Raw genomic sequence first — 53427 nt, forward strand, 5'->3', positions numbered from 1 at the left:
TAGGCAACTAGGGGCTGGGGGCACAAACCAGGGGGTGGCGACTGTTTATTAAAAACACAGGGCTCTGCGAAGTCGCAAGACGACGTATAGGGTCTGACGCCTGCCCGGTGCCTGAAGGTTAAAAGGAGAGGTGAGAGCCTTGAATTGAAGCCCAGGTAAACGGCGGCCGTAACTATAACGGTCCTAAGGTAGCGAAATTCCTTGTCGGGTAAGTTCCGACCTGCACGAATGGCGTAACGACTTCCCCGCTGTCTCCAACATCGACTCAGCGAAATTGAATTGCCTGTCAAGATGCAGGCTTCCCGCGGTTAGACGGAAAGACCCCGTGCACCTTTACTACAGCTTCGCACTGGCATCAGGACTGCAATGTGCAGGATAGGTGGTAGGCTTCGAAGCAGGGACGCCAGTTCCTGTGGAGCCTCCCTTGAGATACCACCCTTTGCATTCTTGATGTCTAACCGCGGTCCGTTATCCGGATCCGGGACCCTGCGTGGCGGGTAGTTTGACTGGGGCGGTCGCCTCCTAAAGCGTAACGGAGGCGCGCGAAGGTTGGCTCAGAGCGGTCGGAAATCGCTCGTTGAGTGCAATGGCAGAAGCCAGCCTGACTGCGAGACTGACAAGTCGAGCAGAGTCGAAAGACGGCCATAGTGATCCGGTGGTCCCGAGTGGAAGGGCCATCGCTCAACGGATAAAAGGTACGCCGGGGATAACAGGCTGATACTGCCCAAGAGTCCATATCGACGGCAGTGTTTGGCACCTCGATGTCGGCTCATCTCATCCTGGGGCTGGAGCAGGTCCCAAGGGTACGGCTGTTCGCCGTTTAAAGAGGTACGTGAGCTGGGTTTAGAACGTCGTGAGACAGTTCGGTCCCTATCTGCCGTGGGTGTAGGAGACTTGAGAGGAGTTGCCCCTAGTACGAGAGGACCGGGGTGAACGATCCACTGGTGGACCTGTTGTCGTGCCAACGGCAGTGCAGGGTAGCTATGATCGGACAGGATAACCGCTGAAGGCATCTAAGCGGGAAGCCCCCCTCAAAACAAGGTCTCCCTGAGGGCCGTGGAAGACCACCACGTCAATAGGCCGGAGATGTAAGCGCAGCAATGCGTTCAGTTGACCGGTACTAATCGCCCGATAGGCTTGATTTGATCCAGTAACAGAAAGACAAAGCTCACCGCCTCAAGTAGCGAAGCGGTAGGCGATCAAACAAGACCAGAAGCATACACTGACCTTGAGTTGGACAATTACGTCGCTTTTGCTACGCAAATAGCGACGGTGTTGATTGATGTGAAACCCCGCAAGGGGTGACACAACCGTGCGGGAACGCGCATTCGCAAGCGAATACGCCGCCTCCCGCGCTTCGCCTTTTGCAAAGCAAAAGAGCGACGGGGATTTTCCTCGGTTTGGTGGTCATAGCGCAAGTGAAACACCCGGTCCCATCCCGAACCCGGAAGTTAAGCACTGCAGCGCCAATGGTACTTGGGCTCAAGCCCCGGGAGAGTAGGTCACCGCCAAACCTAGAAAAATCCCCCCCTCTCTAAAACGATCAAAAAACACGACCAGGTCTCAAACAGCCAAATAGGCAACAGACCAACCCAAAGTGTCGCGGGATGGAGCAGCCCGGTAGCTCGTCAGGCTCATAACCTGAAGGTCGCAGGTTCAAATCCTGCTCCCGCAACCAAATCCACAAAATCAAAACACCAAACGAGCCGCCCAAGGGCGGCTTTGCTCGTTTTCCACCGCTCGTTCAGCACCAACCCAACAATCGCCGACAAAACAAAAGGAAAGATAGGCGCAAAACGCGCAATCGAAGTTCCCAAGACTTAGGCGAAGTTCCCAAGACTTAGGCTAAGACCGACCAACCAACCGCTGACCCAGGTCAGCGATCGGTCAGACTAAGTGCACCCTTAAACGCGCGCTTTTTCAAATGCGGCCCAAGCGACTTTAAATTTCTCGAAATTGAAGCCGGGTTCAGAAGCCGCGCTCAGAATTATTCGTTCGGTTTCAAAGAGTTTCAGAATGGCGTGTTCGAGCTGATCGATCAGATCGGCGGGCACGACAACAGCACCATGCCGGTCCGCATGGATGAGATCTGATGGATTGACCGTCAGGCCGAAGATCGAAACAGGCGTGTCGATTTCTCGGACGTGAACGAAACCATGGCTGGGTCCGATAGAACCGGCGATGACCGGGAATCCTTGCGGCATGTCACCAAGGTCCCGCATGACCCCGTTGGTGAGCGCGCCGGCCATTCCGAACCCTTTGTGTACAGACGTATTGATTTCGCCCCAATAGGCGCCGATGCAGGAGGGGAAATCGACATCCTCAACCACTGCAACTGAGGGAGCCGGGGCCTCGGCCATGTATCTGTAATAGTCCATTCGCCGCTGCCTGATGACTTCTGGCGCTTCAGAGGGCGGCTGCACCGCAGCGATCTTGGCGGTGCGGGCAAATCCGACGATTGCGCCCTCGGACGGGGCCGAGCAGAACACTGTACCACGCGTGAACTGATCAAACCCGCGCTTGCCTTGGGCCATCTCGATGGCGTTGCAGACTGTGGGTGTGTCGACCTTGCGCAGCAAGGCAAGTAGGGACGGTGTCATGGAGCCTCCAACCAACGGCGCAACGCCGCTGTGGTTTCTTGGGGTCGCTCGAGGGTGGGCAAGTGTCCCGCACCGATTACGACCTCCAGCGTGCTGTTTCCGATAAGCTTGTGCATCAGTTCGTGCCGCTCCAACGGACATAGCCTGTCATCCTCGCCGCATAGAACGAGGCTTGGACCTTGATAAGCGGATAAGGTGTCTGTTTGATCCGGACGGCCCATGAGGGCGATGGACTGGCGAAGGAAGACCTCGGGGCCCAGATCGGTTGCCATGGCCATGCAAAGGTCAAGAATTGCGCCCTGCCGAGGGCCATCGGCCAGATAGTTCGGCTTCAACTCGTCACGCATGACCTGCCGCAATCCACCTTTGCGCACGGCCTCCATCTGCGGACCGCGCCGGGTTTTGACCTCGTTTGCTTCGGCCAGCGGGTTCGTGTCCAGGAGTGCCAGCCGTTCAACACGTTCTGGCGCCTGGCGCAGTACTTCCATGGCAACGATCCCGCCCATGGAAAGCCCCGCAAGGGCAAATACCGGCGGTGCATGGCTCAGTACATCGGCCGCCATTGCCTCGACGCTGTCCTGGGCGCTCAGCGGGTGGGTCATCAGCGGCACCCGTCCGGAAAGGGCTTCGATTTGCGGCCCGAACAGTCGGGCATCGCACATCATTCCGGGAAGAAGAACCAGAGGCGTCATGCCGATGCCAATCTGGCACCTTCGGCCAGGGAGGCCAGCTTGGCATAGGCGATGTCGGGGTCGACCGCCCCGAAGCCGGCAAAAGTGCCAAACCCGCAGTCACTCCCGGCGATGACCCGATCCGGCCCGACGATGTTGGTGAACCGCTCGATGCGTTGCCGCACCAGCTCGGGGTGTTCGATGAAATTCGTTGTCGTGTCTACGACGCCGGGCACAAGGATCTTGTCGTCCGGAATTTCGCTCTTGCGATCCCGGAAGACGGTCCACTCATGGGCGTGGCGCGGGTTCGACGTTTCGAACAGAACATAGCGGGATTTGGTTGCCATCAGGGTCGTGAATACCTGATCCATCGCAATGTCGCAGCAATGCGGGCCTTCGTAGTTGCCCCAGCAGATATGCACCCGGACCCGATCCTGCGGGACATTCTGCAGCGCGTGGTTCAGGGCTTCGACATGCATCTCGGCGATCGAGATGAATTCGGCATCGGAAAGATCAGCGAACAGCATGTGCCGGGACAGGGCCAGATCGGGGCAGTCCAACTGAAGATCCAGTCCCGACGCAACGATCGTTTCATATTCCTGCTTCATCGCATCGGCGAGCGCGGCCAAATAGGCCTCGCGGCTGGGGTAGTGGGCGTTCTGCAGAAACAGAGAAATCACCCCGGGCGAGGCGGCGTTCATGAAGCCACGTTCGACTCCGTTCTCAGCCATTGCCTGCTTGAGGTTGCGGATATCCTTGTTCAGTTCGTCCTGGCCTTTCGAGCGAACGTCGCCCGTGCATTGCGGCCGGGCGTATTGGGGTGTGCCCCCTTCGTTGGCAAGATGTTGCAAAAAGCTGGGAAACATCTTCAGGTCCGCGGGGGCATTCCGTGGACTGTCCCCTGAGAAGCCTGTGTAGCGGTCCTTTACGTATGTCGCGTACGAGATTTTTGAGGTCTCTCCGTCGCTGACGATGTCGACACCGGCCTCGACCTGACGCCGAACCGTTTCAGACACGGCCTTGGTCATGCAACTGTCGAACGCATCGGCGTCATAGGGCTCATGCCGCTCGCGCGCAAAGATGAAGTCGACAACTTCCTGGGATCGGGGCAGAGACCCCACATGGGTGGTAAGTATCTTTGTCATGCGGGGTCCTTTCTTGATCAGTCGCCGGTCCAAGTTGCGCCAGCAGGATCGTCGGTCGCGGTGATGCGGTACAACCCGGCCGTTCCGGTCATGGATGGAGTGATGGTATAGGCTTCGCCGGGCAGCACCAGAACCGTATCCCCGCCCGAAATCGTGGTTTCGACATCCTCGACAGTTACCCGCCAATGGCCGCTTGCCGGCATCAGCACGACGGGCTTGGCCGATTTGGTGGGGTCTTGAACACCTGAGCCACGGGTCAGGAAGTCGACCTCAAAGCCGGGCTTGTCCTTGATCAGACCGTTTTCACCGATCACCTTGGCGGGTTTGTCGGCCGCCAGCGCCATCAGGTCCCAGTAGCGGGCCACGTATTTGCCTATCACGGCCTCGACCGGCACTTCGGGATAGGATTCCAGCTGCTCGTCGGTCAGCAAGGGCATGGGCCGGACGTTATGCGGGAGGTCCTGGCCCTTCTTGCTGTCGTAGAGCACGCCGTTGTCACCCAGCATCAACCCATGCGCCCGGGCGTCTTCAATAACCTGAGGTGCCCAGGTTACGCCGCCGCCGGCATCGTCACCGCCCAGAATGGACATGATCATCCCGTAGTCGTCGCCCACGTTCTCGAACCCGCGGAAAATGCCGGTGGGAATGTTGAAGATGTCACCTTCCTCGGCAATGAACTCGCCCGCCGTACCATAGCGACCCCAGAAAAATCGCCAGCGGCCCTTGGCGACAAAAAAGACCTCGGCCGTCGTATGGCTGTGCAGCGAGTTGCGGCATTTGGGCGGCTGGCCGGCGGCCCCGATATTGAAGCCGATCTTGTCGGTAATATGAACGTGCTGATCCGGCGACTCCGAAACACCGCCGCCGATGATGGTAAAGTTCTCTTTCTGATCGCTGCCCGGCGTGTGGGCATCAATGAAGGCCGTCTTGCACGGCTTGAGCTCTCCATAACGGACGATGCGTGATGCGATGGTTGATTGTGTCATGGTACTGGTTCCGGATTATGCGTTTGAGGGAATGGTCGGCAGATGCTCGATCACGTTCCCGGAGGCCGCAAATTCAGGCGGCGCGCTCGAAGGCTTTGCCGGAATAGGTGAAAGCGCCGGCTTGCACCGGTCTCGCGCAGGCCACAGGCCAGAACACGATATTCGACCGGAGCGAGCATTCAGACCTCTGTGCCCTGCAGAAGGATCTGCTTCCAGACCGAGGTTTCATCAAACAGGGTGTATTCGCGGCGCAGCTTGGGCTGGCCACTGATCAGTTCACCGAATTCGGCATGGCTGATGCCCAGAACATAGACCTGCGCTCCGGTGGGGGCTCCAAACACCCCCCAGCCGTCATGCTTGCCCCACAGGCTCCAGCGCAGTGCGGCACGGGGTGGCATGTTGGGATCGTCGCGGCCGATCTGGTGCTCGATGCGGAACTCGGCGTTGGGGAAGCTGGCCCGCAATCCCATCCAGAACCGGTCGACCGGGTCCCAACCGTGTCCGGTGACCCCGCCGACATATTCCGACTGCACCGCACGGTCGTATTCAGCCCCGATCGCTCCCATGTCGGCGTTCATGATCCGGGTCAGAATATCGGCATAGCGCTGGCCCCATTCATTGTCGTTGCCTCGACCCTTGTAAGGGCCGGGCTGGTCGATCTCGGGCGTCAGAGGTTTCACGCAGTTTTCCGGCCCGCCCTCGCGAGCGATCAGATCGACTGCGTATTCCTTGGGGTCCCAGCCCATCTGGCGCACGATAGCCCCCTGATCGCGGATCAGCCATTCATCGTTGATCTGATTGTCGACCGCATGGCAATCGGCCAGAATCCGGTACCGCAGCTTGGTTCCGGTTGGTTTGCCATAGACACCTTCGGCAAGGTGCGTGGCGGTCGAGATAATGCGGTGGGAACTCAGCATCCCCTCTTCGGGCGTGCCTGACCAGATCACGTCTTCGCCCAGAAGCTGCCGGTCGGGAAATTCGGCCAGGGTCGCCATCGTCGCGCCAATGACGTTTTGATTGCCCAGCACGACTGAACCCGGTGAACGGACAACGATGTCGTCGCTGTAATATTCATGCAGCGTGGCGATCCTGCGATCTTCCCAGATTTCCTTGGTGATGCCGATGATATAGTCGGGAAAATCCCGGAATTTGGGGTCAAATCCCTTCATGTGTTCGTCCTTTTCGGGTTCCATCCCTTGGGCAACCGGGCCGAGGTTCGTACGATCAGCGGTCCGTCAATTGCCACCTTGCGGGGTTCAGAAGTCTTGGGCTCTTCGATGTGATCCAGCAGCGCGGCAACCGTTTCCGCGACCATCAGGTTCGCCCGCTGCCGAATCGTCGTCAGATTGTATGCGGGCCATCCGGCAGGGGGCACATCGTCATACCCCACGACCGAGACATCTTCGGGGATGCGCAGGCCCAGCTCAAAGCGTAGAACATCCATGACCGCCAAAGCCATGTGATCGTTGGCGACGAAAACCGCGTCAGGTCGGCGCTCCGGTGCCACGTCGAACATGGTTCGGGCCGCCGCACGGGCATTTTCGGTGTGAAACTCGCCGATCCCATGTGCAAAAAGATCGCTTCCGGCATCGCGCAGTGCGGCAAGGAAACCAGCCTCGCGGTCGCGCTGGGTCGAGGCGCCCTGCCAGCCTGCGATGTAGCCGATGCGCTGGTGCCCGCCCGCCAGCAAAAACTCGGCTACCTTGCGGCCGCCGGCATAGTTGTCCGAGGTTACTGTGGTAATGCCCTCGATATCCTGACTGCGGTTGAACAGCACCACCGGAACGCCCGCCTGCTGGCAGCGCGTGGCGATGTCCGACGACATCGGCACCGAGGCCAGAATGACCCCGTCCACCTGATAGTCGAGGATTTCCTCCATCACGTCGTCGATGTTTCCGGCCGAGCGCGAAGCCATGAAGATCAGCACGTGATAGCCATGCTCCTGCAGGCGGTTGGACAGTTTCTCCAACGCTTCGGGATAGAAGTAGTTGTCCAGATAGCCGACCACCAGGCCGATGATCCGGCTTTTGCCCGACACCATCGCCCGCGCCAGCACGTTGGGACGATAGCCCAGTTCGGCCGCCGCCTTGCGTACCTTTTCCTCGGTCTTCTTGCTGACCGAGGCGCCGGGCGTGAACACCCGACTGACCGCCGACTGGCTGACGCCGGCCAGTTGCGCGACCTGAAGCGATGTGACCTTGTCCGCCATCAGTCCGCCGTCCATCCGCCGTCGATCAGCATCGACGTGCCGGTGACCAGCCCCGAGGCGTCGGAGGCAAGATAGAGGACCGCGCCCATGATATCCTCGACCTCGCCCACGCGGTTCAGCTTGATCTTGTCCATGATCCAGGCTGCACGTTCGGGGTTGTCGAAAGTCGACTGCGTCAGCGGGGTTCGGATGAAAGTCGGGCAGACCGTGTTGATGCGCACGCCCTGCTTGCCCCATTCGATCGCCATCGCCTTGACCATGCCTTCCAGCCCGTGCTTGGTCGCACAGTACAGCGCCCGGTCGATGCCGCCGACATGGCCCATCTGGCTGGAGATATGGATAATCGAACCGGGCCGCCCGGCCGCCATCAGCGCCTTGGCCGCGTAGGCCGACAGGAAATAGGCCGAGCGCAGGTTGACACTCGTGACCGCGTCGAAATCCTCGGGCGCGGTTTCGACCGCCGGCCCGTGCCGCGCGGTCCCGGCCGAGTTCACCACCACGTCAAAGACCCGGCCGTTAAACAGCGCATGCAACGCGGTCAGGTCGCCCTGATCCAGCACCCGCCCCTCGGCCGACCAGCCCTGCGCCTGCAGGGCGGACACCGCTTCGTTCAACCGCTCGGCCCCGCGCGCGGCGCAGACCACATGCGCCCCGGCCTCGGCCAGGGCGACAGCACAGCCCAATCCGATACCCGAAGACGCGCCGGTGACCAACGCGGTCTTGCCGCTCAGCGAGAACGAAGGGGTGCGGGGCAGTTGGGTCATCAGCTCATTCCATCCGGGATTTCAATGCGGCCCAGGTTCCGGGCCTTGTTGAATTCCCGCAGGCGGGCAAAGACGTCAACGCCAAGCTGCGCATAGGCGTCCAAAAGATCGACCAGAACCCAGTTTTCGCGGATCCGTCCGTTCTCCAGCCGCCAGAAATCGAGGCTGCGCATGGTGATCCGCTTGCCCGAAGGCGCGATGCCCATCCACCCGTCATGGGTGACGGTCTGGATCATGTTGGGCCAGCCGGTCACTGCCGCGTATTCGCCATCGCCGAAGAAATGATAGGTGATGTCATCGACATATTGCCCGCGATCCGGCATCCCGTTCAGGAACGGGATCTGGTGCCAGTTGCGGAACCCGGCATAGCCGCGCCCGGTGCCGATGCCCGAAGGCCCGTACCAGTTCATGCGCGGATGCCAGAACCGCTCCATCTCCATCACCTCGGGCCCGCCCTGCGAGGGGTGCTTTTTCAGATGTTCCAGCATGTCTATGATGTGCTGGCAGGTGGCGCGGCCCTGGTCGGCGTCATACGGCCCCGGCACCAGACCGTCCTGCGTGGCCGGGCCCGGAACATGCCATTCGCGGCCCAGGCTGGGCGCCATCGGCCAGGCACGGGCCTGCATCATCACCTCGGGGATGTCCCACAGGGCCTGCATCTCGACGATCCGGCCGTTCTCGAACCGGTAGAACTCGTGAAACCGCATGGTGACCTGGTGGCCGGTGGGCGGGATGTCCAGCCACGGACCGGTGAAGGTGCCGGTGTAGTAGCCGCCGCAGCCGACCCAGTCGGCGTCGAACTCGTCCGGCCCGGCCATCACGATATAGTCGCGCCGTTCGAGGTCCGGCCAAGCATCCAGCAGGCCTTTGTAGGCCCGATCGTAGAACGCCTCGCTGCCGGTGCTGTCACCGAAGGGGTGGCACAGGCGGAACAGGGCGTCGGGCGCGGTCACATGGGCCAGAGCGGCCCGAACGCCGGATTCGTCGAAATCATACATTGCCGCCCGAAGCGGCGCGATCAGCGCCTTGTGCTGCGTATGCCTGTCACTCATTCGGCGGCATCCCGGTATGGGGCCGGTGCGCCATAAGGCACGTTGATGCCGCCATAGCGGCGCACCCGCACGTTGCATTGTTCAGCATGGCCCACGAACCCTTCCAGCAGACACAGGCGCGAGCCGTACTCGCCGATCAGAGTTGCCGCCTCGTCGGTCAGAATCTTCTGATAGCTGTGGGTCTTCAGGAATTTGCCCACCCACAACCCGCCGGTATAACGCCCGGCCTTCTTGGTGGGCAGCGTGTGGTTGGTCCCGATCACCTTGTCACCATTCGATACGTTGGTGCGCGGCCCCAGGAACAGCGCGCCATAGCAGGTCATGTTCTCCAGAAACCAGTCATCGCGGTCGGTCATTACCTGAACATGCTCCGAGGCGATCTCGTCGGCGACCTGCAGCATCTCGTCATAGCTGTCGCACAGGATCACCTCGCCATAATCCTCCCAGCTGACCCGCGCGGTGTCGGCCGTCGGCAGGATGCCCAGCAAGCGGTCGATCTCGGACAGGGTCTCTTCGGCCAGCTTGCGCGAATTGGTGACCAGAACCGCGGGCGAGTTATAGCCGTGTTCGGCCTGCCCCAGCAGGTCGGTGGCACAGATCTCGGCATCGACGGTTTCGTCGGCGATCACCATGGTCTCGGTCGGGCCGGCGAACAGGTCGATGCCGACGCGGCCGAACAGCTGGCGCTTGGCCTCGGCCACGAAGGCGTTGCCGGGGCCAACCAGCATGTGCACCGGGTCGATCGTTTCGGTCCCCAGAGCCATGGCGCCGATCGCCTGGATGCCGCCCATGACATAGATCTCGTGCGCGCCGCCCAAATGCATGGCGGCGATCACCGCTGGATTCGGCTTACCCTGGAACGGAGGGGTGCAGGCGATGATGCGCGGCACACCCGCAACGCTGGCCGTGGCCACGGACATATGGGCCGAGGCCACCATCGGAAACTTGCCGCCGGGCACATAGCAGCCCACCGACTGCACGGGGATGTTCTTGTGGCCCAGGATCACACCCGGCAGGGTCTCGACCTCGATATCGGTCATCGAGGCACGTTGCGCGCGGGCAAAGTTCATCACCTGCTCCTGCGCGAACTTGATGTCGGCCAGCTCGCGGTCTGACAGCTGAGCGATCAGGTCGTCGATCTCGTCCTGCGACAGGCGGAACGAGGCGGGCGAATAGTTGTCGAACTTCTCGCTCAGCTCGCGCACCGCGGCGTCGCCACGGGTTTCGATATCCTTCAGGGTCGCCTCGACCACGGCGCGGGTCTTGGCGTCATCCTCGGCCCGGTCTGCGTCGGACTTGCCGCGTTTGAGATACTCGATTGCCATTGTCTTGATCCTCAGTTGTCGGGGCGGGGCGGAGTTTTCTCTCCCCGGTCATATGCTTCCCAGCCGTGGCCCTGGAACAGGTCGACGCCCAGCTGCGCGGCGACATGGGCGAAATCAACGTTCACCCAGTTGTCGACGATCTTGCCGTCGACCACTTTCCAGAAATCCATGTAGCGGATCTCGACCCGCTTGCCGGTGGGCGGGATGCCCAGGAATTCGCCCGAATGGGTCGCCTCCTGCCGGCCGAAGGCCGCGGCCCATTCACCCATGTAAAGCCGCGCCTCGTCGATGCAGACCTTGTCGGAAAACGCGGCCTGGAAGGGGCGCTGCCAGTTGTCCTGAAACTCTTGCAGACCGTTCTTCGTGCCGCAGCCCTGGTTGCCCATCCAGCGGAATCCTTCGGCGAAGAACTCGCCGATGTCGTTGATGCGGTGGTCATTCAGGCCGTCGACCATGGATTCGATCACGCGGCGCGTGTCTTCGGTCTTGGTCAGGTCAGTGTCGCGGGTCAGAACCGCTTGTTCAGGTCGGGAACCTTTCATCGTCTTGTCCTTGTCAGGTTGTCAGGGATTGGGGATCGGGGGGACATGCCCCCAAATCCGGGAAAATCCCTGGGCAACCTGTTCAGCGCCGGATGGCGCGTCAGGGCGTTATGGCGGAACCGGCGGCTCATCAGCCTTTGACCGCGCCGGCGGTCAGGCCGCTGACGATCTGGCGTTGGAAGATCATGACCAGGAAGAACAGAGGCGCGGTGATCGACACGGCGGCGGCCACGGCGACGACCTGGTCGGTGGTGGTGGTTTCGCGGTTGAACATGCCGGCGATGGCCGGAACCATGGTCTGGTTCTGCGCGTCCAGCAGCAGCGAGGTCACCAGAAAGTCGTTGTAGGCCAGCAGGAAGCTGAACAGACCGGTGGTGATGACGCCCGGCCACATCACGGGCATGATCACCCGACGGAAGGCCTGGAAGTGGTTGCAGCCATCCACGCGCGCGGCTTCGTCCAGCTCGGCCGGGATGTTTTGGAAGAACGACCGCAGCATCCAGATGGTAAAGGGCTGGTTGATCGCCACCAGAACCGCGATCACGGCAAAGGGCTTGCCGTACAGCGTGGGCGCGTTTTCCCCCAGGATCGGGCGCAGCCATTCGGCCGAGTTGATGAAGACGGGCAGATAGCCCGCCACCAGAACCGAGTGCGGCAGCGCGCGAAACACCAACGCGACAATCAGGATCCAGAACGCCAGCGTCGAGCCCGACCGCGCCAGCCCATAACCCGCCAGCGTGCCCACGGTCAGCGACACGGTCACGACGCCCGCGGTAACGATCAGCGAGTTCTTGAAGTTGTTGGAAAAGCCGCGGTCGATCCAGACGGTCTTGTAGTGCTCGGTCGTCAGACCAACCACGTCCCGCCCCAGCGGGCCGAACAGTGGGTTCAACACGTTCAGAACGGCCGGCAAGATCACGAAAAACACCAACAGAAAACCCATCACCAAAGCCAAACCGCCGATGATCCAGCCGAACCAGGCCTGACCCGGCTTGGTGTAGGTTCTGACCATCGAGGGCAGTGTCTTGGTCGTCGCAATCACCGCGACCCAAATGGTGACGATGCCGAGGATGATGTCGAGGATGGAAAGGCCTTCCCCGGTCGCAAGAGTCGCTGGACCGAAGATCACGTTCAGCGCGTTGCTGTCGAATGCGTCCACGGGTGATTTGAAGCTCATCACCGCGATCCAGAAGATCGGGAAGGCCGCCACGAGGCACCAGAACGCCAGAAACAGGTTCGACGACAGGCGCAGGCCGAGCGGTTGGCGAAGGGCGCGCGAGGACATATCAGTGACCTCCCTTGTGGTCGCGCCATGTCCGGCGCAGCGGTGCGATGAGAAGGATGACGATGCCGACCATGGTCAGCATGGCGCTGGCCGAAGCCCGGCTGATCGAACGGTTGCCCGCCTGATCCGGCACGAGGAAGTCATAGGTCAGCCATTGCAGCGAGATGACGTAGCCCTGGCTCGAGAAGCCGACGATTTCTTCGAACACCCGGTAGGAGTCCATCAGGTGGATCATCGACACGAAGATGATCAGCGGCATCAGGTGCGGGATGACGATGTATTTCAGGCGCTGCCAACGGCTTGCGCCGTCGATCACCGCACTTTCAAGGCTGTCCTGGTTCACGGTCTGAAGACCGGCGTAGAACACGATCGCGGCAAAGGGTGCGACATGCCAGACGCGGTACAGCATCATCAGCAACTCGATCGTCCAGGCCTGCGCGAACAGCGCGATGTCGCGGTTCAGCCACCATTCCAGCAGGGCCGTGAGGATACCGTCGCCGCGAAACAGCCAGTTGATCGAAAGGGCCCCGATGACCGGCGTGATGATGAAGGGCAGGAGCGACACAAAGATCACCGGACCACGTATTGCCGATGCAGCATTGTTGATCACGATGGCGATCAGCAGCCCGGTACCGATCACCAAGGGCAGAGTGATCAAGGTAAAGGTCAACGTAAAGCGCAGCGCCTTCCAGAAATTGATCGTGGACAGCACGCTCCAGCTGCCTTCGCTGATCGCGCGCCAGGCGCGTTCAGGCTCCAGCACGTTGCGATAGCTTTCCAGCCCGACAAACTGGGTCTGTGTGATGATCTCGCCCTCTTCGTCCAGCCTCGGAATGGACTTTTCCTCGGTCACGCAGGTCTGGGTCAGGAAGCCCGGCGTGCAGGTCTCGACCTCGACCGTCTCATAGATGGGCTGGGTGACGTAGAAGCTCTGCTTGAACACGCTGACCAGCGGGAAAGCGATAAAGAGAAGCATCATAAAGACAGAGGGGCCGACAAAGGCGGCAAATGTCCGGAAATTCATGGCTCTGCCTTTCTTATGGTTCTCGTTGGATTGGGTGCGGGAGGGTCGAGGCCCTCCCGCGGCAGGATCAGTTGTTGACCAGTCCGGCCTCTTTCGCGGCGGTCAGATAGTCCGCCTCGATGTCTGCCAGCGTGGTCTGTGCGTCCTTGGCGCCGGTCAGATAATCGGCCAGGCCATTGCCAAGCGCTGTGTGCATGATCCCCATCGGGCCAGATGCGGGATAGGCTTTGGCGCCGGCTTCTGCCGAAGCGGCTGCACCTGCGGCCAGATCACCGGGCTTGTAGGCAGGGTTCAGCCAGACGGCGGCGTTGTTGTTGGCCTCGACCATTTCTGCGTCCATGCCTTCCAGCGCCACGCGGAATGCGGCATCGGCTTCCTCGTCGCTCATGTTCGAGGCAAGAACGATGCCGTCCCACCAGATCGTGGTTGCCGGAGCGGCCGAGCCCATCGGAGCGGCCGCCATGACGACCTTGCCGACGACCTGGCTTTCGGCCTCATCGTTCATTGCAGCAGCGCGGCTGGCCCACAGGTTGGCCATGGCGATCTTGCCCTGTTGGAACTGCTGCTGAACGTATGTGGAATCCGACACCAGATACTCGGGGTCCATGTATTCGGTCATGGCCTTGAGCGTCTCCAGAGCCTTCACGCCCTGATCGTTGTTGATCGCAGGCATGTTGCCGTCAGCAAAGAACTCACCGCCTTCGCCCAGGTACATGTTCACGAATTCCTGACCCAGGTTCCATCCGGTCTTGAAGGTGCCGCCGATGGGGTAATCCATGACGCCGGCCTCTTTGACCTTGGCTGCAGCGGCCAGAACATCGTCATAGGTCTTGGGCTCTTCGATCCCCAGATCGGCCAGAACGTCGCTGCGGTACATCAGGTGCTGGGCGTTCACCATCATGGCGATCGCCATGGTTTGGCCGTCCACCTTGATCAGCTGGTTCGGCAGCAGGTCCTGGCCATATTTCGCGACCAGATCATCCAGCGGACGAATGGTGCCTGCGTTCAGCAACGGCACCAGCGTTGCGTTCGACACGCCGCCGATCTGGTACAGAGCCGGATCCGCCGCAAAGGCTTCGGGCTGCTTCTCGCGGAACTCCTGGTCCAGCGATGCGCCGAAATTGCCGCACTCGGCCATCGCGTCGGTGACGGCCTTCCAGGCTTCGAACCCGGCGGACAGTGATTTGAGCGGAACGGTGTTCTCGAACGAACACGCCGCCCATGCAGTGCTGGTCACCATGGTCATGGCGCCTGCCATCAGAATTGTCTTGAGTTTCATGCGTTTCTCCCTGTCAGGATCGGTCCGTCGTCGACGTCCGGACCGTTGGTTGGCCCTTTCGGGCTTTGGTTGGGGTCAGCCCCCGATCCGCGCACCGCTCTCTGCTTCGAACAGGTGACAGATTTCTTTCGGCACCGAGAACGAGACCATCTCGCCTATTTCGGCGCGGAATGCTTTGTCGGCTTTGACCGAGACCAGTGCGCCGCCGACCCGGACCGAAATCATGGTGGCGTCACCCAGCAGCTCGAGCGTGTAGATCGGGGCAGTGATCTGGCCCTGACCTTCGGCCAGTGTCGCATCCTCGGCGCGGAACCCCAAGGTCAGCGGGCCATCAGCAACATCCAGTCCCGGGATTTCGACACCCTTGGTCCGGAAAACGCCGCCCTCGACGTGACCATCCATCAGGTTCATGGCGGGCGAGCCGATGAAGCTGGCGACGAAAGTGTTGGCCGGGCGGTCGTAGATCTCGGTCGGGCTGCCAACCTGTTGCACGATGCCCTTTTTCATCACCACGACACGGTCGGCCAAGGTCATCGCCTCGATCTGGTCATGGGTAACATAGATCGTGGTGACGGCCAGTTCGTGGCTGAGATTCTTGATCTGGGCGCGGGTGGATACACGCAGCTTGGCATCCAGGTTGGACAGTGGCTCATCCATCAGGAACACGTTCGGTTCGCGCACGATCGCGCGGGCCAGGGCGACCCGCTGGCGCTGACCGCCCGACAGTTCAGCCGGCTTGCGATGCAGAAAATCGTCCAGTTCGACCATGGCGCTGGCGCGGCGCACCTTCTCGTCATGGGTCGCGGGGTCGATCCCGCGGACCTTCAGCGGAAAGCGTATATTTTCATAGACGTTCATGTTGGGGTAGAGGGCATAGCTCTGGAACACCATCGCCACGTCGCGGTCCTTGGGCTCAAGATCGTTGACCACCTTGCCATCGATCAGGATGTCGCCCTCGGTTACGTCCTCAAGCCCCGCGATCATGCGCATTGTCGTGGTCTTGCCGCAGCCGGACGGGCCAAGCAGAACCAGAAACTCGCGATCGGCAATCGTCAGATCGAAGTTGTGAACCCCAACAAACGATCCCCATCGCTTGCCGACATTGCGCAGTTGAATTTCCGCCATGAAGCCCCCCGGGAAGGAATCGTTTTGCATACGTTTGCAAAAGGGTATTCTTGGTTTACCAATTCTGGCAAGACATTTTTGCATACGTATGCAAATATGCCGGAAATCAGTGATTCACCCCCAGGCAACAACAGGCGCAAGATGCTGCAAAACAATGAAAAACAGATGAGCTTTCAAAAAGAGAAAGATCTGGTGAAGGCGTTCTATGAGGACCTGCAGTTGGCCACCATCGACAAGCTAGCAGATGTCCTGGGGCGATTCTGTGCGCCGAATCTGCTGTGGCGCGGCTTTCACCCGTTCGGTCAGATTTCGGGGGTCCACGACGTAGCGGAAAACTTCTGGGCCCCGCTGCGAACCAGCCTCAAACGCATGCAACGGCGTCAGGACATATTCTTCGCGGGGTGCAACTCGCTGACCGACGAGCGCGAGGTCTGGGTGGTTTCCATGGGCCATCTGATGGGTCTGTTCGACCACTCCTGGTTGGGCATTCGACCGACAGGCAAAATGGCATTCCTGCGCTATTGCGAGTTCAACAAGGTGCAAGACGGCAAGATCGTCGAGACCGCGATGTATTTCGATATCCCGCATCTGATGGTGCAGGCCGGTCAGAACCCGTTTCCGCCCCAGACCGCTGCCCATCTTGTACAGCCCGGGCCCCTGACACACGACGGTATCCTTGGTACGGATCAACCCGCCGAAGAAGGGGAGCAGACTCTGGCGCTGATCAACGCCATGATTTCTGACCTGGGCCAGTGGAAAAGTGGCCTGACCCTGAGCGAAGAGCTGAGCCGCACCTGGCATGACGACATGATCTGGTGGGGGCCCGAGGGAATTGGCGCCACCTACACGATTGATCGGTATGGCAAGCAACATGCCGGTCCTTTCCGCGCGGCATTCGCCGAGCGGTCAAAGACCAAACATGTCTGCCGGCTGGCCGAAGGTCACTACGGCGGGTTTTTCGGCTGGCCGAACTTCACGGCTGTTCCGACCGGAGGGTTCATGGGCATGCCCGCGACCCAAACGCCCGGTGAGTTTCGGGTGATCGACATCTATCGCCGCGCAGGCGACAAGCTGGCCGAGAACTGGATCTTCATCGACCTTCTGCATTTCTGGAAACAGCAGGGCGTGGACATACTGGAAAGAACCACGGGCATCGGTTCGGCGCAGGTGTAGCCCGAGTGGCGGAATGGATGCCATGGGAGGGGATTTGGTGGAGCCTAGGGGAGTCGAACCCCTGACCTCTTGCATGCCATGCAAGCGCTCTCCCAACTGAGCTAAGGCCCCTTTCCGGTACCGCCTGTGCGGTGGACGGACGTTTATGAAACGACGTACGCGAGCGCAAGACCAAAAAATCGGATTCGGTGAAAAAAGATGCGCGGCGCACGGGGTGCATCGGGGCGCGGGGCAGCCTGCGCCGCCCCGGCCGGATCACGAGTCTTCGTCTTCCGACGCGACGTCGGTGATGTCGTCCAACGAGACGTTGTCCTCGTCGTCGTCCTCAAGCAGATCGTCGTCCAGATCGACATCGACTGCGTCATCATCGTCCAGCAGCTCTTCATCGGACGAGGCTTCGCGCGCCTTGACCGACGCTGCATCTTCGGCGTCGGCTGCGATCATCCGGCTTTTGCCGGTTTCCAATTCCACGATCTCGCCGGTGTAGGGGCTGATGATCGGGTCCTTGTTCAGGTCATAAAACCGCTTGCCAGTGGTCGGACAAACGCGCTTTACGCCCCATTCTTCCTTGGGCATGTCAATTCCCCTTGATATCAGGTGAGTCGTATCAACGATTCAGGTCACCTGCCACATGCGGCGGGTACTGTCAAAGCCTTTGCGCCAAGGAGATCGCACCATGGGGCGACATTCATTGCCCGGACAGCCTCCCGTTGCGCTGACCTTGCGCAAATCGGCGCGGGCACGCCGCATAAGCCTGCGGATTTCCCAGTTGGATGGCCGGGTTACGTTGACTTATCCGCAGGGTGTGTCCGAATCCGAGGCGATCGGCTTTGCGCGCTCAAAGGAGGACTGGATCCGCCAGCATCTGGGCGCGCGGCCCGTTCCGGCGTCAGTCGGCTTCGGGGAAACCCTGCCGGTCGAAGGTGTCCCAAGGCGAATCGTGCCGGCGGAGGGGCGCCGGGTCAGATTGCACGCCGATCAGGTTGCGGTGCCCGAAGGGGCCGAGGCGCGGCGCCTCGCCCGCTTTTTGAAAGAGCTGGCGCGTGATCGCTTGACCGAAGCCTGCGACGACTATGCGGCCATGCTGGGGCGGGGCTACTCCAGTCTGACGATGCGCGATACACGGTCGCGGTGGGGGTCGTGCAGTGCATCGGGAGGGTTGATGTTTTCGTGGCGGCTGATTCTGGCGCCCCCCGAAATCCTGCACTATGTCGCGGCTCATGAGGTCGCGCATCTGGCCGAGATGAACCATTCGGCGGCGTTCTGGGCGCAGGTCGAGCGGCTGTTCGGGCCGTACAAAGCGGCCCGGCGCTGGCTGCGCGACAATGGGGCCGAACTGCACCGTTACAGGTTCGATGAGCCCGCCGGTTGACGTCGCGGGGATTTGTGATCACATGAGGGGATGTTGACCACCCGCAGTTCCGACTCCCAGATCGCGACCCATGATCAGGTATACCGCGCCCTGCGGTCTCGAATCATGCATGGAGAAATCCCGCCCGGTCAGGCGCTGACGTTGCGCGGCATCGGCAAGGAGTTCGGTGTGTCCATGACGCCGGCGCGCGAAGCCGTGCGCCGTCTGGCCGCCGAAGGGGCGCTGTTTCTGTCCAATTCGGGTCGAGTCTCCACGCCCGAACTCAGCAACGACCGGATCGAAGAATTGGCCGCGCTGCGGGCCCTGCTGGAAGTCGAGCTGGCCAGCCGTGCGCTGCCTCGGGCGCATATGGCTCTGATCGACCGGTTGCAGAGCATCAACATGACCGTGGCCGAAATGGTGACCAAGCGCGATGCGGTCGGCTACATCCGAACGAACCTCGAGTTTCACCGCACGCTTTATCTGCGGGCGCAGGCTCCGGCCATGCTTGCGATGGCCGAAACAGTCTGGCTGCAGCTTGGTCCGACCATGCGGGCTCTTTATGGCCGCCTGCGACGGACCGAGCCGCCGCATTACCACAAGCTGATCATCGCCGCTCTGAAGGCGGGGGACGAACCGGGTTTGCGGTTGGCGGTGCGATCGGATGTGACCCAGGGTCTGCGCTTGCTGGTCAGCTGAGCGGGCCTTTGCTCAAAGTGTGAAATCCAAACGGGCGGCGGTTGCGAAGCTAGCCTCAAGGCATTTGCTGCGCTACGCTGCTGCCAACAACAAACAAGAGCAGATTTCAGCCATGATCAATCGACGGACATTCTCACTGGGCCTCGGTGCAGGTTTCCTGAGCGCCTGCGCGGGCGGGTCCGCGCCTACCGGAACAACCGCGTCGCGAATGCGGGCAGTGCCCAATGCCGGCTGGGATTCTTGGGTTGCAAGTTTCAAGGCGCGCGCGGCAGGGCAGGGTATTTCGCAAGCGACGATCGACCGGGCGTTTCAGGGGGCCGGTTACCTGCCAGATGTGATCGAACGCGACCGCAACCAGGTCGAATTCAAGCGCTCGCTCGAAGACTATCTGGCCATTGCCGCGTCAGACGAGCGGATCAGTACCGGCAAGCAGATGCTGCAACGCCACAACGCCACCCTCACGCAGATTGAGTCGCGCTATGGCGTGGACAAAGAGGTTGTGGTGGCGGTCTGGGGGCTGGAAAGCCGCTATGGGCAGCGGCGGGGCGATGTGCCCGTGATTTCGGCCCTTTCCACGCTGGCCTATGACGGGCGTCGCGGGGCGTTCTTCGAAAGCCAGCTGATTGCGGCGTTGAAGATCCTTCAGAACGGTGACACGTCGCCGGCGAACATGACCGGTAGCTGGGCCGGTGCCATGGGGCATACGCAATTCATCCCGACCTCGTATCTGGCTTACGCAGTGGATTTCACCGGAGACGGCCGACGCGACATCTGGTCCGACGATCCGACGGACTCGCTGGCTTCGACAGCTGCCTACCTGTCACGGGCGGGTTGGGTGCGGGGCCAGCCTTGGGGGGGTGAGGTCGGATCTGCAGCGGCAAATTCGGGCACACCGGTTGCAATTCTGCAGCCGCAGAAACCCGGGCCGCGCATAGCGGTGTTCCGCAATTTCCAGGTGATCAAACGCTACAACAACTCGGACAGCTACGCGATCGGGGTCGGGCACCTGTCCGATCGGATCGCCGGTGGCGCACCCTTTCAGGCGTCATTCGGGCCCGACGAAACCGGCTTGACGCTGGAAGATCGCAAAGAGTTGCAGCGGCGTCTGACTGCTGCCGGGTATGACACGCAAGGCGCTGATGGGGTGATTGGCAAGAATACCACCGCGGCCATAACCGCGTATCAGCAAGCCAAGGGCCTGCCCGTTACGGGCGTGCCCTCGGTCAGTTTGTTGCGCTCATTGGGGGGCTGACGGATCAGGCCGCCAGTCCTTTGGACCCCAGGTCCAGGAATTTCTGACGCCGGTCCTTGATCAGCGCGGCGGCATCCTTGCCGTTCAGATCCTTCAGCATCTTGGCGATCGCCTTGCCCACGGATTCGATCGTAGCCGGGCGGTCGCGATGCGCGCCACCTTTGGGTTCGGGGATGATCAGGTCGCAGACGCCCAACTTTTGAAGGTCCTGCGCGGTCAGGCGCAGCGCCTCGGCGGCCTCGCGCATTTTTTCTGCATCTTTCCAAAGGATCGACGCGCAACCCTCGGGCGAAATAACCGAATAGATCGAGTGCTCCAGCATCGCCACCCGGTTGGCCGTGGCAAATGCCACCGCGCCGCCCGAGCCGCCTTCGCCGATGATGACAGACACCAGCGGAACACCGATTTTCAGGCACATCTCGGTTGAACGGGCGATCGCTTCGGATTGCCCGCGTTCTTCCGCGCCCTTGCCCGGATACGCGCCGGCGGTATCCACCAAGGTGATCACCGGCAGACCAAACCGACCAGCCATTTCCATAAGGCGCACGGCTTTGCGATAGCCTTCGGGGCGTGCCATGCCGAAGTTGCGCTCGATCCGAGATTTGGTGTCCGAGCCTTTTTCATGCCCGATCACCATAACCGGCTGGTCGTTGAACCGTGCCAAGCCACCGATGACCGCCAGATCGTCGGCAAAATTGCGGTCACCAGCCAGCGGGGTGAATTCGGTGAACAGGGCCTCGACATAATCCTTGCAGTGCGGACGTTGGGGATGGCGGGCCACCTGGCATTTTCGCCAGGGCGTCAGGTCCTTGTACAACTCGTCCAGCAGCTTGGCCGCCTTGGCGTCCAGCGCGGCGGCTTCGTCCGCTACGTCCATCTCTTCGTTGGCGCGGGCCAGGGCGCGCAGCTCTTCGGCTTTGCCTTCAATCTCGGCCAGCGGTTTTTCGAAATCCAGATACTGGGTCATGACGCCTCTCAACGCGAAAGTTCTCCGCTATATGACCCGAGGTCGCCCCGGATGCAACTCGGCACCGCGTGTCGGGGCGCGTTTCCCCGCGCGTGGCGAAAAGGTACGCGGTCAGGCGACATCAGTCTGGCCACAGCACCGGGTACAAGGAAATCACCAGAAGAACCGCCATCGACCAGTTGAACACGGTCAGACGTCGCCGGTTGGTCAGCACGCGCGCCATCTGCTGGCCCAGAACCGTCCAGGTGCTGACAGATGGCAGATTCACGCAGCCGAATACAATGGCAACCAGCGCAATGGCTTGCAGGGTCTGGCCCGGGGCATAGGCGGTCGTCGCCGTCAACGCCATGGCCCAGGCTTTGGGGTTCACCCATTGAAACGCCGCCGCCTGCAGAAACGTCATGGGTCGTCCGGCGTGTCCCGGGCCCTTGGCAGGAGCCGCATTGGCAATTCGCCACGCGAGGAATAGCAGATAGGCCACCGACGCGATTTTGAGGATCACGTGGCTGACGGGATAGGCTTCGAACACCTGCACCAACCCTGCGCCGACCAACAAAACCATCAGCATGAAACCCAGGCCGATACCCAGCATATGGGGGATTGTCCGCCGGAACCCGAAATTCGCCCCTGAGGCCATGAGCATCAGATTGTTCGGTCCCGGCGTGATGGACGAGACAAAGGCAAAGGCGACCAGCGCAAGTAGAATGTCGTAAGTCATGGCGCAAAGATCGCCCAGGTTTGGTCAAATGAAATTGCGATTTCGCGCTCGATTACATAAAGCTTGCAACAAATGGCGAATATTGACCTCAAGAATCAGCAAATATTGCAAGAGCTGGCCAGGAATGGCCGGATCAGCAACCTTGAACTGGCGGACCGCGTAGGGCTTTCGCCGTCAGCCTGTCTGCGCCGGGTTCAAGAGCTTGAGCGGTCGGGCGTCATCAGCGGGTATCGCGCCGTTTTGAACCCTGCGGCGATGGGCGTCGGTTTCGTCGCCTATATTGGCGTCGGACTGGGTGAGCATACAAAGGCCGCCCAGGAAGGTTTTGAAAAAGCGGTGCAATTGGCGCCCGAAGTGGTCGAATGCCACAACATCACCGGTACGATCGAATACTTGCTGCGGGTGGAATGCGCCGACCTCTCGGCCTACAAGACCTTCCATACCGACGTATTGGGCACCTTGCCCCATGTCACCTCGATCACGTCCTACGTGGTCATGGGATCCCCGAAAGACCTGCGGGCCTGAGCTTGAGCCCACTGCCGCAAGGACCTTGCAGGCATATGTATCCCGGAATATCGTCAGCCTGAAAGCGCCAGAAATTCGGCACCAGATCGAACAGGGCGCGATGTCAGGGAGACACGATCATGAGTTTTGTTCGGACAGGCGCATTGGCGACCGTGATGGCGATTGTCGCCGGTGCCGCATTTGCCGCGCCTTTGAAATTGCAGCCCGCCAACCCGCAGCCCAATCCCAAGGCGGGGTTGAACGTGAAATATGTGGGGCAGGGTACTCAGAGAAAGATCCGCGATCTGAGCCAGGCCAAAAGCGTGTTGTCCAAGGCCAAGCCGGGCAAGCCACTGCGCGGGTTGGACTATGCCGACACCAACAAGGGCGAGCCGGTTTTGACATTCACGGACCCCTACAATGTTGCCGCTGAAATCACCGGGTACATGCGCTTTGATTCTCCGGGCATTTACGAGCTTGAAACCTGGTCCAATGACGGGATCGAGGCCTATGTCGGTGGCCAGCAGATTGGCCGGGTCACTGGGATCCAGGGGTGTGAAGCCAACCAGCGCACCGAGGTCGAAGTTCCAAAGGCGGGCTGGTACCCTCTGAAGATCATCTATTTCCAGAAGCTGGGAACGTCCTGCCTGATGATGAAATCCGGCAAGCAGGGTGAGAAGTTTACCTGGACCCCAAACAACGTGTTCGGCCGCTGAGGCCAACCGAAGTCAGGAAAAGGCGCACAAAACGAGCGCCTTTTCTCATAATTCCCCATCAGCCGTTCGCGGCGATCAGTTCGGCCTGCGCCACGATCACCTCGGCCTGTTTGATCGAGGCGATGTCGACCAACCGCCCCTTGAAGACGGTGGCGCCTTCGCCATTGGCCTTGGCTTGCTCCATCGCGGCAAGGATTTCGCGCGCTTCGGCCACCGCCTCGTCCGACGGGGTGAAGACTTGATTGGCCAGCGCGATCTGCTTGGGGTGGATCGCCCATTTGCCGACCATGCCCAGCGTGGCCGAACGGCGCGCCTGCGCGATATAGCCTTCGTCGTCCGAGAAGTCGCCGAACGGACCGTCGACCGGCAGCACCCCATGGGTGCGGCAGGCGGCCACGATGGCAGCCTGTGCCCAGTGCCACGGGTCCGACCAGTATTTCTGTCCCTCGCGCAGCATGTAGTAGTTTTCTTGCGTGCCGCCGATTCCCGTGGTCTGCATCCCCATCGAGGCGGCGAAATCGGCCGCGCCCAGGCTCATGGCCTGCAGGCGTGGAGAGGAGGCCGCGATGTCCTCGACATGGGCGATGCCGGCGGCGGATTCGATGATGACTTCAAAGCTGATGGGCTTGGTGCGGCCCTTCGCGCGTTCGATCGCAGTGACCAGAGCGTCAACCGCATAGACATCCTCGGCGCAGCCCACCTTGGGGATCATGATCTGATCCAGCCGGTCGCCGGCCTGTTCCAGCAGGTCAACGACATCGCGGTACCAATAGGGCGTATCCAGCCCGTTGATCCGCACCGACATGTACTTGTTTCCCCAGTCCACGGTGTTCAGCGCCTCGATCACATTGGCGCGGGCGGTGTCCTTGTCGGACGGGGCCACCGAATCTTCGAGGTCGAGGTTGATCACGTCCGCGGCCGAGGCGGCCATCTTGGGGAACAGCTTGGTGTTGGAACCGGGGCCGAACAGCTGACAGCGGTTTGGTCGCGCCGGGGCGGCGGGTTGGATACGAAAGCTCATCGGCACCTCGTTGGGTAATGAAATTGCGATTTCAGTTGGTAATTGGGTATTAAATTGCGCGACCCTGCGCAAGCCTGATTGTGCAGTTGCGGCAATGCTGTTGCAGAAAGCTGTGCGCAACCCCCGGAACGCGGCGGTCAAAGTTTCATCGTTTTGAAAGTTTCGAAGCTTTTTGCGCCGCGCGGGGGAATCTTGCAAAATTCTCCGGCCGAGGTGCGGGAGGTCGGAGGAAAACGAGAAACGCTCGTTGACGGCCTTCAATAGGTTGGGGCGGAAGAAAAGGAGAGCGCGCGATGATCGAGACACCGTATCTGCTGTTTTTGGGCGATGCCCCCGACCAACTGGCCGCCAAGGTCGCGATCGGCATTCGGGATTGGCGCCCGGAAAACGCCGTGGGTCAGCTACGGATGGAAGGCTGCAAGGCCGATCTGGGCCTGACCGACATGACCCTGGGCGAAGGCAAGGCCGCCGGCGCCAAGACGCTGGTGATCGGTGTCGCGAACCGCGGTGGCGTCATCAGCCAGGCCTGGAAAGAGGTCCTGATCGCCGCGCTGGAAATGGGCTATGACCTGGCCTCGGGCCTGCACAACCTTCTGCGCGACGAAGGCGATTTGGTGGCCGCGGCCCAGACCCATGGATGCACCCTGCATGACGTTCGTGTGCCCACGGTGGGTTATCCGATCGCCAACGGGCGCAAGCGCAGCGGCAAGCGCTGTCTGGCGGTGGGCACCGATTGTTCGGTAGGCAAGATGTACACGGCCATGTCGATGGATGCCGAGATGCGCAAGCGCGGCATGAAATCGACCTTCCGCGCCACCGGCCAGACCGGCATTCTGATCACCGGGCAGGGCGTTCCGCTGGACGCCGTGGTGGCCGATTTCATGGCCGGTTCCGTTGAATACCTGACGCCCGAGAACGATCCCGATCACTGGGATCACATCGAGGGGCAGGGATCGCTGTTCCATGTCTCGTATTCCGGCGTGACCATGGCTTTGATCCATGGCGGTCAGCCGGATGCTCTGGTTCTGTGCCACGAGCCGACCCGCACCCATATGCGCGGTCTGCCGGAATATTCCCTGCCGTCGCTGGAGCAGCTGCGCGACACGGCCCTGCCTTTGGCGCGCCTCGCCAACCCCGCCTGCCAGGTTGCGGGTGTTTCGATCAACACACAGCACCTGAGCGAGGAGGACGCGAAAGCCTACATCGCCAAGGTCGAGGCCGAGATGGGCCTGCCGACCACGGATCCGTACCGGTTCGGCGCGGGCAAGCTGGTGGACGCGCTGGCCGCGATGTGATCCAACCGGGGCGCCGATGGCGGGGATACCTGCCTCCGGCGCTGGAAACTGCAAAGACAGAGGAGTGGGCGCGTGCAGATCGACGTCTCTCGTGATGTGTTCCGGCTGGCGCAGGTGTTCACCATCTCGCGCGGGTCGCGGACCGAGGCCAAGGTACTGACGGTGCGCTTGACGGATGGGGCGCATCAGGGCTGGGGCGAATGTGTGCCTTATGCCCGGTATGACGAATCGCTGGAATCGGTCGAAGCCGAGATCCGTGGTTTGCCCAACACGTTCACGCGCCAGTCGCTGATGGACCTGCTGCCCGCCGGTGCCGCGCGCAATGCGGTGGATTGCGCCCTGTGGGACCTTGAGGCCAAGCGGGCGGGCAAGCGCGCCTGGGAACTGGCCGGCCTGCCCGCGCCCAAGCCCGAGATCACCGCCTATACCTTGTCGCTGGACACGCCCGACGCCATGCGGGCGCAGGCGGCGAAGAACGCGCATCGTCCGCTGTTGAAGATCAAGCTGGGCACGCCCGACGACATGCTGCGGCTCGAGGCCGTGCGGGCCGGGGCGCCCGATGCCCGGATCATCGTGGATGCCAACGAGGGCTGGTCGGCCGAGGTCTATGCCGATCTGGCGCCGCATCTGGTGCGGCTGGGCGTCGCGCTGGTCGAACAACCACTGCCAGCTGGAGATGATGAGGCACTGATCGGGCTGGAGCGCCCGGTGCCGGTCTGCGCCGACGAGAGCTGCCACGATCGCGCAAGCCTGCCCGGTCTGAAGGGCAAATATGACGTGATCAACATCAAGCTGGACAAGACCGGCGGTCTGACCGAGGCGCTGGAACTGCGCCGCGGGGCGCAGGCCGAGGGCTATGGCATCATGGTGGGTTGCATGGTTGGCAGCTCTTTGGCGATGGCGCCTGCGACACTGGTGGCGCAGGGCGCGCTGGTGACGGACCTTGACGGCCCGCTTCTGTTGGCCGAAGACCGCGACACCCCGCTGGTTTTCGACGCGGCCGGAGTACACCCGCCGCAGGCGGCGCTCTGGGGGTGACGCGCTGAGGCGAGGAATGGGCGCAGCCCAAGGACGAGAAGGATATGACATGACCCGCACCGTTTACGTGAACGGCGAATACCTGCCCGAGACCGAAGCTAAGGTCTCGATCTTCGACCGAGGCTTTCTGATGGCGGATGCCGTCTATGAGGTGACCAGCGTGCTGGACGGCAAGCTGATCGATTTCGAGGGTCACGCGGTGCGCCTGAAGCGGTCTCTGGACGAATTGCAGATGGCCGAGCCCTGCAGCAAGGACGAGCTGCTCGAAATCCACCGCAAGCTGGTCGAGCTGAACAGCATCACCGAGGGGCTGGTCTATCTGCAGGTCACCCGCGGCAGCGACGGCGACCGCGATTTCGTCTTCCCCTCGGCTGACACCAAACCGACGCTGGTTCTGTTCACCCAGAACAAGCCCGGGCTGGCGGATAACCCGGCGGCGAAGAAAGGGGCCAAGATCCTCTCGATCGAGGATATCCGCTGGGGCCGCCGCGACATCAAGACGGTGCAACTGTTGTACCCCTCCATGGGCAAGATGATGGCCAAGGCCGCAGGGTGCGATGATGCCTGGATGATCGAAGACGGGTACGTGACCGAGGGCACCAGCAACAACGCCTATATCGTCAAGAACGGCAAAATCATCACCCGCCCGCTGTCGAACGACATCCTCCACGGGATCACCCGCAAGGCGGTGCTGCGCATGGCGGCCGAGGCGCAGATGGAAGTCGAGGAACGCCTGTTCACCATCGACGAAGCAAAAGAGGCCGACGAGGCCTTCACCACTTCGGCCAGCGCTTTCGTAATGCCGGTGGTCGAGATTGACGGCGTTGCACTGGGCGACGGTACGCCGGGCCCGATCGCCACGCGCCTGCGCGAGATCTATCTGGACGAAAGCCTGAAGGCAGCGATCTGAATTCAAAGGCCCGCCGATCTGGCGGGCCCTTTCGTTATGGTGTCAGTCTTTTTTGCCCACGTTCTCTTCGAACGCGACCTTGAAGGCGGCCTGTTTTTCGGGGCTGGCCGCGGTCTGGTATGTGGATTTCCACTCATCCATGGTCATGCCATAGAAAATTTCGCGGGCTTCGCCCTTGCCCATTTCGATGCCTTTTTCATTGGCGGCCTCCTGATACCACCGCGCCAGGCAGTTTCGGCAGAACCCGGCGAGGTTCATCATGTCGATGTTCTGAACGTCGGTGCGGTCTTGCATAAGGTGTTTCTGCAGACGGCGGAAAGCGGCGGCCTGAAGTTCGATCTCGGTCTGGGGGTCCATGGTCGGGCTCCGGTTCGTGGGATTTGACCCAGACCTAGCAAGCCCGGGGCCATTGCACAACGCGCGCCGGTTCAGACCAGCTTGAGGGCAATCCAGGGCATCAGGCAGAAGATCAGGGTCAGGATCTTGTAGTTCGCCAGATACTTGAAATAGGCCTTTCTGACCTCGGCCTTTTCCATCTGGAACATGCGGCCGTGAATGGAGGCGATGCGGTCCTGCAGGGCCACCACCATCAGGGTCGACAGCAGCAGAACCGCAAAGTTCAGAACGGTCATCCAGCCAAAAAAGGCTGTCAGGGTTTCAGGTGTCATGACGGCCTCCTTTCACCCCAAAAAATGGGGTCCGCCCGTGCGCCGTGCAAGAGTACGGGCGTCGTTTGGTCGCGGATTTTTCCAGCGTTACAGCCCGCTTGCAGCCAGCGCATCCTGCAGGATCGGCGCCAGCCGCTCGGCCCAGGAGCGCTGCCCGGCATGATCGGCGATCAGGTCGTTGCGCAGCTCGATCAGTGCGTTGGGGCGGCCAAAAGCGGTGGCGTGCCGGTCGATCGCATCCCCCGGCAGCACGCCGGTATAGGGTTCGTTGACGCCGACGCACAAATCCTCCTCGGCCCGCAGCCGATCGATCAGCGGGGCTGAGAACCGTTCGTCCGCAGTGTGCAGGATGCCGACATGCCAGGGGCGCGGCGGGCGGCCCCGCAATTGGCGCGTGAAGGAATGCATCGAGACGATCACCGCATGGGGAAGGGCGGCCATCTTGGCCAGCGCCTCGTGATAGGGGCGATAGCACAGGTTCAGGCGCCGTTCGCGCTCGGCGGCGTCGGCATGACGGTTGGCCGGGATGATCGACCCGTCATACAGCTTCATCAGAAGGGTCGGGTCGTCCTCGCCCCGGTTCGGGTCGATCACCAACCGCGAGAAATTGGCCGCGATCACCGGCGCGTTCAGGATCTCGCCCAGATGTTTCGACACCTCGTAAGCGCCCACGTCATAGGCGATGTGGCGCTCCATGTCCTCGCGCGGGAGGCCAAGGTCGCCGCCGTTGATCTGCGGCGGTACGGTGTTGGTGGCATGGTCGCACGTGATCAGCCAGCGGGACGGGCGATCCGCCCCGTGCACATAAAACGGAGTGTATGTCATGAGCCTGTCATCTAGTTTGCCGCAGGTGTAGGACAGTTGCCTCGGAAAGGGAATTGCGCAATAAGCAAACCGACCATTGTTTGCGGTAACATTCGACCATCAAGGAGAGCAAGATCGATGCGACGCCTGAGAAATGTGAAAATCGTGGCGACGCTGGGCCCGGCGTCCAACGACTATGATATGATCCGTGCTCTGCACGAGGCCGGTGCCGATGTTTTCCGCCTGAACATGAGCCATGGCAGCCACGACGAAATCCGTGAACGCCACCGGATCATCCGTCAGATCGAAAAGGATCTCGACAGTCCGATCGCCATTCTGGCGGACCTTCAGGGCCCGAAACTGCGGGTCGGTGTGTTTGCGAATGATGCAGAAGACCTGGTCGAAGGTGCCGCGTTCCGCCTGGATCTGGATGAAACTCCGGGCGATGTCAGCCGGGTCTGCCTGCCGCATCCCGAGATTTTTCAGGCTTTGGAAGCCGGGGCGCATCTTCTGGTCAACGACGGCAAGATCCGCCTTGTGGTTGAGAAATGCGGCCCCGATTTCGCAGATTGCAAAGTTGAAATCGGCGGGACCATCTCGAACCGCAAAGGTGTGAACGTGCCTGACGTAGTGCTGCCGCTGGCAGCTCTGTCGGAGAAGGACCGGGACGATCTGGAGTTCGTTTGCCAGCTGGGTGTCGACTGGCTTGCGCTGAGCTTCGTGCAGCGGGCCAAGGACGTGTACGAAGCGCGCGCCCTGGCCGATGGCCGCGCCGCCATTCTGTCCAAGATTGAAAAACCCGCCGCGGTCGAGGCGTTCGACGAAATTCTCGACGCATCGGACGGCATCATGGTCGCCCGTGGCGATCTGGGGGTCGAACTCCCGGTCTCGGCCGTGCCTCCGATTCAAAAGCGACTGGTCCGCAAGTGCCGCGCCGCCGCAAAACCGGTGATCGTTGCGACCCAGATGCTGGAAAGCATGATCGAAAGCCCGATGCCCACCCGCGCCGAAGTGTCGGACGTCGCCACCGCCATCTATGAGGGAACCGACGCCATCATGCTGAGCGCCGAGTCGGCCGCGGGCTCGTATCCGATCGAGGCCGTTCAGACCATGAACAAGGTCGCGATCGAGGTTGAAGCCGACCCAACATACAAACAGATCATCGACGCCTCGCGCCAGACCAAGGGAACGACCGTTGCCGACGGCATCGTGGCCGCGGCCCGTGAAATTGCCGAAAAGACCGACATCAAGGCGATCTGCTGCTTTACCCAAAGCGGCACCACCGCGCTGCTCACCGCCCGCGAGCGTCCCGGTGTCCCGATCATCGCCATGACGTCGCTGCGGGGAACCGCGCGGCGTCTGTGCCTCAGCTGGGGCTGTCACTGCGTGATGACGCCCGAGCTCGAGCGGTTCAAAAGCGCCGTGGTCAATGCGGCGCGCGCCGCGCGTGCCAGCGGATTTGCCGGCGCCTCGGATCAGATCGTGGTGACCGCCGGTGTTCCGTTCAACGTGCCAGGCTCGACAAACATCCTGCGCGTCGCCCCCTGCGACGAGCGTCTGATCTACTCGACGGATCCCGAATAGGATCAGCCACCCGGTCCGCCGGGTCTTGCTTTGGCGCCGACAGGTTCTTTTACGGTTTCCATCACCGTGAAAGAGCTTGTCTGGTGTATCCCCGGAAGCTTGTTGATCTTGTCGCCCAAAACCGTTCGGAAATGCGCGATGTCGCGTGTCCGCACGGTCAGCATGTAGTCGAATGATCCGGCGACCATCAGGCAGGTTTCGATTTCAGGTACCCGTCGCACGGCCTCGTTGAAACGATCCAGCGAGTGTTCGGCTGTGGCCGTCAGCGAAACCTGCACCACCGTCAAGTGCCCCAGCCCCAGCCTCTCTTTGTCGATCACCGCGCTGTAGCCGGTGATGTACCCGCTCTTTTCCAGCCGTTTCACCCGCTCGGAACACGGCGTGTTGGTCAGGTTTACTCGGGCCGCCAGTTCGACTATTGGCAGGCGTCCATTGGCCTCAAGCTCGGCCAATATCCGTTGATCGATCTTATCCAAATCCCTGTCCATCAGGCAATTTCCCTGCGATTTTGAGGCCTGGCGGCATATTTTCCTGAAAATAGCCCGAAAAAATCTCCTTTTCCTAGTGATTTTTCCTGATACTTGACCGAAGGGCAGTCTTGTAAAACGAGTTCCAGGTTCCGGCTGCCCTGCCGGGGGCACGGGCCCCGGCCAAATCAACAAAAACGGAGGAACGAGATGACAACGAAAATTGTCATAGGACTGGACGGGACAGAGACCGGGGATCGCGCGGTCGGCTTTGCCAAGGATCTGGCAAGTCGGATTGGATCGTGTGAACTGCTGGTTGCCTATGTCATCGAATGGTCGCCCTATACTTTCCAGACTCCCGAGGAGAACGCCTTGCGGCACAAGCGGCGCGAGGAGGAGATCGCGCTTGCCACCAGCCGCGTGGTGGAACCCGCCGTCGAGGCCCTGAAGGCCGCAGGCTTCAGCGCCCGCGGTATTGTCCGCCATGGCGATGTGGCCGAAACGCTGAACGCGATCACGGTCGAAAACGGCGGATCGCAGATCGTCGTGGGACGATCCTCGGCTGACGGCATCAAAAAGCGAATCTTCGGCAGTTCGACCCAGAATTTGGTCATGCATGCCGACGTTCCGGTCACAGTCGTGAACTGACGGGAGGAGCAGACATGAAATCGATCAAAACCCTGGGTCTGTCGGGTGCGGCCGCGGCCCTGCTGGCTAACCCCGCATTTGCGCAGGAGGCCCCCGGTCTGGATGAAAAGATCAACCAGACCTTCGCGAATCTGACGGGCCCCTTCGTCAGCTTCATCTTCGCACCTTTTCCGGGGACGAGCTTTCCCTGGATCGTGATGTGGCTGGTCGTGGCCGCGACGGTGTTCACGCTGTATTTCGCCTTTGTGCAGATGCGGTTCTTCAGTCATGCGATCAGCTTGGTCAAAGGTGACTATTCCGACCCCAACGATGCGGGCGAGGTCAGTCACTTCCAGGCGCTGGCAACGGCCCTGTCCGGTACGGTCGGCCTGGGCAACATCGCGGGCGTCGCCGTAGCAGTCGGCATCGGCGGCCCCGGTGCGACCTTCTGGATGATCCTCGCCGGCCTTCTGGGCATGGCTTCGAAATTCACCGAATGTACGCTGGGTGTGAAGTACCGCAACGAGTACGAAGACGGCACCGTTTCGGGCGGCCCGATGTACTACATGTCCAAGGGCTTTGCCGAGCTGGGTCTGCCCGGCGGCAAGATCCTGGCGGTCTTGTTCTCGATCTTCTGTATCCTTGGCGCGCTGGGCGGGGGCAACATGTTCCAAGCCAACCAGGCGCACCAGCAGATCGCGGGCATCGTCGGTGACTATCCCGGTTGGATCACCGGCCTGGTCTTCGCGGCCGTGGTGTTCATGGTCATCGTGGGCGGCCTGAAGTCGATCGCCCGCGTGACCGAGAAGGTCGTGCCGTTCATGGGCATCCTGTATGTCGCCACTGCTCTGGTCATCATCATCATGAACGCCGACATGATCGGCTGGGCCTTCGGTCAGATCTTCGCTGGTGCCTTCACCGGTCTGGGTGTCGCCGGCGGCATGGTCGGTGCTCTGATTCAGGGCTTCAAGCGCGCCGCATTCTCGAACGAGGCAGGCGTTGGCTCGGCTGCCATTGCGCACTCGGCCGTCCGCACCAAGGAACCGATCACCGAGGGCTTTGTTTCGCTGCTTGAGCCGTTCATCGACACCGTGGTGATCTGCACCATGACCGCGCTGGTGATCATCATCACCCAGCAGCTGGTGATCGACCCGGCAACCGGCCTGTACGTACTGAACGAAGCCGGCACGGCGATCGCAACCGTGGATGGCAACTCGGGCGTCAGTCTGACTTCGGCCGCCTTCGGCAGCGCCTTCAGCTGGTTCCCCTACATCCTTGCCATCGCGGTGATCCTGTTCGCCTTCTCGACCATGATCAGCTGGTCCTACTATGGCCTCAAGGCCTGGACCTACCTGTTCGGCGAGGGCCACACCAAGGAGCTGGCGTTCAAGCTGATCTTCTGCGTCTTCGTGGTGATCGGGGCTGCGGCCAACCTGGGCCCGGTCATCGACTTCTCGGACGCGGCGATCTTTGCCATGGCCGTGGTCAACGTCTTTGCGCTCTACTTCCTGATGAAAGTGGTGCGTCAGGAGCTGGCCTCGTACAGCGCGCGACTGAAAAGCGGCGAAATCCGCAAGTTTGCCGACTGATGACACCAACCGGGGCGGCCCTGCTGCCCCGGTTCCCGACCCCGGTGCAAAAAGCACCCGAACAGGTCAAAAACCCCTTGCCAGCATGACCGAACTTGCGTAAACGGCGCATCTGATCGCGCGACCGGCCGATGTGGCATGCCGAGTCGCGTGTCGGACCGAACCCTGAAAGGAGACGGAAATGCCCAAGATGAAGACAAAATCGAGCGCCAAGAAGCGCTTCAAGGTGACCGCGACCGGTAAGGTCATGTCGGCTCAGGCCGGCAAGCGGCACGGCATGATCAAGCGGACCAAAAAGTTCATCCGCGACGCCCGTGGCACCACCACCCTGTCCGCCCCCGACGCCAAGATCGTCAAGGGCTACATGCCCTACGACCGCTAAGAGGAGATACCGATATGTCCCGCGTTAAAGGTGGAACCGTAACTCACGCCCGTCACAAGAAGGTCATCAAGGCCGCCAAAGGTTACTATGGCCGCCGCAAGAACACCTTCAAGGTTGCCCGTCAGGCCGTCGACAAGGCCAACCAGTACGCAACCCGCGACCGCAAGAACCGCAAGCGCAACTTCCGCGCCCTGTGGATCCAGCGCATCAACGCCGCTGTTCGTTCGCATGACGAAGCTCTGACCTATTCCCGCTTCATCAACGGCCTGAACCTGGCCGGTATCGAAGTGGACCGCAAAGTTCTGGCCGACCTGGCCGTGCACGAACCGGAAGCGTTCGGCGCGATCGTCGCCAAGGCACAGGCCGCTCTGGCTGCCTGATCCTCTTTCGAGAGACAGTGAAAGAAAGGCCGTCCCGTTCGGGGCGGCTTTTTTCTTTGGATCGACCAGATTGGATTTCGCATAAACCAAGTATGGGATTCCGTCATGGTCACTACACGCATTTGATGTAATCATCTGTTAAGTTTCACTGATGAATTGAATTCGGAATACTGAAATGCCTATTTGCCAAAGACTTACACAAGCCCTTCTTGTCTTGACGGCAGTGGCGATTTGCCACCCGACAGTGGCAAGATCACAGGACACGATCACCGAACCTGACCTTCCTGACGTTTTGGTTGAAACCTTTGATGGCGACGACACGACGCTCATGCTGGGTGGGCAGATCGACTTTCAATCGGCCAAGCCGCCCTGGGCTGTTTATGTGGCCGATGAAAAATTCGTCATGGAGAACAGACAGGATGCGCGTAGCCTTCAGTTCAACGATGTGGCGTGGGTGAAGTTTCCCGGCTCGGATTCGTTGGAGAGCACGCAGGACATGGTAATCTCTGCCGTGGTGGACGGAGAGTTCAGCGGCAAAAGCGGTGTGGGCATTCTGGTTGGCAGCGGAAAGTCCGGGAAGTATGTGGCGTTCACTGTGGACGACAAAGGGCGCTATCACGTACTGCAAAAGGACGGTCGCCAATTGCGGCTGGTACACGCGGACAGACATGACGCGATACGTGTCGGCGCCCCGAACAAGCTGACCTTCCAGGTCCGTGGGGCGCATGTGGTTTTCTTTGCCAACGGGACCAAGGTCGTTCAAACGCTGTTCTCAAAGCGAACGTCCACGAACTCCAGCCAGGGCGCTCGTGCGGGGATAGGCCTGGCAGCCTTTGGAACTGGCCGTTTCGAATTTGATCAAGTCGAAATCAAAAGGGCGAACTGACGCACAAAAACGCAGGTTGCACGAACTGGAGCTGCTTGGTGGGGTGGTTTCTAGGGTACTTGCCCCTCTGGCCTCCTCATTCAGTAAACAGTGAAAGAAAGGCCGCGCTACAAGGGGCGGCTTTTTTTGATGCCTGAGTGCCTGCTTTTTTGCGCAGGCAGACAATTAGACCAAAAACCGCTAGGCTTGCACGTGCTGAATTGACCAACATTGGTTTTGCGAGTGCCATGCTTGAATTTGATGCAGCAACAACGCGTCTACTCGATAGCGTGTATCAAGGTGCCGATGTCACCCGGCGGCGGCGAGGGTCTTTTGACGCGTTGCGACCAGCCCCGGGTGATACCATTGCGGACGTTGGATGCGGCAACGGTCTTTTGACAGCAGAGCTCGCGCGGGCGGTTGGTCCGACCGGGCGTGTTTTGGGGATCGATCCAAGTGAGGCGATGCGGAGTTCCGCCAAAAACCGCTGCCATGAATATGACTGGGTCCAAATCATGGAGGGTGAGGCAGGCCAACTTCCGGTCGAGGATGCGTCACTCGACAAGGCGGTATCGGTTCAGGTTTACGAGTATTTAGACGACATTGCCGCCGCGGTGGCGGAGGCCCATCGCTGTCTCAGGACGGCTGGTCTGCTTGTCGTGGGCGACATCCATTTCGACAGTCTGGTTTGGTACAGTGATGATCCGGCAAGAATGGATCAGATGATAAAAGCCTGGGACGAGCACTTTGTCGGGAGAGACGTGCCCGCACGACTGCCACCGATATTGAGAGACGCGGGTTTCACTGTGGAAAGCATCACGCCGATCACGATTTGCGATAACGAACTCCGGCCAGATGGGCTGGCCAATATGATGATCACCCTGATGAAAAGGTTTGCCGAGTCCAACAAGCTCGTTCCGGATCAGGAAGCCAAGGAATGGGCGGATGAGCAGAGATCCTTGGCCGCGAAGGGCCGGTTTTTCTTTTCGCTAACCCATTTTGTCATCAGCGGGCGCAAATCCTAGACTTTGGTCTGGATGCGCTGATTGACTCAAACAAATTCTATTGCCTGAGCGAATGGGGCTCAAAAAAGAAACCGGCGCGAAGAACGCCGGTTTCACTTGGTCTTTTAGCCTGCGCTGGGTTTACCCGAACACACGCCCCAGTGCGCCATCAACCGCATCGGTAATTTGGTCGATGTCGTCCGCCGTGGCGATCAAAGCCGGAGAGAAGCACAGCGTGTTGTTGCGCCCGGGGACCGAGCGGTTGGTGACACCGATGATTACCCCTTGCGCCATGCAATCGGCCACGACCGCTTGGGCCAGCTTTTCATCCACCGGTTCTTTGGACGCGCGATCCGCGACCAGTTCGGCACCCAGGAACAGGCCCTTGCCGCGCACGTCGCCGATGACCTTGTGCTTGTCCATCAGTGCCTGCAGATTGCCCATCATGCGATCCCCCATCGCGGCGCAATTGCCCAGCAGGTTCTCGTCTTCGATGATGCGCATATTCTCGATCGCCGCGGCCGGCCCGGCGGTGCAGCCGCCAAAGGTCGAGATGTCGCGGAAATAGTTCATCGGGTCCGCGGCATCGTCTTTGAACATGTCAAAGACTTCCTCGGTGGTCACCATGCAGGCAATCGCGGCATAGCCCGAGGCCACGCCTTTGGCCATGGTCACGAAATCGGGTTTCACGCCGTATTGCTGGTACCCGAACCAGGTGCCCGTGCGGCCGACGCCGCAGACGACCTCGTCGATATGCAGCAGGATGTCGTATTTCTTGCAGATCTCCTGCACGCGCTGCCAGTAGCCTTCGGGCGCTTCGATCACGCCGCCGCCGGCGGTCACCGGCTCAAGGCACAGCGCGCCCACGGTGTCGGGACCTTCGCGCAGGATCACGGCTTCGATCTGATCGGCGGCCCATTCGCCAAAGTTCTCTTCGGGTGCGCCGTCCAGCTCGTGCTTGCGGTATTCCATGCAGTGCGGAACGCGCACGAAATCCGGCGCAAAGGGGCCATACTGCGCGTTGCGCTCATCCTGACCGCCCGCCGACATCGCCGCCAGAGTCGAGCCATGATAGTCGCGGTCGCGATACAGGATCTTAGTCTTCTTGCCGCCGTATTTCTTGTGGGCGATCTGGCGAACCATCTTGAACGCCTTCTCGTTCGCCTCGCTCCCCGAGTTGGTGTAGTAGACCCGGCTCATGCCCGGCATCTTCTCGATCAGCTTTTCGGCAAACAGCGCCCCGGGGATCGAACCCGCCGAGTTTGCAAAGTAGCACAGCTTCATCAACTGGTCGTAAACGGCCTTACAGATGGATTCGCGGCCATAGCCCACGTTCACCGTCCATACGCCGCCCGAGACGGCATCCAGGTGTTCCTTGCCCTTTTGATCCCAGACGCGCATGCCCTTGCCTTCGACGATGATGCGCGGATCGTTCGTCTCAAACGGCTTGTGCTGGATCAAGTGGTGCCAGATATGGGCGCGGTCGGCCTCGACCACGCGGGAAAGATCGTTTTCGTTGAACGTGCCGTCCATGACATGTCCTTTCAGTAAGACGCGACGCGCGGGAATCACAATGCCCGGCGGGCGCGGATGAACCAGATACCGCAGATCAGCCCGAAAGCCCGGTACGCAGTAGGGCCAGATTACCCGATCGCGTAGCTCCAGTATATTCGTCTCGGGTATTTTTACGGGTTTGTTTTGCGGCAACCTTTGTGCTCAATACGAAAAATCCGACGAATTGGGGAGGAGAGGCGGATGGCGACCCACAGCATTTATCAGCGCGATCTGGACAAAGGCCCGGCCAATTTCACGGCCCTGTCCCCGCTCAGCTATATCGAGCGGACGGCGGCCGTTTACCCGGACTATCCGGCCGTGGTCTATGGCGACCGACGCTATAGCTGGGCGCAGACCTATGCGCGCTGCCGCCGGTTGGCCAGCGCGTTGGCTGCGCGTGGGGTGGGCAAGGGCGATACGGTGTCGATCATTGCCGCCAACATCCCCGAAATGTACGAGGCGCATTTCGGCGTGCCCATGTCAGGCGCGGTGCTGAACACCATCAACACAAGGCTCGATGCCCCGATCATCGCCTTCATCCTGAACCACGCCGAATCCAAGGTGCTGCTGGTCGATCCCGAATTCTCGGGCGTGGTGAAGCAGGCGCTGGAGCAGGTGGATCACGACATTCTGGTGATCGACATCGAGGACCCGAGTTTCGATGGTGGCGAGAAGCTGGGCGCGCAGACCTATGACGACCTGCTGGCCGAGGGCGACCCGGAATTCGACTGGTCTCTGCCCGCCGATGAATGGGACGCGATCACGCTGAACTATACCTCGGGCACCACGGGCAACCCCAAGGGGGTGGTCTATCACCACCGTGGCGCGGCGCTAAACGCCACCTCGAACATCCTGACCTGGGGCATGCCGCAGCATTCGGTCTATCTGTGGACGCTGCCGATGTTCCACTGCAACGGCTGGTGTTTCCCCTGGACCATGGCCGCGAATGCGGGCACGTCAGTGTGCCTGCGTGCAGTGCGGGGCGAGCCGATCTACCGCGCGTTCCGCGACGAGAAGGTTACCCATTTCTGCGGTGCGCCCATCGTGCTGAACATGCTGGCCAACGCGCCCGATCATCTCAAGGATTTCGACCATGAAATCAAGGTGATGACCGCAGGCGCCCCGCCGCCTGCCGCGGTGATCGCTGCGATGGAGGGGATGGGGATCGAGGTCACTCATGTCTATGGCCTGACCGAAACCTACGGTCCGTCGGTCGTGTGCGCGTGGAAAGACGAATGGAACGACAAGCCCGCCGAGGAACGCGCCGCGCTCAAGGTCCGGCAGGGGGTGAAATACGTTGCCCTGTCGGGGCTGATGGTGGCTGATCCCGAAACGCTCGAACCGGTTCCGGCCGATGGCGAGACCATGGGCGAGATCTTTATGCAGGGCAACATCGTGATGAAAGGGTATCTCAAGAACCCCGAGGCCACGCAGAAAGCCTTTCGCGGCGGCTGGTTTGCCTCGGGCGATCTGGGGGTGAGGCATCCCGACGGTTATATCGCGCTGAAGGACCGGTCAAAGGACATCATCATCTCGGGGGGCGAGAACATCTCTTCGGTCGAGGTCGAGGATATCCTCTACAAGCACCCCGCAGTGATGGAGGCCGCCGTGGTCGCCAGGCCGGACGAGAAATGGGGCGAGACGCCCTGCGCCTTTGTCGAGCTGAAGTCGGGCGCCGAGGCGACCGAGGCCGATCTGATCGCGTTCTGCCGCGATCACATGGCCCATTTCAAGGCACCAAGAACGGTCGTTTTCGGGCCATTGCCCAAGACTTCGACGGGCAAAATCCAGAAATTCAAGCTCAGAGATCAGGCCCGGGCGCTGGGCTAGGCGCCCAGCCGGTCAAAGATCGACAGGTCCAATTCCAGCATCTCGCCCATCCAGATCGCCCGGTCGCGGTGGTCGGGCAGGTGCTCGCCGGTTTCGGGGTGGGTGAACACAGTCAGTCCCTGCCGGTTCAGCATCAGCCATGGGATCACCTTGTCGAAGGCATCGGCGGCAAAGCTCAGCTGGCAGCTCCAGCGCGGGTGGGGGCCGACATTACGGCTGTGCATGTGGCCCATCTGGACGGGGAACAGGCGGGCAGCCTCTTCGCAGACACGGCGGGCGGTCTCCTGCGTTTCGGCGTCGAAATAGACATGGGCGTGATAGCCGGTGATCCGTGGCATAGGGGGCCTCGTGCGGTGGTTTCCGGCACAAGGCTAGGCCCGATCGGTGTCGGTGCACAGACGCATCGGCACACAGACCCTGTGCGCGGCTCAGCCCGGCTCGTAGGCGTCCGGGTGGGCCGCTGCAAAGGCGGGGTGGTCGGCACAGGCCGCCTCGACCGCCAGAATGCGTGGCATGTCGGACAGATCGACCTGCCAGCGTCGGGCGTTGTACATCTGCGGGATCAGGCACAGATCGGCCAGCCCGGGCGCCGATCCCGTGCAATAGGGGGCTTGCTCAAACCCTTCCAGCATTGCCTCGAAGGCCAGCAGACCGGGGCGGATGAAATGGCGCATCCAGTCGCCGGGCATGTCGCCCTTTCCGCCGCTCAACTGCGTGGCGTGGCGGGCGACCTTCAGGTTGCAGACTGGGTGCAGATCCACCGCGATGGCATGGGCCAGCGCCTGCGCCCTGGCCCGCGCAACCGGCTTTTCCGGCAGCAGGTTCAGACCCCGCGTCCGGTCGAGATAGTCGAGAATGGCCAGTGACTGGGTCAATTGCACGCCGTCGATCTCGAGCACCGGAACAAAGCCCTGCGGGTTGCGCGCCAGATGCGCGGGCGCGGTCTGCTCGCCCTTGACCAGATCGACTGTCTGCGTGCGATAGGCGATCCCGGCCAGGTTCAGCGCGATGCGCACCCGATAGCTGGCCGAGGACCGCCAGTAGTCATACAGGACGACGTCGCTCATCGGGCTTTGGCCGCGTCGATCGCCTGTTTCAGGATGGTCCGGTCGCCGATGTGGTTGGCCAGCACCAGCACCAGCCGAGCATTCAGCGCGTCGCTTTCGGCCTTGTCCAGACCGTCGTGCGCGGCCAGCAGATCGGCATAGAAATCATCCGCGCCGTCGATATTCTGGGTGAGGATCAGTTCATCCATTGTGCCTACTCCTTGCCGATGGCCCGGCGGATCGCATGCCGGAACGCGTTGTCTTCATAGCTGTCGCGCCGCGCCGCCACATGCTGGTCGGGCCGGATCAGATAGACCGCACCTTCCGCGTCGCCCAGATACCGCCGCTTCAGCGCCAGCGTGCGGTCATCCTTGACCGACAGCGCCAGTCGCTCGACCGTCACGCCCTCTTCCTCGATCGTTTCCGGGGCTTCGGCGTCGATGGTCAGCAGGGTGAACTTGCCTGCCAGCTTGGGCAACAGGAATTCATCCCCCAGCGGCGCATCGGGGCAGGGCGAACCGGGGCGCGTTTCGGCCGGGCCATCCAGCGCATCCGCCGAATTCAGCGGCGAGCCGTCATAGGTGCAGGGCACGCTCAGCCGTCCGGAATTCACCAGCGGGCGGGCGAACTCATAGTGTTCGCTTAGGTCCAGAACCGCGTCGCGCAGGATGCGCGACATTTCCGATTTTGGCGTGATGAAATCGGTCGAGCGGGTCGAGTTCAGGATGTTCTCGTCTGCGCCGTGGATGCGCTCGACATCATAGCTGTCCAGCAGGCTGTCGGGCGCGGTGCCGTCAAGGACCATCTTCAGCTTCCAGCACAGGTTGTCGGTGTCCTGCAGGCCCGAATTGGCCCCGCGCGCGCCGAAGGGGCTGACCTGATGGGCGCTGTCGCCGGCAAACAGGACGCGGCCGTGGTGGAACTTCTCCATCCGGCGGCACTGGAAGGTATAGATGCTGACCCATTCCAGCTCGAACTGGACATCCGCGCCCAGCATCGCCTTGAGGCGCGGGATCACGTTTTCGGGGCGCTTTTCCCGTTCCTTGTCGATGTCCCAGCCCAGTTGCAGGTCGATGCGCCAGACATTGTCGGGCTGTTTGTGCAGCAGGGCAGACTGTCCGCGGTTGAAGGGCGGGTCGAACCAGAACCAGCGCTCGGACGGGAAATCGGCCTCCATGATCACGTCGGCGATCAGGAAGTTGTCCTCGAACACCCGGCCCACGAAATCCAGCCCCAGCATCCGACGGGTGGGCGAATTGGCCCCGTCGCAGGCGATCAGCCAGTCGGCCTCGACGGTGTACGACCCCTCGGGCGTTTCCACCTCGAGCTTGACGTGGTCGTCATGGGTGCCGATCGCCTCGACCTTGTTGCGGCCACGGATTTCGATCGGTGCGCCCTGGGCCTGCAACGCGCGGACCCGTTCGACCATAAACTGCTCAAAGTAGTATTGCTGAAGGTTGATGAAGGCTGGATGGGCGTAGCCCTCATCGGGCTGCAGGTTGAATTCATAGACCTTGCGGTCGTCGAAGAACACCTTGCCGGTGTTCCACAGCACGCCCTTGCCCACCATCGGCCGGGCACACCCCAGCCGGTCGGCGATTTCCAGCGTGCGCTGGGCGAAACAGATGGCGCGGCTGCCGAAACTGACCTTGTCGTTGTCGTCCAGCACCACCACCTCGACGCCCTGCTGGGCCAGGTCGATGGCGGCGGCCAAACCGACCGGGCCCGCGCCGATCACGATCACCTGATGCCGCACCGGGGCGGGGGCATCCTGATCGGGGCTGCGGGCATAGGCATAGAGCGGCTGTTCAAAAATCTTGTTCATGGGCTCTCTCCCCAAGTTCTGTGCGCCGGGCACACATTCCCTGCCCACCGGCGCGGGGCGCCGATGGCTCTCCTCCATGGTCGCATCGTTTTCAGGCCGGCAACACGATCTGGATCAAGTCGCCGGGCCATTTCTCAGCCTTGCAGGGCCTCCCACATCTCCAGATCGCGCTGGGCGGTCCAGATGCGTGGGGTGTCGATGCCGCGCGCTTCGTCATAGGCGCGGGCCACGTTGAAGGGCAGACAGTGCTCATAGATGGCGTAGTCCGAGAATTTCGGATCGCACTCCGCACGCACTGCGTCCCAGGCCTCTTTCAGGCTGCCGCCGCGTGCCGCCACCTTGGCGGCCGGGCGATAGGTGCTTTCGACGAAGTCGCGGGTGTTCTCGATGGCTGCGTTCACCATTTCCTTGCCGACAAGTGCATCGCCGCGCCCCGGCGCGATGGCATCCACGTCGAACCACTGGATCTGATCCAGCGTGTCGCCCCAGTCGCTGAAATGCCCGTCGCCGCAATAGCAGGCCGAGTGGTATTCGACGATGTCGCCGGTGAACATCACGTTCTGGTCGGGCACGTGGATGACGATGTCGCCAGCCGTATGCGCCCGCCCCAGATGCATCAGATCGACCCGGCGGTTACCCAGATAGACCGTCATCGTGTCGCTGAAGGTGGTGGTGGGCCAGGTCAGGCCGGGGATGCTTTCATGCCCTTCGAACAAGCGCGGAAAGCGTTGGAACTCGCTATCCCAGTCCTCTTTCCCGCGCTCGACGACCATGGCGCGGGCCATGTCCGACATGATGATCTGCTGCGCGCCGAAGGCGCTGGCGCCCAGCACGCGGACCGCGTGGTAATGGGTCAGCGCCACATGGGTGATCGGCTTGTCGGTTACCGACCGGATGCAGTCGATCACCTTCTGCGCCAGGCGCGGCGTGGCCTGGGCTTCGACCACCATCACGCTGTCATCGCCGATGATCACGCCCGAGTTCGGGTCGCCCTCGGCGGTGAAGGCATAGAGCCCTTCGCCCACCTCGGTGAACGAGATCTTCTTTTCGGTCATGTCCCCCTGGGACGCGAATGCCTTTGCCATTTGGCGCTCCTTATCGTGCGTATGGGTCTTCAAGGGCGGGCAGCACCGTGCCGGTGCAATCGCCGAAGCCGATCGTGTAGCCGTCGCCCCGGGCAGCGCCCTTCAGGGTCAGCGTGTCGCCGTCCTCGATGAAGCTGCGCGTTTCGCCGGTCTCCAGCGTGATCGGCTCCTTGCCGCCCCAGCTGAGTTCCAGAAGCGAGCCGCGGCTGTCCTTCGTCGGCCCCGAGATGGTGCCCGAGCCGAGCAGATCGCCCACGTTCATCGGGCAACCCGAGGTGGTATGATGCGCCAGTTGCTGCGCCGAGGAATAATACATTTCCTTGTAATTGGTGCGGGCGATGGTGGACGCCGGTTTGCCCTCGGGCGCCATCGTCACCTCAAGCTCGATGTCATAGAGCATCGGGCCACAATCCTTGAGGTGGTCCAGCAGTTCGACCTCACGCGGGGGCGTGTCGCAGCGGAAGGGGTCCAGCGCGGCCTTGGTCACGATCCACGGCGAAATCGAGGTGGCGGTCGCCTTGGCCTGGAACGGGCCCAGCGGCTGGTATTCCCAGGCCTGGATGTCGCGCGCAGACCAGTCGTTCAGCAGGACATAGCCAAAGATATGATCGTCGGCCTCCTGCACGGTGATCGGGCCGTCGGACGGGGTGCCGACGATGGCGCCCATCTCCAGCTCGATGTCGAAACGGCGGCTGGGCAGGAAGGCGGGGCGGTCATGGTCGGACGATTTCAGTTGCCCCCACGGGCGGCGGATATCGGTGCCCGAAACCACCACGGACGAGGCCCGTCCGTTGTAGCCGATGGGGATGTGCAGCCAGTTGGGCGGCAGCGCGTTTTCCGGGCCGCGGAACATGGTGCCGACGTTGGTGGCGTGGTGCTTGCCGGCGTAGAAATCGGTGTATTCGCTGACGGCGAAAGGCATGTGCAGTTGGGCCTCGGCCTGCGGAACCAGCAGCGGTTCGACCTTGTCCTGTTCTTTCGACCCTTTCGCCAGCAGGGCGGTCAGCCGCTCGCGCAGCGCGGCCCAGACAGCCGGACCCTGTTCCATCAGCGGGTTCCAGAAGGGCAGATCGAACAGCGGCTCGTCGCCCAAAGTGATCAGCCCCTCGGCCTCGGCGGCGGACACGTCGAGGATCATGTCCCCGATGGCCACGCCGCAGCGCGGCTCGGAACCTGCAGTCGAAAAGACGCCATAGGGCAGGTTGTTCAGCGGAAACGGGTGGTTCGCGTCATTGGCCGAGGCCACCCAGGATTTCATCAATGGCATTGCGTTTCCTTGTGCAGTGCGGTGGCCGTGGGCCACCGGTGTCATTTCTTGCCGGGCGTGCCGTCGAATTTCTTTTCCAGATCCGTCCAGCAATCGATGTAGTCATCCTGCAGCGGCGCCTCGTTCGCGGCAAAGGCGGTCAGGTGCTGCGGGAAGCGGGTCTCGAACATGAAGGACATGGTGTTGTCCAGCTTGTCCGGCCCCAGATTGGCGTTGGACGCCTTTTCAAAGGCTTCCTTGTCAGGGCCATGCGGGATCATCATGTTGTGCAGGCTCATGCCGCCCGGCACGAAGCCCTGCGGCTTGGCGTCATACTGGCCGTAGATATTGCCCATCAGCTCGGACATGATGTTCTTGTGGTACCACGGCGGGCGGAACGTGTCCTCCATCACCATCCAGCGTTCGCGGAACAGGACGAAGTCGATATTGGCCGTGCCCGGAACGCCCGAAGGCGCGGTCAGCACGGTAAAGATCGACGGATCGGGGTGGTCGAACAGAATGGCCCCGACCGGGCAATAGGTGCGCAGGTCGTATTTGTAGGGCGCGTAGTTGCCGTGCCAGGCCACCACGTCCAGCGGGCTGTGGCCGATCTTGGTGATGTGGAACTGGCCGCACCACTTGATCGTCACGGTCGAAGGCACCTCGCGATCTTCGAACGCGGCCACGGGCGCCTTGAAGTCGCGCGGGTTGGCCATGCAGTTGGCACCGATCGGACCGCGCCCCGGCAGCTCGAATTTCTGGCCGTAGTTCTCGCAGACGAAGCCGCGGCAGGGGCCCTCCAGCACCTCGACCCGGTACACCAGACCGCGCGGGATGATGGCGATCTCCTTGGGTTCCAGGTCGATGATGCCCAGCTCGGTCGCAAAACGCAGGCGGCCTTCCTGCGGCACCACCAGAAGCTCGGAATCGGCCGAGAAGAAATAGTCATCCACCATCGATTCGGTGACCAGATAGATATGGCTGGCCATGCCGACCTGGGTGTTCACGTCCCCGGCGGTGGTCATGGTGCGCATGCCGGTCAGCCAGGTCAGCGGCTGGTCGGAATGGGGCACCGCGTCCCAGCGGTACTGGCCCAGGCTGATCACGTCCGGATCGACATTCGGGGCGCTTTTCCAATAGGGCAGGTCGATCTTTTCATAGCGGTGCGAATGCTTGACCGACGGCCGGATGCGATAGCACCAGGTGCGCTCGGGCGGGTTGGCGGTGAAGGCGGTGCCGCTGAGCTGTTCGCCATAAAGGCCATAGTTGCATTTCTGCGGGCTGTTCATGCCCTGCGGCAGCGCGCCGGGCAGCGCCTCGGTTTCAAAGTCATTGCCAAAGCCGGGCATATAGCCCGCGTGGGTGCCAACGGGCGTGCTGGCCTGGGTCAGAGCGTGCGGGTCAGTCGGACGATTCATCGGGGTTCCTCCGTTTGCTGCTTGTCGGATAATAGTTGATTTTGTAACTAACAACCATGACACAGCCAGATTCCGCCGAAAAAGATGACTTCGACCTGCGAAATTTCCTGCCCTTCCTGCTCAACCAGGCGGCCGAGGAAAGCTCGTTGGATTTCCAGAAGGTCTACAAGAACCGTTATGGGATGCTGCGCACCGAATGGCGCGTTCTGTTCCACCTGGGCAACTACGGAGAGATGACCGCCAAGCAGATCGGGGAACGTGCCAAGATGCACAAGACCAAGATCAGCCGCGCGGTGCACAAGCTGGAACAGCGCCGATACCTGCGGCGCACCCGCGACGAAAACGACCGACGGATGGAGCGGCTGACCCTGACCCCCGCCGGTCTGGCGGTGTACCGGGAACTGCGCAACATCGCCCGCGACTATGACGCCCGGCTGGCGGGCATGTTCACCACGGGCGAGGCGGCGCTGTTGCGGATGATGCTGCGGCGGCTGGCCGGGATGGACTGACCTCTGGTAATCTGGCCCCGCAGCCCCCAAGTGGGGTGCAGACCAGACGGAGCCCCAAGATGCCATCCACCGACCCCAAATCCCGCGCCGATGACCTGATTGGATGGTTGCTGGACCGGGGGCTGGAAGGGGCCGAACAGTCGGAAATACTCGAAGGCTATTGCCTGCGGCTTGTGGATGCGGGCGTTCCCCTGATGCGGTTTCACGCCGCCCAGAGCGCCTATCACCCCACTTACGGCGGCACCGGCTTCAACTGGTACCGGGACGAAGGGGGCAGCGTCGAGAATTACGAGCACCGCGAGGAATTGCCCGATCAGTGGGTTTCGAGCCCGCTCTACGCGATGCTGCAGTCCGGCGCGAAGGAACTGCGTGAAAGGCTGAAAGACCAGAACGAACCCAGCCGATTTCCGTTTTTGAACGAACTGCACCAGAAAGGTGCCACCGACTACTTTGCATCCGGTCTGGTTCTGCAGAAAGTCGATCCCGAAAACCGGATCGCCCTGGACCAGATGCCCGAGGGGGTGCTGATGTCGTGGACGACGGACCATGCCGAGGGGTTCGACGACATTCACCTGGATCTGATCCGATATGCTCTGCCGCATCTGGGGCTGGCCTTGAAATCGGCCTCGAACCGGAAAATGGCGCAGGATCTGCTGCGCGTCTATCTGGGGCGGGATGCGGGTCGGCGCGTGCTGTCGGGGGAAATCCGGCGCGGATCGTTGCAGCAGATCGACGCCGTGATCTGGAACTTCGACCTCGAGGGCTTTACCGGCCTGGCCGAACGCCTTCCCGGGTCGGACATCATCGCCATGCTGAACGACTATCTGGCCGTGGCGGTCGAGGTCGTTCAGGATTGTGGCGGCAATATCCTGAAATTCATGGGCGACGGGCTGATGGCCATGTTCGACGTGGGCGAGATCGACGAGGACGCCCGCGCCGCGCTGGCCGCCGTTGGTGTTCTGCAGACGCGTATGGCCGAGCTCAACGCGGAACGGGCCGCCGCCGGCCTGCCGGTCGCCAATTTCACACTTGCCTTGCATTCGGGCGAGATCCTTTATGGCAATATCGGTGCTGAAAGCCGGCTGGATTTCACCGTGATCGGACCGGCGGTGAACCAGGCCGCGCGTATCGCAGGCATGCACCGCTCGCTGGACCGGCGTATCTTGATCTCGGATGACGTGGCCCGTGCCGCTCAGCCCTGCGAACAGGACCTGATCTCGGTCGGGCGCTATATGCTGCGCGGCGTGCCCGAACCCAAAGAGCTGTTCACGATCTACGCGCCGACGGCCTAGAAGTCGATCTCGACCCCGGGCAGGTTCAGTTCACGCATCATGTCGCGCAACTCCTGACGGGCAGCGATGTTCGAAATATTGAGCTGTTTCACCCCGATATCCTTGAGGTCCAGCAGCGTCAGCCCGCGCGGGAACAGTTCGCGAAAGATCACACGCTCGGAAAAGCCCGAGGCGACACGGAAGCCGATGCGCTGCGACAGCATCTCGATGGCGCGCTGCATCTTTTCCTTGTTGACCATGCGCTGGGTGCCCACGCGGTTGCGCACCACCACCCAATCGATCGGTTTCAGCCCGGCCTGAGCCCGCAATTGCCGCGCGTTCCAGACCATCTCGGAATAGACCGAGGGCCCGAGGATCTTTTCGCCCTTCGAGTCGATCCGGGCCAGCAGGTCGAAATCGATGAAACTGTCGTTCAGCGGCGTGATCAGCGTGTCGGCCAGCGAATGAGCCACCTGGCTCAGCCTTGTGTGCGAGCCGGGGCAGTCGATCAGGATGAAATCGCTGTCGCTCTCCAACTCGGCCACGGCGGCGGACAGGCGGTGGTCATAGATGTTCTCGCCGGGTTTGAGCTTGCTAGCGTCGATCTCGGGCAGGTCATGGTGACGCGGGCTGGGCAGCTCCAGCTTTTCCGTGGAAAGGAAATTGCGGCGGTTCTCGAAATAGCGGCCCAAGCTGCGCTGCCGCAGGTCCAGATCCAGGGTGCTGACCTTGTTGCCCAAACGCGCAAGCGCGGTTGCAACATGCATGGAAACCGTCGACTTGCCTGCGCCGCCCTTTTCGTTCCCCACAACGATGATATGTGCCATACCTGTATTCCCAAGTCGCGCCGTGTTTGCCTACACGTTGTTTGAACCCACTATATGTTGTGTGATCCGCGAAGAAAAGCGGTCCTGTAGGGTCTGCGGGACAATATCAGTGTCTAAATTGGATTTTTTCGCGATACCCGCAGCTTGACGCTTGGTTGTTGCCAAACGGGGCGTCCGCCGCCACAGTCTGCAAACTGACTTGGACGCAAGGACGCGGCTTGGAGCACGTATTCCTGAACGTATTGAACATCGTTCTGCCGGTGCTGATCTGTGCCGGTGTGGGGTACGGGCTGGCGGTCGCGCGCGCACCGTTCGACAACAAGGTGATCGGCGGGATTGTCTCGAAGGTGGGATATCCGACATTGATCATCTCTCATCTGTCCGCCACCAAGATCCAGATTGCCACGTTTCTGGACATGATGGCGGCTGCTGCCCTCGCCATTGCGGCATTCGGCGTGCTCGGATTTTTGGCGTTGCGGCTGTTGCGTTGGCCGGTGCGGGCGTTTCTGACACCGCTGATGCATGGCAATGTGGGCAATATCGGATTGCCGGTCACTTTGCTGGCACTGGGCGATGCGGGCATGGCCTATACGATGGCTTTTGTCGTCGTGGTGTTGGTGAGCATTTTCACGGTAGGCATGTGGATCCCGGCCGGAGAGTTCTCGGCCCGGAAGCTTGCAACATCTCCGATCATCTATGCGGTTGCCATCGCGCTGACGTTGATGGCTACGGGTTCTGCCCTGCCGCAACCGATCGCCAAATCCTTTGACATCCTGGGCGGGCTGTCGATCCCGCTGATGTTGCTGACACTTGGTCACACGCTGGCCACGCTTCGGACGGGCAGCCTTGGCCGGGCAGTCGTTCTGACAGGTCTGCATCTCGTTCTGGCAGCCGGGATCGCCACCACGCTTGTCTGGCTGTTCGGCTTTACCGGGGTCGAACGCGGAGCGTTGATCCTGTGCTGCCTGATGCCGTCCTCGATTGCGACATACCTGTTCATCGACCAGCATGTTCCGGAATATGGCCCGGAAGTGGCCGGGTACATCATGGTCTCAACCCTGACGACGATCCTGGTGCTGCCGCTCGCCTTGGCCTACTGGATCTGACTTTGCCCAACCAGGAACCGACATCATGATATTGCACTGCGTGTTCTTCACTTTCCGATCAGATGCACCGCAGGACGCGCGCCGCGCCGTTCTGACCGGCTTGGCCGAGCTATGCGCTGATCTGGACGGGGCCTTGGCCTTTGAAAGCGGCCCCAATCTCGATTTCGAAGGAAAGTCGCAGGACTATCGCGATGGGTTCGTGATCCGCTTTGCGGATCGACCCGCCGTGAAGGCTTACGCCGAACACCCGACACACCGCCGGTTGGGCGGTCAGCTGTGTGATCTGTGTCAGAATGGTGCCGACGGGATCATCGTCTTTGACCTCGACGTTCCGGACGCGCAATAGAAGCGGCCAACGAAAAAGGCCGCCCCCTGGGGGACGGCCTTGGAAATTCCGCAAAGGCGCTGGTTCAGAAACCCAGGCCTTCGTACTTCTTCTTGAACTTCGACACGCGACCGCCGGCGTCCATCAGGCGCGACGAGCCACCGGTCCACGCGGGGTGCGAGGAGGGGTCGATTTCCAGGGCCAGCTGATCGCCTTCGGCACCCCAGGTCGATTTCATCTGGATCACGGTGCCGTCGGTCAGTTTGACGTCGATCATGTGGTAGTCGGGATGGATGTCTTTTTTCATCTTTCCGCTCCTTACGCCTCGGCGCCAGCCTTGGGCTTGTAGTTGGTGACTTCTGCGATACGGGCGGATTTACCGCGACGGGTACGCAGATAGTACAGTTTGGCGCGACGGACGCGGCCACGACGGACAACGGTGATGCTGTCGATGTTGGTCGAATACAGCGGGAACACACGCTCCACGCCTTCGCCAAACGAAATCTTGCGAACGGTGAACGATCCGGCGATGCCGTCGCCGTTTTTACGCGCGATGCAGACACCTTCGTAGTTCTGCACACGGGTGCGCGAGCCTTCGGTCACCTTGTAGCCGACACGGATGGTGTCACCGGCTTTGAAGTCGGGGATGTCTTTCCCCAGGGCGGCAATCTGTTCCGCCTCAAGCTGTGCGATCAGGTCCATCGCAGTTACTCCTATCTGCTCGTGGTTGGTCCACGAAGTTGGGCACGATCTGAGAGCTCTTGGTCTTCTCCGGGTCCCGCGATCTGCAGCCCGCCAGAGGTCAGGTCGAATGTTCCTTTTGGTCCGGGTTATTCCACAGCTTCCCTGATCCGAAGAAGGGCAGGTGCGTTCCTGCGATCAACCCAAAACACCGGAGTCGCCCCAGAGGCGGCACCGGATTGCGCCCGTTTAGGGAAGTCGGACGAGCATATCAAGCCCAAATCGCCGGTTTTCAGGCCAAATCGCGGTGGATTTGGTGGGAATCCGCCGTCACACGTACCGCGGCGTTGCCTTGTGCCGGGGATCGGGCATTCTGGGTCATAATTTGAGGGCAGGTTTAGAGGCAGAGCAACACGATGAGCAAAGCGATTTTCTGCGTGGTTCTTGCGCTGGCACTGATGTCTTGCGGGCGTCGTGCGCCGGCGCCCCAAATCTTAGACCAACCGGTGGTCGCGGGACTTTCCGGACCTTCGGTTCTGTACCCAGCCTTTGCGGATGCCGACCCGCATGACTGGGAGCGGCGGCGGCCCGAGCACTATCCCGTGCATGGGCTCGACGTCTCGCGTTGGCAGGGACCGATCGACTGGCGTCAGGCCAAGGCCTCGGGGGTCAGTTTCGTGTTCATAAAGGCGACCGAAGGGGGCGACGTGGCCGATCCGATGTTCCAGGATCACAGTCAGGGCGCCCGGGCTGCGGGGGTTCCGTGGGGTGCATATCACTATTACTACTTCTGCCGCCCCGCGGCCGAACAGGCCCGTTGGTTCATTCGCAACGTTCCCCGAGGGGCCGACCTGCCGCATGTGCTGGACATGGAATGGACCCCCCATTCCAAAACCTGCACCCTGCGTCCCGATGGCAAGACGGTGCGGGCCGAGGCGGAAAGGTTCCTCGACATATTGGAGCGACATTATGGCCGCCGGCCGATCGTCTACACCACGGTCGATTTCTACGAGGACACAGGTATCGGACGTCTGCCAAAGACCGAGTTCTGGCTGCGCTCGGTCGCGGGGCATCCGCGCAATGTCTATCCCAAGGCAGTCTGGCGGTTCTGGCAGTACACGGGCACCGGGTTGGTTCCCGGCGTGCAGGGGCGGGTGGACATCAACGCCTTCAACGGCTCGCCTGATATCTGGGCGCGATGGAAGGCGGGCGCACCCTAGTCGTCGGTTTCCCCGCGCGCCTTCAGGTAGGCATCCCACAGGTCCGGGCGGCGCGTGCGGGTAATCTCTTCCGCCATCTGGTGACGCCATTCGGCGATGCGCCCATGATGTCCGGACATCAGGATCGGAGGGATCTCGCGCCCGTTCCACTCGGCCGGCCGAGTGTATTGCGGGTGTTCCAGCAAGCCGGACGAAAAGCTCTCTTCCTCGGTCGAGGCCTGATTTCCCAGAACCCCGGGCAGCAGTCGCACGGTGGCGTCGATCAGCGCCTGCGCGGCAATCTCGCCTCCGGTCATGACGAAATCGCCCAGCGAGACTTCCTGGATGCCGTAGTGCTCCAAAACCCGTTCATCAACGCCTTCAAAGCGGCCACACAACAGGGTCATGCCATCGCAACGGGCCAAGTTCTGCATCATGCGCTGATCCATCCGGCGCCCGCGCGGGCTGAGGTAAATCAGCGGCCAGTTGCCCTGTACCCCATCCATAGTGTGATCAATGGCGGCCCCCAGTACATCCGGCCGCAACACCATGCCGGCACCGCCGCCTGCGGGCGTGTCGTCGACATTGCGATGCTTGCCGACACCGAACTGCCGCAGATCGACCGTTTCCAGTTGCCACAGCCCCTCCTGCAGCGCCTTGCCGATCAGGCTTTCGCCCAAGACACCGGGAAAGGCAGATGGGAACAGCGTGATCACCTTGGCCTTCCACACGCCATGCAGGTCCGGCGTGGGCGTCAGCAGCTCACGCGGTTTCAGCGTGGGGCGAATAGCCTTGCGGCCATATGACTTTGCAGGTTTGTCCGTCATGTGTTCGTGGTCAGACTGATTTGAGCGCGTTCGACGATGCGGGCTTTCTGTCGGACCAGCGCCGCCTCGTCCAGCCCCGATCGGTTCAACTCGAGCATTTCGGACAGCGCTTCTTGCGGCAATGCCGGGTTTGACCGAGTGGGCTTGACCAGCAGGGTGGCCTTCTCGGGCGGCAGGTCCAGGAATTCGGCAAAAGGTGTGCCGGGGCCAAAGCTATGCTCACGCAGGTCTTCCAGCCATTCGGTCCGCACTCGAACCGAGGGTAGCCGATCACGAACGGCGTCCGCAGTCTGCTGCAGCGAAGGGAGCTCTTCGAGCCTCTCGCGGAACGTGTCAAAATCCTGCACCAGCCGCGTGCGCTGAAGATCATGGGCCCAGAGACTGCGGATCCAACTGCCGCGCTGGCGCAGCGAGAGATAGACGGTGATGTCCAGTTCCGATCCGACCAGCCGGTTGCGCAGTGTATCGACCACGCAGGCGGCCAGATCAGGGGCTTCGGCGTATCCCACAACCAAATTGCGGCTGGGGCGAAGCCCCGAGAAGTTCTCCTCGCTCAGGATCAGCCCGCGCTTTTCCCCGAAATCCAGCGTTGCCAGAAGTTCGCGCCAGCGATTGCCGAATTCGGACAGCGTACCGAATGTCCCATACAGCGAATGG

At 61.4% G+C, this 53427-nt stretch carries 58 protein-coding genes, 2 tRNA genes and 2 rRNA genes (2 of these 62 only partly in view); 25 read left to right on the top strand and 37 right to left on the bottom strand.

The genetic code is table 11. The annotated features are described in order from the left end of the window. The 3 genes from ACR3EK_RS01140 to ACR3EK_RS01150 form a co-directional block, all read left to right on the top strand. Nucleotides 1-1145 (top strand): 23S ribosomal RNA (locus ACR3EK_RS01140); it begins 1682 nt to the left of the window's first position. Between the two features lie 254 nt (nt 1146-1399). Then, nucleotides 1400-1514: ribosomal RNA gene (gene rrf / locus ACR3EK_RS01145) — 5S ribosomal RNA — on the top strand. 87 nt (nt 1515-1601) lie between these two features. After that, a tRNA-Met gene (locus tag ACR3EK_RS01150) sits at nt 1602-1678 on the top strand. A 226-nt stretch (nt 1679-1904) separates the two neighbouring features. Here ACR3EK_RS01150 and ACR3EK_RS01155 read toward each other — a convergent pair. The 14 genes from ACR3EK_RS01155 to ACR3EK_RS01220 form a co-directional block, all read right to left on the bottom strand. Then, the gene (locus ACR3EK_RS01155) at nt 1905-2600 is read right to left on the bottom strand and encodes an RraA family protein (protein ID WP_480632473.1); all 696 of its coding nucleotides are present in this window, start codon (nt 2598-2600) and stop codon (nt 1905-1907) included. Next, complete coding sequence (locus ACR3EK_RS01160) at nt 2597-3292, bottom strand: alpha/beta fold hydrolase (protein WP_480632474.1); 696 nt, start codon at nt 3290-3292, stop codon at nt 2597-2599. Before ACR3EK_RS01160 ends, ACR3EK_RS01155 begins: the two co-directional genes overlap by 4 nt. Beyond that, complete coding sequence (locus ACR3EK_RS01165; protein WP_480632475.1) at nt 3289-4416, bottom strand: cobalamin-independent methionine synthase II family protein; 1128 nt, start codon at nt 4414-4416, stop codon at nt 3289-3291. Before ACR3EK_RS01165 ends, ACR3EK_RS01160 begins: the two co-directional genes overlap by 4 nt. A gap of 17 nt (nt 4417-4433) precedes the next feature. After that, a complete protein-coding gene (locus tag ACR3EK_RS01170) occupies nt 4434-5402 on the bottom strand; it encodes a cupin domain-containing protein (protein WP_480632476.1) in 969 nt (322 codons plus the stop codon). A 179-nt stretch (nt 5403-5581) separates the two neighbouring features. Further along, nucleotides 5582-6571 carry a nuclear transport factor 2 family protein gene (locus tag ACR3EK_RS01175; RefSeq protein WP_480632477.1) on the bottom strand — a complete coding sequence of 330 codons (990 nt, stop codon included), beginning with the start codon at nt 6569-6571 and terminating at the stop codon, nt 5582-5584. After that, nucleotides 6568-7626 (bottom strand): LacI family DNA-binding transcriptional regulator, encoded by a 1059-nt coding sequence (locus ACR3EK_RS01180; RefSeq protein ID WP_254430021.1) that lies wholly within the window; start codon nt 7624-7626, stop codon nt 6568-6570. The genes ACR3EK_RS01175 and ACR3EK_RS01180 overlap by 4 nt, the downstream gene beginning before the upstream one ends. Beyond that, nucleotides 7611-8375, bottom strand: a complete 765-nt coding sequence (locus ACR3EK_RS01185) for an SDR family NAD(P)-dependent oxidoreductase (protein WP_170453935.1) — start codon at nt 8373-8375, stop codon at nt 7611-7613. Before ACR3EK_RS01185 ends, ACR3EK_RS01180 begins: the two co-directional genes overlap by 16 nt. Continuing rightward, entirely contained in the window at nt 8375-9427 is a 1053-nt protein-coding gene (locus ACR3EK_RS01190; RefSeq protein ID WP_480632478.1) for an ester cyclase, read from the bottom strand. The genes ACR3EK_RS01185 and ACR3EK_RS01190 overlap by 1 nt, the downstream gene beginning before the upstream one ends. Continuing rightward, nucleotides 9424-10752, bottom strand: a complete 1329-nt coding sequence (gene hisD / locus ACR3EK_RS01195; RefSeq protein WP_260066236.1) for a histidinol dehydrogenase — start codon at nt 10750-10752, stop codon at nt 9424-9426. Before hisD ends, ACR3EK_RS01190 begins: the two co-directional genes overlap by 4 nt. 11 nt (nt 10753-10763) lie before the next feature. Beyond that, nucleotides 10764-11294 (bottom strand): ester cyclase, encoded by a 531-nt coding sequence (locus ACR3EK_RS01200; protein WP_170343348.1) that lies wholly within the window; start codon nt 11292-11294, stop codon nt 10764-10766. Between the two features lie 130 nt (nt 11295-11424). Next, nucleotides 11425-12579 carry a carbohydrate ABC transporter permease gene (locus ACR3EK_RS01205; RefSeq protein ID WP_170361381.1) on the bottom strand — a complete coding sequence of 385 codons (1155 nt, stop codon included), beginning with the start codon at nt 12577-12579 and terminating at the stop codon, nt 11425-11427. A 1-nt stretch (nt 12580) separates the two neighbouring features. Then, nucleotides 12581-13555, bottom strand: coding sequence for a carbohydrate ABC transporter permease (locus ACR3EK_RS01210; protein WP_244952478.1), 975 nt, complete (start codon nt 13553-13555; stop codon nt 12581-12583). Between the two features lie 115 nt (nt 13556-13670). Further along, nucleotides 13671-14882, bottom strand: coding sequence for an ABC transporter substrate-binding protein (locus ACR3EK_RS01215; RefSeq protein ID WP_480632479.1), 1212 nt, complete (start codon nt 14880-14882; stop codon nt 13671-13673). Nucleotides 14883-14957: 75 nt separating this feature from the next. After that, nucleotides 14958-16007, bottom strand: coding sequence for an ABC transporter ATP-binding protein (locus tag ACR3EK_RS01220; protein ID WP_170445776.1), 1050 nt, complete (start codon nt 16005-16007; stop codon nt 14958-14960). 165 nt (nt 16008-16172) lie between these two features. Here ACR3EK_RS01220 and ACR3EK_RS01225 point away from each other — a divergent pair, with 165 nt between their 5' ends. After that, complete coding sequence (locus ACR3EK_RS01225) at nt 16173-17180, top strand: ester cyclase (protein WP_480632480.1); 1008 nt, start codon at nt 16173-16175, stop codon at nt 17178-17180. Between the two features lie 35 nt (nt 17181-17215). On the opposite strand, the gene ACR3EK_RS01230 is transcribed toward ACR3EK_RS01225, so the two are convergent. Both ACR3EK_RS01230 and ACR3EK_RS01235 read right to left on the bottom strand, forming a co-directional pair. After that, a tRNA-Ala gene (locus ACR3EK_RS01230) sits at nt 17216-17291 on the bottom strand. A 144-nt stretch (nt 17292-17435) separates the two neighbouring features. After that, nucleotides 17436-17756, bottom strand: coding sequence for a TIGR02300 family protein (locus tag ACR3EK_RS01235; protein ID WP_170434930.1), 321 nt, complete (start codon nt 17754-17756; stop codon nt 17436-17438). Nucleotides 17757-17856: 100 nt separating this feature from the next. On the opposite strand from ACR3EK_RS01235, the gene ACR3EK_RS01240 reads away from it, so the two are divergent. The 3 genes from ACR3EK_RS01240 to ACR3EK_RS01250 all read left to right on the top strand — a co-directional run bounded on the left by ACR3EK_RS01240 (nt 17857) and on the right by ACR3EK_RS01250 (nt 20482). After that, nucleotides 17857-18552 (top strand): M48 family metallopeptidase, encoded by a 696-nt coding sequence (locus tag ACR3EK_RS01240; protein ID WP_480632481.1) that lies wholly within the window; start codon nt 17857-17859, stop codon nt 18550-18552. Between the two features lie 30 nt (nt 18553-18582). Beyond that, nucleotides 18583-19230, top strand: coding sequence for a GntR family transcriptional regulator (locus ACR3EK_RS01245; RefSeq protein WP_093965127.1), 648 nt, complete (start codon nt 18583-18585; stop codon nt 19228-19230). 112 nt (nt 19231-19342) lie between these two features. After that, the gene (locus ACR3EK_RS01250; RefSeq protein WP_170361404.1) at nt 19343-20482 is read left to right on the top strand and encodes a lytic murein transglycosylase; all 1140 of its coding nucleotides are present in this window, start codon (nt 19343-19345) and stop codon (nt 20480-20482) included. Nucleotides 20483-20486: 4 nt separating this feature from the next. Here the strand turns inward: ACR3EK_RS01250 and ACR3EK_RS01255 are convergent, their stop codons facing one another. After that, nucleotides 20487-21449, bottom strand: a complete 963-nt coding sequence (locus ACR3EK_RS01255) for an acetyl-CoA carboxylase carboxyltransferase subunit alpha (protein ID WP_170372615.1) — start codon at nt 21447-21449, stop codon at nt 20487-20489. 121 nt (nt 21450-21570) lie between these two features. Next, a complete protein-coding gene (locus tag ACR3EK_RS01260; RefSeq protein ID WP_170373310.1) occupies nt 21571-22167 on the bottom strand; it encodes a LysE family translocator in 597 nt (198 codons plus the stop codon). A 72-nt stretch (nt 22168-22239) separates the two neighbouring features. Here ACR3EK_RS01260 and ACR3EK_RS01265 point away from each other — a divergent pair, with 72 nt between their 5' ends. Both ACR3EK_RS01265 and ACR3EK_RS01270 read left to right on the top strand, forming a co-directional pair. Next, entirely contained in the window at nt 22240-22692 is a 453-nt protein-coding gene (locus tag ACR3EK_RS01265; RefSeq protein WP_170342784.1) for an Lrp/AsnC family transcriptional regulator, read from the top strand. Nucleotides 22693-22811: 119 nt separating this feature from the next. Beyond that, entirely contained in the window at nt 22812-23387 is a 576-nt protein-coding gene (locus tag ACR3EK_RS01270; protein ID WP_170361412.1) for a PA14 domain-containing protein, read from the top strand. Nucleotides 23388-23445: 58 nt separating this feature from the next. On the opposite strand, the gene ACR3EK_RS01275 is transcribed toward ACR3EK_RS01270, so the two are convergent. Further along, a complete protein-coding gene (locus ACR3EK_RS01275; protein WP_480632482.1) occupies nt 23446-24408 on the bottom strand; it encodes an L-malyl-CoA/beta-methylmalyl-CoA lyase in 963 nt (320 codons plus the stop codon). A 293-nt stretch (nt 24409-24701) separates the two neighbouring features. Between ACR3EK_RS01275 and dgcN the strand changes: the two genes are divergently transcribed. From dgcN to ACR3EK_RS01290, 3 genes are all read left to right on the top strand, one after another. Continuing rightward, entirely contained in the window at nt 24702-25703 is a 1002-nt protein-coding gene (gene dgcN / locus ACR3EK_RS01280) for an N-acetyltransferase DgcN (RefSeq protein ID WP_480632483.1), read from the top strand. A gap of 72 nt (nt 25704-25775) precedes the next feature. Beyond that, nucleotides 25776-26741, top strand: a complete 966-nt coding sequence (dgcA, locus tag ACR3EK_RS01285) for an N-acetyl-D-Glu racemase DgcA (protein ID WP_480632484.1) — start codon at nt 25776-25778, stop codon at nt 26739-26741. A 49-nt stretch (nt 26742-26790) separates the two neighbouring features. Continuing rightward, nucleotides 26791-27651 (top strand): D-amino-acid transaminase, encoded by an 861-nt coding sequence (locus tag ACR3EK_RS01290; protein WP_480632485.1) that lies wholly within the window; start codon nt 26791-26793, stop codon nt 27649-27651. A gap of 42 nt (nt 27652-27693) precedes the next feature. On the opposite strand, the gene ACR3EK_RS01295 is transcribed toward ACR3EK_RS01290, so the two are convergent. The 3 genes from ACR3EK_RS01295 to ACR3EK_RS01305 all read right to left on the bottom strand — a co-directional run bounded on the left by ACR3EK_RS01295 (nt 27694) and on the right by ACR3EK_RS01305 (nt 29144). Continuing rightward, nucleotides 27694-28008, bottom strand: a complete 315-nt coding sequence (locus ACR3EK_RS01295; RefSeq protein ID WP_170452998.1) for a DUF1244 domain-containing protein — start codon at nt 28006-28008, stop codon at nt 27694-27696. Nucleotides 28009-28079: 71 nt separating this feature from the next. Beyond that, complete coding sequence (locus ACR3EK_RS01300) at nt 28080-28319, bottom strand: DUF6868 family protein (RefSeq protein WP_480632486.1); 240 nt, start codon at nt 28317-28319, stop codon at nt 28080-28082. 87 nt (nt 28320-28406) lie between these two features. Beyond that, nucleotides 28407-29144, bottom strand: coding sequence for an N-formylglutamate amidohydrolase (locus ACR3EK_RS01305; protein ID WP_480632487.1), 738 nt, complete (start codon nt 29142-29144; stop codon nt 28407-28409). A gap of 117 nt (nt 29145-29261) precedes the next feature. On the opposite strand from ACR3EK_RS01305, the gene pyk reads away from it, so the two are divergent. After that, nucleotides 29262-30707, top strand: a complete 1446-nt coding sequence (gene pyk, locus ACR3EK_RS01310) for a pyruvate kinase (RefSeq protein ID WP_170342769.1) — start codon at nt 29262-29264, stop codon at nt 30705-30707. Nucleotides 30708-30709: 2 nt separating this feature from the next. On the opposite strand, the gene ACR3EK_RS01315 is transcribed toward pyk, so the two are convergent. After that, complete coding sequence (locus tag ACR3EK_RS01315; protein ID WP_093965149.1) at nt 30710-31195, bottom strand: Lrp/AsnC family transcriptional regulator; 486 nt, start codon at nt 31193-31195, stop codon at nt 30710-30712. 189 nt (nt 31196-31384) lie between these two features. Between ACR3EK_RS01315 and ACR3EK_RS01320 the strand changes: the two genes are divergently transcribed. The 5 genes from ACR3EK_RS01320 to ACR3EK_RS01340 all read left to right on the top strand — a co-directional run bounded on the left by ACR3EK_RS01320 (nt 31385) and on the right by ACR3EK_RS01340 (nt 35038). Beyond that, nucleotides 31385-31822 (top strand): universal stress protein, encoded by a 438-nt coding sequence (locus tag ACR3EK_RS01320; protein WP_093965150.1) that lies wholly within the window; start codon nt 31385-31387, stop codon nt 31820-31822. Between the two features lie 14 nt (nt 31823-31836). Next, entirely contained in the window at nt 31837-33390 is a 1554-nt protein-coding gene (locus tag ACR3EK_RS01325; RefSeq protein WP_170366185.1) for an alanine/glycine:cation symporter family protein, read from the top strand. A gap of 181 nt (nt 33391-33571) precedes the next feature. Then, nucleotides 33572-33772, top strand: a complete 201-nt coding sequence (gene rpmI, locus ACR3EK_RS01330; RefSeq protein WP_039523697.1) for a 50S ribosomal protein L35 — start codon at nt 33572-33574, stop codon at nt 33770-33772. 14 nt (nt 33773-33786) lie between these two features. After that, a complete protein-coding gene (rplT, locus tag ACR3EK_RS01335) occupies nt 33787-34152 on the top strand; it encodes a 50S ribosomal protein L20 (RefSeq protein WP_093965154.1) in 366 nt (121 codons plus the stop codon). Nucleotides 34153-34396: 244 nt separating this feature from the next. Then, nucleotides 34397-35038 carry a hypothetical protein gene (locus ACR3EK_RS01340; protein WP_480632488.1) on the top strand — a complete coding sequence of 214 codons (642 nt, stop codon included), beginning with the start codon at nt 34397-34399 and terminating at the stop codon, nt 35036-35038. A 76-nt stretch (nt 35039-35114) separates the two neighbouring features. On the opposite strand, the gene ACR3EK_RS01345 is transcribed toward ACR3EK_RS01340, so the two are convergent. Next, nucleotides 35115-35267: a hypothetical protein gene (locus ACR3EK_RS01345; protein WP_170372652.1), complete on the bottom strand. Its 153-nt coding sequence runs from the start codon at nt 35265-35267 to the stop codon at nt 35115-35117. Between ACR3EK_RS01345 and ACR3EK_RS01350 the strand changes: the two genes are divergently transcribed. Beyond that, entirely contained in the window at nt 35266-36042 is a 777-nt protein-coding gene (locus tag ACR3EK_RS01350; protein WP_480632489.1) for a methyltransferase domain-containing protein, read from the top strand. The two genes, ACR3EK_RS01345 and ACR3EK_RS01350, sit on opposite strands and share 2 nt — an antisense overlap. A 120-nt stretch (nt 36043-36162) precedes the next feature. Here ACR3EK_RS01350 and ACR3EK_RS01355 read toward each other — a convergent pair whose 3' ends face one another. Further along, nucleotides 36163-37554, bottom strand: a complete 1392-nt coding sequence (locus ACR3EK_RS01355; RefSeq protein ID WP_170366190.1) for an aminotransferase family protein — start codon at nt 37552-37554, stop codon at nt 36163-36165. Between the two features lie 222 nt (nt 37555-37776). On the opposite strand from ACR3EK_RS01355, the gene ACR3EK_RS01360 reads away from it, so the two are divergent. Beyond that, complete coding sequence (locus tag ACR3EK_RS01360; protein ID WP_480632490.1) at nt 37777-39405, top strand: acyl-CoA synthetase; 1629 nt, start codon at nt 37777-37779, stop codon at nt 39403-39405. On the opposite strand, the gene ACR3EK_RS01365 is transcribed toward ACR3EK_RS01360, so the two are convergent. The 7 genes from ACR3EK_RS01365 to hmgA form a co-directional block, all read right to left on the bottom strand. Then, nucleotides 39402-39743 carry a DOPA 4,5-dioxygenase family protein gene (locus tag ACR3EK_RS01365; protein WP_170462086.1) on the bottom strand — a complete coding sequence of 114 codons (342 nt, stop codon included), beginning with the start codon at nt 39741-39743 and terminating at the stop codon, nt 39402-39404. The genes ACR3EK_RS01360 and ACR3EK_RS01365 overlap by 4 nt on opposite strands. 90 nt (nt 39744-39833) lie before the next feature. Continuing rightward, complete coding sequence (gene maiA / locus ACR3EK_RS01370) at nt 39834-40472, bottom strand: maleylacetoacetate isomerase (protein WP_170462084.1); 639 nt, start codon at nt 40470-40472, stop codon at nt 39834-39836. After that, complete coding sequence (locus ACR3EK_RS01375; RefSeq protein ID WP_170462082.1) at nt 40469-40660, bottom strand: DUF2783 domain-containing protein; 192 nt, start codon at nt 40658-40660, stop codon at nt 40469-40471. The genes maiA and ACR3EK_RS01375 overlap by 4 nt, the downstream gene beginning before the upstream one ends. Nucleotides 40661-40665: 5 nt before the next feature. Continuing rightward, on the bottom strand, nt 40666-42276 hold the full coding sequence (locus ACR3EK_RS01380) for an FAD-dependent oxidoreductase (RefSeq protein ID WP_170462080.1): 1611 nt from the start codon (nt 42274-42276) through the stop codon (nt 40666-40668). Between the two features lie 134 nt (nt 42277-42410). Beyond that, a complete protein-coding gene (locus tag ACR3EK_RS01385; protein ID WP_480632491.1) occupies nt 42411-43361 on the bottom strand; it encodes an MBL fold metallo-hydrolase in 951 nt (316 codons plus the stop codon). Nucleotides 43362-43371: 10 nt separating this feature from the next. Further along, entirely contained in the window at nt 43372-44628 is a 1257-nt protein-coding gene (gene fahA / locus ACR3EK_RS01390) for a fumarylacetoacetase (RefSeq protein WP_480632492.1), read from the bottom strand. Nucleotides 44629-44669: 41 nt separating this feature from the next. Then, the gene (gene hmgA / locus ACR3EK_RS01395) at nt 44670-46025 is read right to left on the bottom strand and encodes a homogentisate 1,2-dioxygenase (protein ID WP_480632493.1); all 1356 of its coding nucleotides are present in this window, start codon (nt 46023-46025) and stop codon (nt 44670-44672) included. Between the two features lie 56 nt (nt 46026-46081). On the opposite strand from hmgA, the gene ACR3EK_RS01400 reads away from it, so the two are divergent. Further along, complete coding sequence (locus ACR3EK_RS01400; RefSeq protein ID WP_170367877.1) at nt 46082-46534, top strand: MarR family winged helix-turn-helix transcriptional regulator; 453 nt, start codon at nt 46082-46084, stop codon at nt 46532-46534. A 59-nt stretch (nt 46535-46593) separates the two neighbouring features. After that, nucleotides 46594-47826 carry an adenylate/guanylate cyclase domain-containing protein gene (locus ACR3EK_RS01405; RefSeq protein WP_480632494.1) on the top strand — a complete coding sequence of 411 codons (1233 nt, stop codon included), beginning with the start codon at nt 46594-46596 and terminating at the stop codon, nt 47824-47826. Here ACR3EK_RS01405 and ACR3EK_RS01410 read toward each other — a convergent pair. Beyond that, on the bottom strand, nt 47823-48632 hold the full coding sequence (locus ACR3EK_RS01410; RefSeq protein ID WP_093965175.1) for a division plane positioning ATPase MipZ: 810 nt from the start codon (nt 48630-48632) through the stop codon (nt 47823-47825). The genes ACR3EK_RS01405 and ACR3EK_RS01410 overlap by 4 nt on opposite strands. Before the next feature lie 218 nt (nt 48633-48850). On the opposite strand from ACR3EK_RS01410, the gene ACR3EK_RS01415 reads away from it, so the two are divergent. Both ACR3EK_RS01415 and ACR3EK_RS01420 read left to right on the top strand, forming a co-directional pair. Then, complete coding sequence (locus ACR3EK_RS01415; RefSeq protein WP_480632495.1) at nt 48851-49738, top strand: AEC family transporter; 888 nt, start codon at nt 48851-48853, stop codon at nt 49736-49738. Between the two features lie 25 nt (nt 49739-49763). Next, nucleotides 49764-50084, top strand: a complete 321-nt coding sequence (locus ACR3EK_RS01420; protein ID WP_170361454.1) for a Dabb family protein — start codon at nt 49764-49766, stop codon at nt 50082-50084. Nucleotides 50085-50148: 64 nt separating this feature from the next. On the opposite strand, the gene rpmE is transcribed toward ACR3EK_RS01420, so the two are convergent. Both rpmE and rplS read right to left on the bottom strand, forming a co-directional pair. Further along, nucleotides 50149-50370: a 50S ribosomal protein L31 gene (gene rpmE, locus ACR3EK_RS01425; RefSeq protein WP_093965180.1), complete on the bottom strand. Its 222-nt coding sequence runs from the start codon at nt 50368-50370 to the stop codon at nt 50149-50151. A gap of 11 nt (nt 50371-50381) precedes the next feature. Beyond that, the gene (rplS, locus tag ACR3EK_RS01430) at nt 50382-50765 is read right to left on the bottom strand and encodes a 50S ribosomal protein L19 (RefSeq protein WP_093965183.1); all 384 of its coding nucleotides are present in this window, start codon (nt 50763-50765) and stop codon (nt 50382-50384) included. Between the two features lie 395 nt (nt 50766-51160). Here rplS and ACR3EK_RS01435 point away from each other — a divergent pair, with 395 nt between their 5' ends. Then, nucleotides 51161-51964 carry a glycoside hydrolase family 25 protein gene (locus tag ACR3EK_RS01435; protein ID WP_170367885.1) on the top strand — a complete coding sequence of 268 codons (804 nt, stop codon included), beginning with the start codon at nt 51161-51163 and terminating at the stop codon, nt 51962-51964. On the opposite strand, the gene trmD is transcribed toward ACR3EK_RS01435, so the two are convergent. Next, complete coding sequence (gene trmD, locus ACR3EK_RS01440) at nt 51961-52770, bottom strand: tRNA (guanosine(37)-N1)-methyltransferase TrmD (protein ID WP_170367887.1); 810 nt, start codon at nt 52768-52770, stop codon at nt 51961-51963. The two genes, ACR3EK_RS01435 and trmD, sit on opposite strands and share 4 nt — an antisense overlap. Further along, nucleotides 52767-53427, bottom strand: the 3' portion of a protein-coding gene (locus tag ACR3EK_RS01445) for a hypothetical protein (RefSeq protein ID WP_480632496.1). It continues 158 nt past the right edge of the window; only the last 661 of its 819 coding nucleotides appear in the window; the start codon falls outside the window, past its right edge — the gene reads right to left on this strand; its stop codon occupies nt 52767-52769. Before ACR3EK_RS01445 ends, trmD begins: the two co-directional genes overlap by 4 nt.

Source organism: Ruegeria sp. BC8 (assembly GCF_056535705.1).

Excerpts from the sequence above, each read along its gene's own strand:
- ACR3EK_RS01155 (WP_480632473.1), bottom strand. The coding sequence starts at position 2,600 with ATGACACCGTCCCTACTTGCCTTGCTGCGCAAGGTCGACACACCCACA.
- ACR3EK_RS01410 (WP_093965175.1), bottom strand. The coding sequence starts at position 48,632 with ATGGCACATATCATCGTTGTGGGGAACGAAAAGGGCGGCGCAGGCAAG.
- ACR3EK_RS01190 (WP_480632478.1), bottom strand. The coding sequence starts at position 9,427 with ATGAGTGACAGGCATACGCAGCACAAGGCGCTGATCGCGCCGCTTCGG.
- ACR3EK_RS01360 (WP_480632490.1), top strand. The coding sequence starts at position 37,777 with ATGGCGACCCACAGCATTTATCAGCGCGATCTGGACAAAGGCCCGGCC.
- ACR3EK_RS01355 (WP_170366190.1), bottom strand. The coding sequence starts at position 37,554 with ATGGACGGCACGTTCAACGAAAACGATCTTTCCCGCGTGGTCGAGGCC.
- ACR3EK_RS01295 (WP_170452998.1), bottom strand. The coding sequence starts at position 28,008 with ATGGACCCCCAGACCGAGATCGAACTTCAGGCCGCCGCTTTCCGCCGT.
- ACR3EK_RS01405 (WP_480632494.1), top strand. The coding sequence starts at position 46,594 with ATGCCATCCACCGACCCCAAATCCCGCGCCGATGACCTGATTGGATGG.
- ACR3EK_RS01385 (WP_480632491.1), bottom strand. The coding sequence starts at position 43,361 with ATGGCAAAGGCATTCGCGTCCCAGGGGGACATGACCGAAAAGAAGATC.
- dgcN (WP_480632483.1), top strand. The coding sequence starts at position 24,702 with ATGATCGAGACACCGTATCTGCTGTTTTTGGGCGATGCCCCCGACCAA.
- ACR3EK_RS01365 (WP_170462086.1), bottom strand. The coding sequence starts at position 39,743 with ATGCCACGGATCACCGGCTATCACGCCCATGTCTATTTCGACGCCGAA.
- ACR3EK_RS01165 (WP_480632475.1), bottom strand. The coding sequence starts at position 4,416 with ATGACAAAGATACTTACCACCCATGTGGGGTCTCTGCCCCGATCCCAG.
- ACR3EK_RS01250 (WP_170361404.1), top strand. The coding sequence starts at position 19,343 with ATGATCAATCGACGGACATTCTCACTGGGCCTCGGTGCAGGTTTCCTG.
- ACR3EK_RS01175 (WP_480632477.1), bottom strand. The coding sequence starts at position 6,571 with ATGAAGGGATTTGACCCCAAATTCCGGGATTTTCCCGACTATATCATC.
- ACR3EK_RS01200 (WP_170343348.1), bottom strand. The coding sequence starts at position 11,294 with ATGAAAGGTTCCCGACCTGAACAAGCGGTTCTGACCCGCGACACTGAC.
- ACR3EK_RS01185 (WP_170453935.1), bottom strand. The coding sequence starts at position 8,375 with ATGACCCAACTGCCCCGCACCCCTTCGTTCTCGCTGAGCGGCAAGACC.
- pyk (WP_170342769.1), top strand. The coding sequence starts at position 29,262 with ATGCGACGCCTGAGAAATGTGAAAATCGTGGCGACGCTGGGCCCGGCG.
- ACR3EK_RS01325 (WP_170366185.1), top strand. The coding sequence starts at position 31,837 with ATGAAATCGATCAAAACCCTGGGTCTGTCGGGTGCGGCCGCGGCCCTG.
- ACR3EK_RS01420 (WP_170361454.1), top strand. The coding sequence starts at position 49,764 with ATGATATTGCACTGCGTGTTCTTCACTTTCCGATCAGATGCACCGCAG.
- trmD (WP_170367887.1), bottom strand. The coding sequence starts at position 52,770 with ATGACGGACAAACCTGCAAAGTCATATGGCCGCAAGGCTATTCGCCCC.
- ACR3EK_RS01375 (WP_170462082.1), bottom strand. The coding sequence starts at position 40,660 with ATGGATGAACTGATCCTCACCCAGAATATCGACGGCGCGGATGATTTC.
- ACR3EK_RS01315 (WP_093965149.1), bottom strand. The coding sequence starts at position 31,195 with ATGGACAGGGATTTGGATAAGATCGATCAACGGATATTGGCCGAGCTT.
- ACR3EK_RS01245 (WP_093965127.1), top strand. The coding sequence starts at position 18,583 with ATGTTGACCACCCGCAGTTCCGACTCCCAGATCGCGACCCATGATCAG.
- ACR3EK_RS01235 (WP_170434930.1), bottom strand. The coding sequence starts at position 17,756 with ATGCCCAAGGAAGAATGGGGCGTAAAGCGCGTTTGTCCGACCACTGGC.
- ACR3EK_RS01400 (WP_170367877.1), top strand. The coding sequence starts at position 46,082 with ATGACACAGCCAGATTCCGCCGAAAAAGATGACTTCGACCTGCGAAAT.
- ACR3EK_RS01345 (WP_170372652.1), bottom strand. The coding sequence starts at position 35,267 with ATGGCACTCGCAAAACCAATGTTGGTCAATTCAGCACGTGCAAGCCTA.
- ACR3EK_RS01380 (WP_170462080.1), bottom strand. The coding sequence starts at position 42,276 with ATGAACAAGATTTTTGAACAGCCGCTCTATGCCTATGCCCGCAGCCCC.
- rpmE (WP_093965180.1), bottom strand. The coding sequence starts at position 50,370 with ATGAAAAAAGACATCCATCCCGACTACCACATGATCGACGTCAAACTG.
- ACR3EK_RS01275 (WP_480632482.1), bottom strand. The coding sequence starts at position 24,408 with ATGAGCTTTCGTATCCAACCCGCCGCCCCGGCGCGACCAAACCGCTGT.
- ACR3EK_RS01215 (WP_480632479.1), bottom strand. The coding sequence starts at position 14,882 with ATGAAACTCAAGACAATTCTGATGGCAGGCGCCATGACCATGGTGACC.
- rplT (WP_093965154.1), top strand. The coding sequence starts at position 33,787 with ATGTCCCGCGTTAAAGGTGGAACCGTAACTCACGCCCGTCACAAGAAG.
- ACR3EK_RS01220 (WP_170445776.1), bottom strand. The coding sequence starts at position 16,007 with ATGGCGGAAATTCAACTGCGCAATGTCGGCAAGCGATGGGGATCGTTT.
- ACR3EK_RS01350 (WP_480632489.1), top strand. The coding sequence starts at position 35,266 with ATGCTTGAATTTGATGCAGCAACAACGCGTCTACTCGATAGCGTGTAT.
- ACR3EK_RS01205 (WP_170361381.1), bottom strand. The coding sequence starts at position 12,579 with ATGTCCTCGCGCGCCCTTCGCCAACCGCTCGGCCTGCGCCTGTCGTCG.
- ACR3EK_RS01170 (WP_480632476.1), bottom strand. The coding sequence starts at position 5,402 with ATGACACAATCAACCATCGCATCACGCATCGTCCGTTATGGAGAGCTC.
- ACR3EK_RS01270 (WP_170361412.1), top strand. The coding sequence starts at position 22,812 with ATGAGTTTTGTTCGGACAGGCGCATTGGCGACCGTGATGGCGATTGTC.
- ACR3EK_RS01320 (WP_093965150.1), top strand. The coding sequence starts at position 31,385 with ATGACAACGAAAATTGTCATAGGACTGGACGGGACAGAGACCGGGGAT.
- ACR3EK_RS01240 (WP_480632481.1), top strand. The coding sequence starts at position 17,857 with ATGGGGCGACATTCATTGCCCGGACAGCCTCCCGTTGCGCTGACCTTG.
- ACR3EK_RS01305 (WP_480632487.1), bottom strand. The coding sequence starts at position 29,144 with ATGACATACACTCCGTTTTATGTGCACGGGGCGGATCGCCCGTCCCGC.
- rpmI (WP_039523697.1), top strand. The coding sequence starts at position 33,572 with ATGCCCAAGATGAAGACAAAATCGAGCGCCAAGAAGCGCTTCAAGGTG.
- ACR3EK_RS01160 (WP_480632474.1), bottom strand. The coding sequence starts at position 3,292 with ATGACGCCTCTGGTTCTTCTTCCCGGAATGATGTGCGATGCCCGACTG.
- ACR3EK_RS01255 (WP_170372615.1), bottom strand. The coding sequence starts at position 21,449 with ATGACCCAGTATCTGGATTTCGAAAAACCGCTGGCCGAGATTGAAGGC.
- fahA (WP_480632492.1), bottom strand. The coding sequence starts at position 44,628 with ATGCCATTGATGAAATCCTGGGTGGCCTCGGCCAATGACGCGAACCAC.
- ACR3EK_RS01290 (WP_480632485.1), top strand. The coding sequence starts at position 26,791 with ATGACCCGCACCGTTTACGTGAACGGCGAATACCTGCCCGAGACCGAA.
- ACR3EK_RS01265 (WP_170342784.1), top strand. The coding sequence starts at position 22,240 with ATGGCGAATATTGACCTCAAGAATCAGCAAATATTGCAAGAGCTGGCC.
- ACR3EK_RS01180 (WP_254430021.1), bottom strand. The coding sequence starts at position 7,626 with ATGGACGGCGGACTGATGGCGGACAAGGTCACATCGCTTCAGGTCGCG.
- ACR3EK_RS01300 (WP_480632486.1), bottom strand. The coding sequence starts at position 28,319 with ATGACACCTGAAACCCTGACAGCCTTTTTTGGCTGGATGACCGTTCTG.
- hisD (WP_260066236.1), bottom strand. The coding sequence starts at position 10,752 with ATGGCAATCGAGTATCTCAAACGCGGCAAGTCCGACGCAGACCGGGCC.
- maiA (WP_170462084.1), bottom strand. The coding sequence starts at position 40,472 with ATGAGCGACGTCGTCCTGTATGACTACTGGCGGTCCTCGGCCAGCTAT.
- ACR3EK_RS01225 (WP_480632480.1), top strand. The coding sequence starts at position 16,173 with ATGAGCTTTCAAAAAGAGAAAGATCTGGTGAAGGCGTTCTATGAGGAC.
- ACR3EK_RS01435 (WP_170367885.1), top strand. The coding sequence starts at position 51,161 with ATGAGCAAAGCGATTTTCTGCGTGGTTCTTGCGCTGGCACTGATGTCT.
- rplS (WP_093965183.1), bottom strand. The coding sequence starts at position 50,765 with ATGGACCTGATCGCACAGCTTGAGGCGGAACAGATTGCCGCCCTGGGG.
- ACR3EK_RS01210 (WP_244952478.1), bottom strand. The coding sequence starts at position 13,555 with ATGCTTCTCTTTATCGCTTTCCCGCTGGTCAGCGTGTTCAAGCAGAGC.
- ACR3EK_RS01260 (WP_170373310.1), bottom strand. The coding sequence starts at position 22,167 with ATGACTTACGACATTCTACTTGCGCTGGTCGCCTTTGCCTTTGTCTCG.
- hmgA (WP_480632493.1), bottom strand. The coding sequence starts at position 46,025 with ATGAATCGTCCGACTGACCCGCACGCTCTGACCCAGGCCAGCACGCCC.